Source organism: Streptomyces sp. SCA2-17, assembly GCF_044336695.1.
In genome coordinates this window covers 5009886-5067556 of record NZ_CP117521.1, presented here as the reverse complement: position 1 = coordinate 5067556, position 57671 = coordinate 5009886, and the positions used below count along the sequence as shown (strand labels likewise).

49 protein-coding genes (2 of these 49 cut by a window edge) are annotated in these 57671 nt (G+C 73.0%); 14 read left to right on the top strand and 35 right to left on the bottom strand.

From position 1 onward, the window contains the following. A protein-coding gene (locus PS271_RS22935) for an AAA family ATPase (protein ID WP_398384218.1) crosses the window boundary here: on the bottom strand, positions 1-939 show its 5' portion. It extends 276 nt beyond the left edge of the window; the window shows 939 of its 1215 coding nt (coding positions 1-939); the start codon lies at positions 937-939; the stop codon falls past the left edge of the window. A 24-nt stretch (positions 940-963) separates the two neighbouring features. Further along, positions 964-1377 (bottom strand): cell division protein SepF, encoded by a 414-nt coding sequence (locus tag PS271_RS22930; protein ID WP_398384216.1) that lies wholly within the window; start codon positions 1375-1377, stop codon positions 964-966. A 670-nt stretch (positions 1378-2047) separates the two neighbouring features. Here PS271_RS22930 and PS271_RS22925 point away from each other — a divergent pair. The 5 genes from PS271_RS22925 (at position 2048) to PS271_RS22905 (ending at position 6381) form a co-directional block, all read left to right on the top strand. Next, positions 2048-2266: a hypothetical protein gene (locus PS271_RS22925; RefSeq protein ID WP_398384214.1), complete on the top strand. Its 219-nt coding sequence runs from the start codon at positions 2048-2050 to the stop codon at positions 2264-2266. 552 nt (positions 2267-2818) lie between these two features. Continuing rightward, positions 2819-3532, top strand: a complete 714-nt coding sequence (locus tag PS271_RS22920) for an ABC transporter ATP-binding protein (RefSeq protein ID WP_398387001.1) — start codon at positions 2819-2821, stop codon at positions 3530-3532. Between the two features lie 5 nt (positions 3533-3537). Beyond that, a complete protein-coding gene (locus PS271_RS22915) occupies positions 3538-5469 on the top strand; it encodes an FtsX-like permease family protein (RefSeq protein WP_398384213.1) in 1932 nt (643 codons plus the stop codon). A gap of 87 nt (positions 5470-5556) precedes the next feature. Further along, positions 5557-5790 carry a hypothetical protein gene (locus tag PS271_RS22910; protein ID WP_398384211.1) on the top strand — a complete coding sequence of 78 codons (234 nt, stop codon included), beginning with the start codon at positions 5557-5559 and terminating at the stop codon, positions 5788-5790. Between the two features lie 336 nt (positions 5791-6126). Next, complete coding sequence (locus tag PS271_RS22905; protein WP_398384210.1) at positions 6127-6381, top strand: response regulator transcription factor; 255 nt, start codon at positions 6127-6129, stop codon at positions 6379-6381. 55 nt (positions 6382-6436) lie between these two features. Here the strand turns inward: PS271_RS22905 and PS271_RS22900 are convergent, their stop codons facing one another. From PS271_RS22900 to PS271_RS22855, 10 genes are all read right to left on the bottom strand, one after another. Continuing rightward, a complete protein-coding gene (locus tag PS271_RS22900) occupies positions 6437-7765 on the bottom strand; it encodes a class I SAM-dependent RNA methyltransferase (RefSeq protein ID WP_398384208.1) in 1329 nt (442 codons plus the stop codon). Between the two features lie 115 nt (positions 7766-7880). Next, positions 7881-9932, bottom strand: coding sequence for an APC family permease (locus PS271_RS22895; protein ID WP_398384206.1), 2052 nt, complete (start codon positions 9930-9932; stop codon positions 7881-7883). Positions 9933-10070: 138 nt separating this feature from the next. After that, the gene (locus PS271_RS22890; RefSeq protein ID WP_398384204.1) at positions 10071-11195 is read right to left on the bottom strand and encodes a cytochrome P450 family protein; all 1125 of its coding nucleotides are present in this window, start codon (positions 11193-11195) and stop codon (positions 10071-10073) included. Beyond that, entirely contained in the window at positions 11192-12679 is a 1488-nt protein-coding gene (locus PS271_RS22885; RefSeq protein ID WP_398386999.1) for a cytochrome P450, read from the bottom strand. Before PS271_RS22885 ends, PS271_RS22890 begins: the two co-directional genes overlap by 4 nt. A gap of 188 nt (positions 12680-12867) precedes the next feature. Then, the gene (locus PS271_RS22880) at positions 12868-13551 is read right to left on the bottom strand and encodes a GTP-binding protein (protein ID WP_398384203.1); all 684 of its coding nucleotides are present in this window, start codon (positions 13549-13551) and stop codon (positions 12868-12870) included. Further along, positions 13529-13891: a DUF742 domain-containing protein gene (locus tag PS271_RS22875; protein ID WP_058042179.1), complete on the bottom strand. Its 363-nt coding sequence runs from the start codon at positions 13889-13891 to the stop codon at positions 13529-13531. The genes PS271_RS22880 and PS271_RS22875 overlap by 23 nt, the downstream gene beginning before the upstream one ends. Continuing rightward, positions 13888-14286: a roadblock/LC7 domain-containing protein gene (locus PS271_RS22870; RefSeq protein ID WP_228774399.1), complete on the bottom strand. Its 399-nt coding sequence runs from the start codon at positions 14284-14286 to the stop codon at positions 13888-13890. Before PS271_RS22870 ends, PS271_RS22875 begins: the two co-directional genes overlap by 4 nt. 29 nt (positions 14287-14315) lie before the next feature. Continuing rightward, positions 14316-16004 carry an ATP-binding protein gene (locus PS271_RS22865; protein ID WP_398384202.1) on the bottom strand — a complete coding sequence of 563 codons (1689 nt, stop codon included), beginning with the start codon at positions 16002-16004 and terminating at the stop codon, positions 14316-14318. Positions 16005-16223: 219 nt separating this feature from the next. Then, a complete protein-coding gene (locus tag PS271_RS22860; protein WP_398384200.1) occupies positions 16224-17618 on the bottom strand; it encodes a nitrosuccinate lyase in 1395 nt (464 codons plus the stop codon). A gap of 440 nt (positions 17619-18058) precedes the next feature. Further along, positions 18059-20083 carry an FAD/NAD(P)-binding protein gene (locus tag PS271_RS22855; protein WP_398384199.1) on the bottom strand — a complete coding sequence of 675 codons (2025 nt, stop codon included), beginning with the start codon at positions 20081-20083 and terminating at the stop codon, positions 18059-18061. A 238-nt stretch (positions 20084-20321) separates the two neighbouring features. Between PS271_RS22855 and PS271_RS22850 the strand changes: the two genes are divergently transcribed. Continuing rightward, the gene (locus PS271_RS22850) at positions 20322-21296 is read left to right on the top strand and encodes an NADPH:quinone reductase (RefSeq protein WP_398384198.1); all 975 of its coding nucleotides are present in this window, start codon (positions 20322-20324) and stop codon (positions 21294-21296) included. Between the two features lie 88 nt (positions 21297-21384). On the opposite strand, the gene PS271_RS22845 is transcribed toward PS271_RS22850, so the two are convergent. From PS271_RS22845 to PS271_RS22830, 4 genes are read right to left on the bottom strand one after another with little or no spacing between them, the layout of a single operon-like run. Continuing rightward, entirely contained in the window at positions 21385-22356 is a 972-nt protein-coding gene (locus PS271_RS22845) for a sporulation-delaying protein SdpB family protein (RefSeq protein ID WP_398384197.1), read from the bottom strand. Positions 22357-22364: 8 nt separating this feature from the next. Continuing rightward, positions 22365-23042, bottom strand: a complete 678-nt coding sequence (locus PS271_RS22840; protein ID WP_398384194.1) for an SdpA family antimicrobial peptide system protein — start codon at positions 23040-23042, stop codon at positions 22365-22367. Continuing rightward, positions 23039-23716, bottom strand: a complete 678-nt coding sequence (locus PS271_RS22835; protein ID WP_398384192.1) for a sporulation delaying protein family toxin — start codon at positions 23714-23716, stop codon at positions 23039-23041. Before PS271_RS22835 ends, PS271_RS22840 begins: the two co-directional genes overlap by 4 nt. Positions 23717-23760: 44 nt before the next feature. After that, entirely contained in the window at positions 23761-24147 is a 387-nt protein-coding gene (locus PS271_RS22830) for an SdpI family protein (RefSeq protein ID WP_398384190.1), read from the bottom strand. Positions 24148-24552: 405 nt separating this feature from the next. Between PS271_RS22830 and PS271_RS22825 the strand changes: the two genes are divergently transcribed. Further along, a complete protein-coding gene (locus PS271_RS22825) occupies positions 24553-25200 on the top strand; it encodes an SRPBCC family protein (RefSeq protein WP_398384189.1) in 648 nt (215 codons plus the stop codon). Beyond that, on the top strand, positions 25197-26555 hold the full coding sequence (locus tag PS271_RS22820) for an MFS transporter (RefSeq protein ID WP_398384187.1): 1359 nt from the start codon (positions 25197-25199) through the stop codon (positions 26553-26555). Before PS271_RS22825 ends, PS271_RS22820 begins: the two co-directional genes overlap by 4 nt. 45 nt (positions 26556-26600) lie before the next feature. On the opposite strand, the gene PS271_RS22815 is transcribed toward PS271_RS22820, so the two are convergent. From PS271_RS22815 to PS271_RS22800, 4 genes are all read right to left on the bottom strand, one after another. Then, positions 26601-27647, bottom strand: coding sequence for a methyltransferase (locus PS271_RS22815; RefSeq protein ID WP_398384186.1), 1047 nt, complete (start codon positions 27645-27647; stop codon positions 26601-26603). 95 nt (positions 27648-27742) lie between these two features. After that, positions 27743-29275 (bottom strand): FAD-dependent monooxygenase, encoded by a 1533-nt coding sequence (locus PS271_RS22810; protein ID WP_398384184.1) that lies wholly within the window; start codon positions 29273-29275, stop codon positions 27743-27745. Further along, on the bottom strand, positions 29250-30818 hold the full coding sequence (locus PS271_RS22805) for a class I adenylate-forming enzyme family protein (RefSeq protein ID WP_398384182.1): 1569 nt from the start codon (positions 30816-30818) through the stop codon (positions 29250-29252). Before PS271_RS22805 ends, PS271_RS22810 begins: the two co-directional genes overlap by 26 nt. Then, positions 30815-31735: an arylamine N-acetyltransferase family protein gene (locus PS271_RS22800; RefSeq protein ID WP_398384181.1), complete on the bottom strand. Its 921-nt coding sequence runs from the start codon at positions 31733-31735 to the stop codon at positions 30815-30817. The genes PS271_RS22805 and PS271_RS22800 overlap by 4 nt, the downstream gene beginning before the upstream one ends. Before the next feature lie 546 nt (positions 31736-32281). Here PS271_RS22800 and PS271_RS22795 point away from each other — a divergent pair. Then, positions 32282-32935, top strand: a complete 654-nt coding sequence (locus tag PS271_RS22795) for an NADPH-dependent FMN reductase (protein WP_398384179.1) — start codon at positions 32282-32284, stop codon at positions 32933-32935. On the opposite strand, the gene tal is transcribed toward PS271_RS22795, so the two are convergent. The 5 genes from tal to PS271_RS22770 all read right to left on the bottom strand — a co-directional run bounded on the left by tal (position 32872) and on the right by PS271_RS22770 (position 38487). Next, a complete protein-coding gene (tal, locus tag PS271_RS22790; RefSeq protein WP_398384178.1) occupies positions 32872-34080 on the bottom strand; it encodes a transaldolase in 1209 nt (402 codons plus the stop codon). The two genes, PS271_RS22795 and tal, sit on opposite strands and share 64 nt — an antisense overlap. A gap of 122 nt (positions 34081-34202) precedes the next feature. Beyond that, a complete protein-coding gene (locus tag PS271_RS22785; RefSeq protein ID WP_398384177.1) occupies positions 34203-34679 on the bottom strand; it encodes a transketolase-like TK C-terminal-containing protein in 477 nt (158 codons plus the stop codon). Further along, positions 34676-36592 carry an anthranilate synthase family protein gene (locus tag PS271_RS22780; RefSeq protein ID WP_398384175.1) on the bottom strand — a complete coding sequence of 639 codons (1917 nt, stop codon included), beginning with the start codon at positions 36590-36592 and terminating at the stop codon, positions 34676-34678. Before PS271_RS22780 ends, PS271_RS22785 begins: the two co-directional genes overlap by 4 nt. Continuing rightward, positions 36589-37284, bottom strand: a complete 696-nt coding sequence (locus PS271_RS22775; protein WP_398384173.1) for an isochorismatase family protein — start codon at positions 37282-37284, stop codon at positions 36589-36591. Before PS271_RS22775 ends, PS271_RS22780 begins: the two co-directional genes overlap by 4 nt. Positions 37285-37290: 6 nt before the next feature. Further along, positions 37291-38487 (bottom strand): 3-deoxy-7-phosphoheptulonate synthase, encoded by a 1197-nt coding sequence (locus PS271_RS22770; protein ID WP_398384172.1) that lies wholly within the window; start codon positions 38485-38487, stop codon positions 37291-37293. A gap of 391 nt (positions 38488-38878) precedes the next feature. On the opposite strand from PS271_RS22770, the gene PS271_RS22765 reads away from it, so the two are divergent. Beyond that, complete coding sequence (locus PS271_RS22765; RefSeq protein WP_398384170.1) at positions 38879-39976, top strand: transaldolase family protein; 1098 nt, start codon at positions 38879-38881, stop codon at positions 39974-39976. Positions 39977-40184: 208 nt separating this feature from the next. Here the strand turns inward: PS271_RS22765 and pabB are convergent, their stop codons facing one another. Then, positions 40185-42272 carry an aminodeoxychorismate synthase component I gene (gene pabB, locus PS271_RS22760; protein ID WP_398384169.1) on the bottom strand — a complete coding sequence of 696 codons (2088 nt, stop codon included), beginning with the start codon at positions 42270-42272 and terminating at the stop codon, positions 40185-40187. Positions 42273-42290: 18 nt separating this feature from the next. Next, a complete protein-coding gene (locus tag PS271_RS22755; protein ID WP_398384167.1) occupies positions 42291-43010 on the bottom strand; it encodes a 50S ribosomal protein L11 methyltransferase in 720 nt (239 codons plus the stop codon). A gap of 299 nt (positions 43011-43309) precedes the next feature. Here PS271_RS22755 and PS271_RS22750 point away from each other — a divergent pair, with 299 nt between their 5' ends. Then, complete coding sequence (locus tag PS271_RS22750; RefSeq protein ID WP_398384165.1) at positions 43310-45283, top strand: helix-turn-helix domain-containing protein; 1974 nt, start codon at positions 43310-43312, stop codon at positions 45281-45283. A gap of 20 nt (positions 45284-45303) precedes the next feature. Here PS271_RS22750 and PS271_RS22745 read toward each other — a convergent pair whose 3' ends face one another. Further along, positions 45304-46584 carry an IS701 family transposase gene (locus PS271_RS22745; RefSeq protein WP_398384163.1) on the bottom strand — a complete coding sequence of 427 codons (1281 nt, stop codon included), beginning with the start codon at positions 46582-46584 and terminating at the stop codon, positions 45304-45306. A gap of 413 nt (positions 46585-46997) precedes the next feature. On the opposite strand from PS271_RS22745, the gene PS271_RS22740 reads away from it, so the two are divergent. Together PS271_RS22740 and PS271_RS22735 are read left to right on the top strand one after the other, a co-directional pair. Further along, positions 46998-47663 (top strand): potassium channel family protein, encoded by a 666-nt coding sequence (locus PS271_RS22740; protein ID WP_120755928.1) that lies wholly within the window; start codon positions 46998-47000, stop codon positions 47661-47663. Next, a complete protein-coding gene (locus tag PS271_RS22735; RefSeq protein ID WP_398384162.1) occupies positions 47663-48331 on the top strand; it encodes a potassium channel family protein in 669 nt (222 codons plus the stop codon). The genes PS271_RS22740 and PS271_RS22735 overlap by 1 nt, the downstream gene beginning before the upstream one ends. A gap of 119 nt (positions 48332-48450) precedes the next feature. Here PS271_RS22735 and PS271_RS22730 read toward each other — a convergent pair whose 3' ends face one another. The 4 genes from PS271_RS22730 to PS271_RS22715 all read right to left on the bottom strand — a co-directional run bounded on the left by PS271_RS22730 (position 48451) and on the right by PS271_RS22715 (position 53026). Further along, positions 48451-49197 carry a DUF3159 domain-containing protein gene (locus PS271_RS22730; protein WP_398384160.1) on the bottom strand — a complete coding sequence of 249 codons (747 nt, stop codon included), beginning with the start codon at positions 49195-49197 and terminating at the stop codon, positions 48451-48453. Between the two features lie 3 nt (positions 49198-49200). Next, positions 49201-49599 carry an OB-fold nucleic acid binding domain-containing protein gene (locus tag PS271_RS22725; RefSeq protein WP_078660120.1) on the bottom strand — a complete coding sequence of 133 codons (399 nt, stop codon included), beginning with the start codon at positions 49597-49599 and terminating at the stop codon, positions 49201-49203. A gap of 99 nt (positions 49600-49698) precedes the next feature. After that, complete coding sequence (locus tag PS271_RS22720; protein ID WP_030366096.1) at positions 49699-50388, bottom strand: response regulator; 690 nt, start codon at positions 50386-50388, stop codon at positions 49699-49701. An 85-nt stretch (positions 50389-50473) separates the two neighbouring features. After that, complete coding sequence (locus PS271_RS22715) at positions 50474-53026, bottom strand: DUF4118 domain-containing protein (protein WP_398384158.1); 2553 nt, start codon at positions 53024-53026, stop codon at positions 50474-50476. Positions 53027-53256: 230 nt separating this feature from the next. On the opposite strand from PS271_RS22715, the gene PS271_RS22710 reads away from it, so the two are divergent. Further along, positions 53257-53805 (top strand): GNAT family N-acetyltransferase, encoded by a 549-nt coding sequence (locus tag PS271_RS22710; RefSeq protein WP_398384156.1) that lies wholly within the window; start codon positions 53257-53259, stop codon positions 53803-53805. 609 nt (positions 53806-54414) lie between these two features. On the opposite strand, the gene PS271_RS22705 is transcribed toward PS271_RS22710, so the two are convergent. The 3 genes from PS271_RS22705 to PS271_RS22695 form a co-directional block, all read right to left on the bottom strand. Further along, a complete protein-coding gene (locus tag PS271_RS22705; RefSeq protein WP_398386996.1) occupies positions 54415-56277 on the bottom strand; it encodes an NAD-binding protein in 1863 nt (620 codons plus the stop codon). A 118-nt stretch (positions 56278-56395) separates the two neighbouring features. Beyond that, positions 56396-56665 carry a hypothetical protein gene (locus PS271_RS22700; RefSeq protein ID WP_398384155.1) on the bottom strand — a complete coding sequence of 90 codons (270 nt, stop codon included), beginning with the start codon at positions 56663-56665 and terminating at the stop codon, positions 56396-56398. A gap of 53 nt (positions 56666-56718) precedes the next feature. Beyond that, a protein-coding gene (locus PS271_RS22695) for a glycosyltransferase family 2 protein (protein ID WP_398384153.1) crosses the window boundary here: on the bottom strand, positions 56719-57671 show its 3' portion. The gene runs 154 nt beyond the window's last position; 953 of the gene's 1107 nt are visible here — the last part of the coding sequence; its start codon lies off the right edge, out of view; the stop codon is at positions 56719-56721.

Sequence of the window (57671 nt, the reverse complement as noted above, 5' to 3'; positions counted from 1 at the left end):
CAGCTCGCCGTCCCCGAGCCGCGCCATCGGCATCCCGTCACCGGGCTTCCGCTCCAGCACGGCCTGCACGAGGCCGCCGCCCGCTTCCCGTACGGCCAGCTCGGCCACCGGCACGCGGCACCCGGCGCCCACCGCCGCCACGAGCGCCGCATGGCGGGTCGCGCACTCGTGGCGCGTGCGGTCCAGGACCGCGGCGACGTTGTCGCAGGCGCCGCGCAGCAGCCCGTCATGGGCGGCGGCGGGCCTGCGCATGACCTCCGGGCGCGGGTCACAGGCGAAGACGGCACGCAGGGCCACGACGACCTGCTCGGCGGCGTCGAGGACAAGGCGCTGCCCCGCCGTCTTGCCCGCAACGCGCAAGGGCAGCAGAGCGGTGCCGAGCCGGTCGTCCGGCAGGGGCGCGCGGGTGACGGGGACGGCACCGGCCGTGTGCCAGGCGGCCTCCACAGCACGGCGCCCCGGGTCCCGGAGGGCCGTCGAGAGGAGAGTGCGGCCGCAGCCCGTCATCCGTTCGCCGACGATGCGGAGCTCGGGCTCGGCCTGCACGGCGACGTCGATCTGCACGGGCCCTACGGGCCCGTCGACGGTGCACCCGATACGGAAGCCGCGCCGTCCCTGAGCATCAGGCCGCGCCTGCTGAGGAACACACGCCGCGGGGCCGCCGTCGACGATGGACAGGGCCTCACCCAGCTCCTCCCCGCCGGCCAGCCGCGCCAGCACCCCGTACGCCTGGAGGGCACTGGACTTACCGGAGCCGCTCGGCCCCCGGAAGAGGGTGAGCGGACCGAGCGCGAAGGTGGCGTTGCGGTGCGACTTGAAGGCGGAGAGCCGTAATTCGGTCACGACGGGCCGCTGCGTAGAAGAGTGCGTAGACGGGGTGGAGGAGACGGCAGAAGTCACGCCGGAGGAAACGTCCGGTCGGGCACAGCGAGTGTCCATGCCCGGACCGTATGTGTCACATAATCAGCCAAACCGTTTCGGCTGATCACTTTTCCTACGATCGGGGTACCCCGATGCCACCTCCGTCCCTTCGGGAGTCAGCAGGAAGACGTTCGTGTCGACCCGGTGCATGCCGCTGCCCAGGCCGAAGACGACGCCACTGGAGAAGTCGAGGATGCGCTTGGCGACGTCCGTGTCGGCACTGGTGAGATCCAGCAGCACCGGCACCCGCGCCATCAGGTGCTCGGCGACCTCGCGTGCGTCCGCGAAGACCTGGACCCGCAGCACGACCATGCGCCGCTGATCGGGATCGGCCCCCTGCTCATCCTCGGGCAGGGCCCGGTGATTGGGCCAGGACGGCCATGCGTGGTGACCACGGAGCGGGACGACCTCGGCCAGACCCTCCCACTGCTCATCGGTGGCCTCGGACCTGTTCACCGGCTCACCCCTCCGGGGAACGTGCTCGCTATATGCATCCCACAATCCTAGGGACAATCGTCACCCGCCGGGACCAATGACACGCTCGGACGACGGGCGGCCGGAGAAGGCGGCGTGTTGAACGGTACGACAGGCCGAGCCCGTATCTGCCCGTCTGAAGACCGGAACGGATGGTGAGACGCCGGGTCCGTCAGCACACGGACGGGACCATGCCTTCCTCGAGCGACCTGCCCGTCTCCGCCAAGGCGACCTGGTGGATGAACCACTCCAGCACACCGCGGATCTCCGCACCCGTGGCGGCATTGCGTGCCGCAGCCGGCTCCAGGAGGGGGCGCCACGCCGCTCACGGCATCTGTCGGGGGTGCCCGGGCCCTACCGGCCGCCATGCCCGTCCCGTCGCTTACCGCATCGAAGGAGCCGTCGCTGGCGAATCCTTACGAAGCGCGGGAGCTGTGGCGGAAGGAGGTGACGGGCAAGGGCGCAACCGTCGCCGTACTCGTGTCGTACGGCGATCGCCGTATCGAGGAATTCATGGCTGATGACAACCGCCAGTACGAGCTGCCGGCCGCGGATCTCCGGCGCATCGAACCCGTCGGGAAGTCTCGGACTGCACCGATCCTGGTGTGGACACCGAGAGTTGTCGTGCCTGGGAATCGGAGACCAGATTGACGTGGCGATGGCGCATACGCTCGCCCCCGGCGCCCGCATCATCGTCGTGGCAACCCCGGTCGACGAGACCCAGGGTGAGGCGGGGATGCCGGAGATGTTGAGCGTCCTGGACCACGTCACCCGGTACCGGTTGGCCGATGTGGTGTCGATGAGCTTCGGTTCACCGGAGGACAACTTTCGTGATGCCCGCTCGATACCCGCCGGCCTGGCCCGCCTCTGACCCCAGGGTGACGGCCGTGGGTGGGGTGCAGTTGCACGTGGATGCGAACGGTCACCGTACGTCCCCCGACACGCTCTGGCCGGAGTCAGGAGCCGGCCAATCGTCGCTCTTCCCCCGGCCGGCGTGGCAGCCACCGGCCGCGGGCCGCGCCGCCCCGGGTCGCTCCGTGCCGACACCGCCAGCGGCTGGGGCACCGTCGCTCTGGACGGCTTCACCCGTGCGCTGGCCCGCGAGGTGGCCTGATCGCGTCGGAACGGGCGGGCCACACCTCGGCGCTTGTGCCCCGCGTATGCCAACTATGTTAAGACGAGCCCGCATTGAAGCTCGGTGCCACGGCCGCGCCACCGCCACTGAGCACGATCTGACGGCAGGAGCAGAAGAAGCGTGGACGAGCACGGCAGCGCAGGCATCAGCCGCTTAGGCCCTGTGGGCGACGAGACATCGCCGAGGCGTGTCACGAGCGCCGGTTGGGGCCCGGGCCCGTATGGCCCCCCTGGACGGGAGCCCGCGCCGGCCGGGACCCGGCCCGGCGCCGGACCATGGGCCGTACGACTGACGGGCGTGACCAAGAGGCATGGCAGTGGCCGTCAGGCCGTCACCGCCCTTGACGATGTCTCCTGCGAGCTTCCTCGCGGAAGTTTCACCGCCGTCATGGGCCCTTCAGGCTCCGGCAAGAGCACCTTCCTGCACTGTGCTTCGGGGCTGCAGCGTCCTGACGGCGGCACCATCGAGATCGGGGACCGGAATCTGGCCGGTCTGAGTGAGACGGCGCTGACCGAACTGCGCCGCGAGCGCATCGGGTTCGTGTTTCAGGGTTTCAACCTGTTGCCCGCACTGACCGCTGAGCAGAACATCACGCTGCCCGTCCGGCTCGCCGGCCGCCGGGTGCGCCTGGACCGGCAGTGGCTCGATCAGCTCATCGAGTACACCGGCCTGTCGGAGCGCCGCAGGCACCGCCCCGCCGAGCTCTCCGGCGGCCAGCAGCAGCGGGTCGCGATCGCCCGGGCCCTGATCACCCGCCCGGAAGTGGTGTTCGCCGACGAGCCCACCGGCGCGCTGGACACGAAGAGCGGGCGCGCCGTACTTCAGCTGCTGCGCCGCCTGGTCCACGAGGTGGGCCAGACCGTTCTCATGGTCACGCACGACCCCGTGGCGGCCGCGCACGCCGACGCCGTGCTGCTTCTCGTCGACGGCCGCATCACCGAGGTGCTGACGGCTCCCACGGCCGAGGCGGTCGCCGAGCGCATGGCGCGACTGGAGGGCTGATCGCGGTGCTCTTACGACTTGCGTGGTGGACGGTGCGCTTCCGCAAAGCGTCCTTCGCGGGATCCTACGTCGCCATGGCGTGCGCACAGGCGCTGGTCACCACGTGTGCTGTGCTGCTTGAGGCCGGCAGCCGTGCCGGCGCGGGAGAGGGCGGCCCGGAGGCGGTGTCCTTCGCCGTGCCGTTCGGCTTCATCTGCTTGTTCGTAGCGGCGTTCGCCGTGTCGGGCACGTTCTCGTTGTCGGTACGACAGAGGCTGCGGGAGATCGCCCTGCTGCGGGCGATCGCCGCCACCCCCGGACAGATCCGCCGTCTGGTGGCCTACGAGGCTTTGGTGGTCACCGTGACCGCGGCGCCGCCCGGCTGTGGTCTGGGCGTGCTGATCGCAGCGGCCTTACGGGCGCGGCTCACGTCCCAGGGGATGCTCCCCGAGTCCTTCGCACTCGACTTCGGACCGCTGAGCCTGATGACGGCCGTCCTGGTGTGCTGGGTGATGGCCGAGACCGCGGTGTGGGCGGCCGGCAGCAGGGCTGCACGCGTATCGGCTGTCGAGGCCCTGGGAGAGGCGGCGGTGCCGCGGCGGCGGCTCGGCGGAGTCCGCGCGTTCGCCGGGCTGGCCGTGCTCGGAGGCGGTCTGTGGGGGCTGGTGGCGGTCTCCGGCTCCACCGCGCCCGACGCGACGAATACGGCGGTAGCCATGGTCATGGTTCTCCTGGTGGCCGTGGCCCTTCTCGGGCCGTGGATCGGCCGTGCGGCCGGAGCCGTGTTCGGGCTGTTGTGCCGTGCCCTGGTCCCCTCGGTGGGCCTTCTGGTGCGGGCCAACCTCGGCGCAGGACACCGCAGGCTGGCCGCGGCAGTGACTCCACTCGCTCTCACCGTCGCGTTCGCCGCCGTGGCGCTGTTCGTGCCCGAGATGAAGTGGCAGGAATCCGAACGACAGGACCGTGGCCGCCTGGTGGCCGACCACATGGTGCGCGTGCCCGGCGAGGAGGTGCCCTCCGGAGAGGCGGAGGGCGGGCCGGTAGCCGCCGTGAGGCGGGTGCCCGGCGTCGGGACGGCCGTCGGAGTCACCGAGACCGTGGTCAATGTGATCACCGCATCCGGAGCACGGCACCCGGGCTCCGTGACCCAGGCCGTTTCCGGCGGGCGGCTGGGCCGGGTGCTGGACCTCGGCCCGCGTGACGGCACGCTGGAGGAACTGGGGCCGCGGGACGTCGCGTTGAGCACCGCTCTGGCACGTCGGACCGGAGTACGCGTGGGCGGCGAGCTGCGGCTGGAGATGGGGGACGCCCGCGTCGAACGGGTGCGGGTCAGCGGCCTGTACACCCGCGGCCGGGGCTTCGGCGACGTACTGATGCCTGAAGCACTCGCGGCCCCGCATCTGGACCGGAAGTGGCCCAGCGACGTCACGGTGTACGTGCGCACCGGGCCCGGCGATCGGGACGTGCTCGACCGGGGGCTGGCGGCACTCCGCTCGGAGCACCCGACCTGGCGGGTGCAGGACCGCGCGGAGCACCGGGCGGAAGCACGCGACGCCCAGAACTCCTCGATGACCGCGACGTACCTGCTCCTCGGCGTCGTCACCCTCTTCACATCGATCTCCATGGTCAACACGCTGGTGATGACCACCATGGAGCGTGCGGGTGAGTTCGCGCTCCTGCGGCTGATCGGGGCGACCAGGCGCCAAGTGGTGCGGATGATGCGGCTGGAGCACCTCGTCACCGTACTGACCGCGCTCGTGGTCGGCGCCGCCGTGGCCGCCGCCGTACTGGTGGCCGCGGCGAAGGCACTCACAGGATCCCCCGACCCGTACCTACCGGCCTCGATCACCTGCCTCCTCCTGGCCGGCACGGGTGTGCTCGCCCTCGGAACAGGACTGGTGATCACCCGTATCGCGCTGCGGCAACGGCCGGAAACCGCGCTGCGCGGCGCCGACTGACGATGAAGTCGGTGGCATGAAGCGGCCCGGGCGGAAAAAGACCGCCCGGGCCGCAGTTCTGTGTTCCCCCGACAGGGTCCGTCGGCCATGGAGAACCCACGGGAGCCCATCGGGCTCTACCCGGTGACCGGCACGGTCGAGGTGGTCTTCCAGTACCTGAAGGCACGTCCGCCCTTCGACGACGAGCCACTGCGCCGCGAGCTGATGACCCGGCTCAACGCCATCGAGGGAATCGACCCGGCCGAGGCCAGGCTGGACGTGCGGCCCTCCTTCCCGTTGGAATTCGTGAGCGCAGAGCGCGTGCCCGAGGCATACCGATGATTTTCGTCAACGGGAGGACGAGAATTCTGTGAGCCGCGCATACCTCGCCGAAACAAAGATCGCGACGCGATTTCCCTGCAACGACGCCTCAGCCGAGGACGTCGAGCCGTACGGATTACTCGGGACGCACGAGCCGCATGCGTCGTTGTTTCGTCCGGGCGAGCTGTCCGGGCCGACGGGTATGGGCCATGACGACCAACCTCACCACCCCGCCGACAACGGGCAGGACATCCTCGAACTGTTCTTCTTGGCCAAGGGGGTACTTCACGCAGCGCGATATCGGCCATGCTGGCATGAGAACACCTCGCCAGGACGCTCGTCGAGTCCATCAGAAAGGTGACGAGCGGCCGAAGAGTCGTCGCACCGGACGTCGCCCTGCTCGTCAGTGCCGGCTCGCCCAGCCCCTTCACGCCGAGGGAGGCGGAGATCCTGGCGCCGGCAGCCGAGGGCGAAGGCCCGGCCGAGACCGCCGGCCGCCTCCACCTGTCCACCGGCACCGTACGCAACCACCTCCTGGCCGCCGTCCAGAAGACCGGCGCCCGCAACCGCCTCGACGCCATCCGCATAGCCCGGCGCAAGGGCTGGCTGTAGCCGGTGGTGGGGCGGCGGCGTCCCTCTGCAGGGACGCCGTCACGGCTTCACCAGGTCAGGCGTCCTTGGCCACCCGCTTCAAGATCGCCACGCACTCCACATGATGCGTCATCGGGAAAAGGTCGAACGCCCGCAGCGTAGCCGGGGCGTAGCCCTCCTCCGCGAAGTACTTGAGGTCTCGGGCCAGGGCTGCCGGGTCGCAGGCCACGTAGGCGATGCGGCGGGCGCCCAGGGAGGCCAGGTGCTGGACCGTCTGCTTGCCGGCGCCGGCGCGGGGCGGGTCGAGGACGATGATGTCGGCCTGCTTGATGCCCGTGCGCGGGAGGACCTGCTCGACCTTGCCCTGTTCGATGCGGACGCGGTCGAGGTCCTGGAGGTTGTGGCGGGCGTCTTCGACGGCGCGCTTGCCGGACTCGATGCCGAGCACCGCGCCCTTCTCGCCGACGCGCTCGCCGAGGGCGCCCGCGAAGAGGCCGACGCCGCAGTAGAGGTCGAGGGCCATGTCGCCCTTGCGGGGCATGAGGCCCTGCATGACGGCCTTGATCAGGGTGTCGGCGGCCTGCGGGTGGACCTGCCAGAACCCGCCCTCGCCGACGCGGTACGTGCGCTCGTCCGCGCGCTCGCGGACGAAGGGGCGGCCGTGGACGCGGTGGACGCGCTGGTCCTTCTCGCCCACGCGCATCACCGAGACCGGCTTGTCCAGCTCCACGATCGGCAGGCGGCCGCCCGGCTTCGGGGTGAGGATCACCTGGCGGTCCGCCGAGCCGCTCGCCGCGATGGCCTCGACCGTCGCGATCTGCGGCCACTCGCGCTTCTCGATGCCGAGCTCGCTGACGCCCGGGGCGGCGATCATGCAGTGGTCGATCACCTGGACGTCGTGCGAGCGGTGCTTGCGCAGGCCCGCATGGCCCTCGGCGTCGACCGCGTACTGCACGCGCGTGCGCCACGCAGGGACCTGGCCCGCCGGGAGCTTGTCGCCCTCGGCCGGCATGACCGTGCCGTCCCAGCCGGCCTCCTCGGGGGTGAGGCCCGCGAGGCGCTTGAGCTGTTCGGCGATGACCTCGCCCTTCAGGCGGCGCTGCGCGCCGGGCTTCGCGTGCTGCCAGTCACAGCCGCCGCACTTGCCCGGGCCCGAGAAGGGGCAGGGGGCCTCCACGCGGTCCTTCGACGCCTCCAGCACCTCCACCGCGTCCGCGCGCAGGAAGCGGGACGTCTCCTCGCCCTCCGTCACCCGCACGACCACCCGCTCGCCCGGCAGCGCATGCCGTACGAACAGCACCCGACCGGTCTCCGTGCGCGCCACGCAGTGGCCTCCGTGAGCCACTGGGCCGACCTCGACCTCGTACTCCTCGCCGACCAGCGATTCCTGCGGTTCGTTCTGCATGCGGTCGACTCCAGAGTCGGGGGAGAAATGAAGAGTGGGGTGGGGCAGCCGTTCAGTCTACGGCCCGCCCCACCCCACCTGCGAATTTGCAGCTGTTTCCGGCTGCTTCCTCCGCTTACTTCTTCGTGCTCGCCTTTTCCTTCTTCGGCTGCGACACCGGGCCGCGCCGCACCGACCCCGGCGCGTTCCACTCCGCGCGCTTGCGCGCCCGCAGCTTCGCCGCCTCCGAGGAGTCGAGCTGCCACGGCACCGAGGTGACCATGACGCCCGGCGTGAAGAGCAGGCGGCCCTTCAGTCGCAGCGCGCTCTGGTTGTGCAGCAGGTGCTCGTACCAGTGGCCCACCACGTACTCGGGGATGTAGATGCTGACGACGTCGCGCGGGCTCTCCTTGCGGAGGCTCTTGACGTAGTCGATGACCGGGCGGGTGATCTCGCGGTACGGCGAGTCGAGGATCTTCAGCGGGACGTCGAGGCCGCGGCGCTGCCACTCGTCGCGCAGCTGCTTGGTCTCGGCCGTGTCGACGCTGATGCTGAGCGCTTCGAGCGTGTCGGAGCGCATGAGCTTGGCGTACGCGAGGGCCCGCAGCGTCGGCTTGTGGATCTTGGAAACCAGGACGATCGAGTGGACGCGGGACGGGCGGACCGTTTCGTCGCCCGGGCCCTCGTCGGCGGCGATCTCCTCGGCCACCCGGTCGTAGTGCTTCCGGATCGCCGTCATCGTCGCGTAGAAGATCACCATGCCGAGCAGGGCGACCCAGGCGCCGTGGGTGAACTTCGTCAGCAGGACGACGACCAGGACCAGGCCGGTGAGGAAGGCGCCGAAGGTGTTGATCGCGCGGGAGCGGACCATGTGGCGGCGCTTGGCCGGGTCGGTCTCCGTCCGCAGGTGGCGGTTCCAGTGCCGGACCATGCCGGTCTGGCTCAGGGTGAAGGAGACGAAGACGCCGACGATGTAGAGCTGGATGAGCTTGGTGGAGTCCGCGCCGTAGATGTACGTGAGGACCGCCGCCGCACCCGCCAGCAGCACGATGCCGTTCGAGAACGCCAGGCGGTCGCCGCGCGTGTGCAGCTGGCGCGGCAGGTAGCGGTCCTGGGCCAGGATCGAGCCGAGCAGCGGGAAGCCGTTGTACGCGGTGTTGGCGGCCAGGAAGAGGACCAGCGCGGTGGCGGCGGCGAGCACGATGAAGAAGAACGAGCCGCTGCCGAAGACCGCCTCGGCGACCTGCGAGATCACCGGGTTCTGGGTGTAGCCGTCGCCGACCGGCGTGCCGTTCTTGAGCAGGTCGGCGGCCGGGTTCTCGGCCATCCGGACGTTGGTCGCCATGGCCAGCCCGATGATGCCGCAGAACATCGTCACGGCCAGGCCGCCCATGAGGGCGAGGGTCGTGGCGGCGTTCTTCGACTTCGGCTTGCGGAAGGCCGGCACGCCGTTGCTGATGGCCTCGACGCCGGTGAGGGCGGCACAGCCGGAGGAGAAGGCGCGCAGCAGCAGGAAGACGAGGGCGAAGCCCGCGAGGCCCTGGTGCTCGGCGTGGATGGTGTAGTCGGCGGTGGGAGCCTTCATGGTGTCGCCCATGAGGAGGCCGCGGACGGCACCCCAGACGATCATGACGAAGACGCCGCCCACGAAGACGTACGTGGGGATCGCGAAGAGCTTTCCGGACTCCTTGACGCCGCGCAGGTTCATCAGGGTGAGCAGCACGATCACGCCGATGGCGCAGGCCGTCTTGTGCTCGATGACGAAGGGGATGGCGGAGCCGAGGTTCTCGATGCCGGAGGCGATGGAGACCGCGACGGTCAGGACGTAGTCGACGAGCAGGGCGCTCGCGACGGTGAGGCCGGCCTTGGGGCCGAGGTTGACGTTGGCGACCTCGTAGTCGCCGCCGCCACTGGGATAGGCGTGGACGTTCTGGCGGTACGAGGCGACCACCGTGAACATCAGCACGACGACGGCGACGGCGATCCAGGGGCTGAAGTGGTAGGCCGACACGCCTGCCGCGGAGAGCACGAGGAGCACTTCGCCCGGCGCGTACGCCACGGAGGAGAGCGGGTCGGAGGCGAAGACGGGCAGGGCGATGCGCTTGGGGAGAAGGGTTTCTCCCAGCTTGCTGCTGTGCAGCGCCCGGCCGATGAGGATCCGTTTCGGCAGGTCGGTCAGTTTGGACACAACAGAGGATCGTAAGCGCTCACCCGTACGGTCGCCCACCCGCCACCCGCCCCAGCGGAAATGTGGCGTACGCCGCACCACCCGATCCCGTGACGCGGCGCGTTAAGGACGTATTAAGAGGCCTTGTGGGCCCCGTGCTCAGCCGTCCAGCAGGGCCGGCAGCGCCCGGTGACCGTTGGAGATGAACGACTCCACCGGCTCCAGCGCGCCCCCGCCCGTGCCCTCCCCCGCCGCGAGCCGCATCCGCGGGAAGCGCTCGAAGAGGGCGGGCAGGGCGACGGCCGCCTCCAGCCGGGCGAGGGGCGCGCCGAGGCAGAAGTGGACGCCGTGCCCGAAGGCGAGGTGGTCCTTGACGGCCCGGGTGACGTCGAAGCGCTCGGCGTCCTCGCCGTGCAGCTGCGGGTCGCGGCCGGCCGCGGCGTACGCGGCGAGGATCGCGTCGCCCTTGCGCAGGGTGACGCCGTCGCCGGTCTCGATGTCCTCGGTGGCGTAGCGCAGCGGGAGGCTCGCGACCGGGGACCGGTGGCGCAGGGTCTCCTCGATCACGTCGTCCCAGCTCGCCGCGCCCGAGCGGACCAGGGCGAGCTGCTCGGGGTGGGTGAGCAGGGCGTGGACGGCGTTGTCGAGGAGGTTGACGGTGGTCTCGTGCCCGGCGCTGATCACCAGCAGCAGGGTGTCGAGGAGCTCCTGCTCGCTGAGGCGGGAGCCGTCCTCCTCGCGGGCGGAGATCAGCACGCTGGTCATGTCGTCGCCGGGTGCGGTGCGCTTGGCGGCGACGAGGGCGCCGAGCAGCTCGTACGTCCGGGCGTACGTGGCGGTGACCTCGTCGGGGTCGGCGGAGGTGTGGAAGATGCTGTCGACGCAGTCCCGCAGGCCCTCGCGGAGGTCCGGGTCGCTCACGCCGAACAGCTCGCAGATGACCTGGATGGGGATGGGGTACGCGTAGCGCTCGCGCAGGTCGACGACCTCGCCGGGCGACGCCTTCGCGGTCGCGTCCAGGCCGTCGAGGAGGTCCGCGGTCAGCGCCTCGATGCGGGGGCGCAGGGCGGCGGTGCGGCGGGCGGTGAAGGCCTTGGCGACGAGGGAGCGCAGCCGCTTGTGGTCGGTGCCGTAGGCGGTGAACATGTTCCGCACCGCCACCCAGGTGAACAGGGGCCACTCGGGTGAGATGTCACCGTTGATCCAGGCCGGCCAGTGCTGGTGGGGGTCCTTGGAGACGCGCGGGTCGGTCAGGAGCTCCTTCAGCAGCGGCTGGGTGGTCACTGCCCACGCCACCACTCCGCCAGGAAGCTCCACGGGCGTCGCTGCGCCGCGGGCCCGGATGCGGGCGGCCTCGCCGTGGATGTCGCTGCCGGTGGGGTCGATCCGGAGGGGCTCGGGCTCGGGAAGGCCGGTGCCGGGCCGGCGTTCCGTGCTGGGCTTGCGTTCCATCGGCTGTCTCCAGAGGGGTCTGCCTGCTGCGGGGACGGAGCGGGCTGCTGGGCGGAGCGGGGCTGTTCGTACGGCTCGTACGGCGGTACGGGGCCGGACCCGGGGCGGCGCACGGCCGAGAGGTCGTGCACCGGTGCGGGCCGCGGGCCTGCGGGCGGGGCCGGGGGGAAGCGCACGGGCAGCGCCGTCAGGGCGCGGTGGAACGGGCCGGGGCGCCAGACGAGGCGCTCGGCGGGGATGGCGAGTTCGAGGTCCGGCAGCCGGTCGAGGAGCTTCTCGACGGCGACGGCGGCGATCAGGCGCGCCGAGTCCTTGGCCGGGCAGTGGTGGGGGCCGGCGCTCCAGGCGAGGTGGGCGCGGTTGCCGGTGCGCCGGGTGGTGAGCAGCGCCGGGTCGGTGTTCGCGGCGGCGAAGCTGACGACGACGGGCTCGCCGGCGGCCAGCGGCACGCCGCCGAAGTCGACGTCCTGCACGGGGTAGTGGACGCCGTAGTTGGCCATCGGCGGGTCGAGCCAGAGCACCTCGTCCAGGGCGTCCTCGACCGGCATGCTGCCGCCCGCGAGGTCGCCCGCGAAGCGGTCGTCGGAGAGCAGCAGCCGCAGGGCGTTGGCGATGAGGTTCTGCTGGGGCTCGGTGCCGGCGCCGATGAGGACGACGTGCTGGTGGATCAGCTCCTCGTCGCTCAGGCGGGCGTGGTGCGCCATCAGCCAGGAGGTCATGTCCGCGCCCGGCTGCTCGCGCTTGAGGGCGATGAGCTCGACCAGGCTGCTGGTGATGAGGGCGTCGGCGCGCTCGGAGTCGACGCCGTCGAAGATGCCGGAGAAGCCCTCCACGAGGCGGTCGCCGAGCTCGGGCGGGCAGCCGAAGAGCTGCTGGAAGACCAGCAGCGGCAGCGTCTTGGCGTACGCGCCGAGCAGATCGGCCTCGCCGAGGCCGGCGAAGCGGTCGATGAGGGTGTCGGCGCTGCGCTCGACGTAGCCGCGCAGGGCGTTGGGGTCGATGCGCGCGAGGGAGTCGGTGACGGCCTGGCGCAGCCGCGTGTGGGCCTCGCCGTCGGAGAAGAGGCAGTTGGGGCGGTAGGCCATCATCGGCACGACCGGGTTGTCCGGGGCGACGCGGCCGTCGGCGAGGGCGCGCCAGCGGCGGGCGTCCTTGCCGAAGATCTCGGGGGTGCGGAGCACTTCGAGCGCGGCCCGGTAGTCGGTGACGAGGGTCGCGCGGGCGCCGGGGGCCAGCTCCACGGGGGCGGCCGGGCCCAGGGTGCGCAGCCGGGCGTAGACGGCGTGCGGGTCGGCGGCGAAGTCGGGCCCGTACATGGGGGTGGGGGGCCCGGGCGCCCACGCCCCGGCGGACTCCGGGGCGTATCCCTGGTGAGCTCCGGGGGCCTCCGGGACGTATCCCTGATGGGTCCCGGGGGCCCGGGCGTCGGAGGACTCCGGGGCGTACCCCTGGTGCGCCGGGCAGCCGGGCGGGGGCACGGCGCCCCCGTCGGGGCGGGGGTGGTTCACGCGTGCTCCCCTGCGGTGCGCCGCTGGAGGTACTCGACGAGGGCGATGAGCGCGCGGGTGGAGGAGACCCGGTCGCGGGCGTCGCAGGTGACCAGGGGCGTCTCGGGAAGCAGGTCGAGCGCCTCGCGGATCTCCTCCTCCGGGTACGCGGGCGCGCCGTCGAAGTGGTTGACGGCCACGCCGTAAGGCAGGCCGAGCTCCTCCAGCAGGCCCATGACGTCGAAGGACTGCTCCAGGCGGCGGGTGTCGGCGAGGACGAGCGCGCCGAGCGCGCCGTGCGTCATGTCCTGCCAGAGGCGGGTGAAGCGCTGCTGGCCGGGGGCGCCGAAGAGGTAGAGCACCAGGCTGTCGCTCAGGGTGAGGCGGCCGAAGTCCATGGCGACCGTGGTGGTGGTCTTGCCCTCGATGCCGGCGAGGTCGTCGACGCCCGCCCCGGCCTGGGTCATGGTCTCTTCGGTGCGCAGCGGCCGGATCTCCGACAGCGAGCCGACGAACGTGGTCTTGCCGACGGCGAAGTGGCCGACGACGAGGAGCTTCGCGGCGGTGCTCACGGTGCGCCGCAGGTAGAACTCGCCGCCGGCGCCGGGAGCGGCCCCGGCGGACGTGACGGGCTCGACGGGCGTGACGGGCTTGACGGGCTCGACAGGACTGCCGGGCTCAGAGGCGAGCGCGAAGTCCATCCAGCACCTCCTGCAGGATCTGGGCCTCGGGGAGTTGTGCCGAGGGGATGGGGGCCCGGGTGATGAGATGACCGCTGTCGACCAGGTCGCCGAGCAGCACCTTGGTGACGCTCACGGGCAGCATCAGGTGCCCGGCGATCTCGGCGACCGACAGGGGGCCGCCGAGGCAGAGTTCCATGAGCCGGCGCTTCTCGGGGCTGAGCCCGGTGAGCGGCCGGTCGTACTGGGCCAGGACCAGGGTGACCAGGTCGAAGGTGTTGCGGGTCGGGTGGGCGCGGCCGTCGGTGACGACGTACGGGCGTACTAACCCTCTCTCGTGCCTCGGCGTGGGCGGGGTCATGCCGGGGCGCCCGAGCCCTGCCAGGTGCCCGCGCGGGGCGGGCTCGTCAGCTCCTTGCCGAGCCGGTCGACGAGCTTCTGCATGCGGTACGTGACCGCTTCCATGTCGACGTGCTCGGTCGCGGACACGGCGAGGTACGCGCCGGGGCCTGCCGCGATCAGGAAGACGTAGCCGTGGGCGAACTCCACGAGCGTCTGCCGCCAGGGGTTCTCCTGCTGCCCCTGGTTGCAGAACTCGGAGGTGGAGCGGCTGATGGACTGCAGGCCGGAGAGGGCCGCGGCCTGGCGCTCGGCCTCGTCGCGCTCGATGCCCTGGGAGCGGGCGCGCAGCATGCCGTCGGAGGACAGCAGGATCGCGTGCCGGGCTTCGGGCATCTTGACGACCTCGTCCAGCATCCAGCCGAGTTCGTTGTTGAGGTGGTCGTTCACGCGAGGGGGTTCCCTTCGTCGTCTACAGGGGCCTGGGCAAAGGGGTGGGCGGTGCGGCCGGGGGCGTCGTCCGCGGCGGTGCCGGACGCCGGTGTTCCGTCCAGCGGGCCGATGGGCGTGCCGGCGGCGGGGGTGCGGCCCGCGCGGGTGCCGCGGGCGAAGGCGCCCATGCGGCGGGCGGTCTCCTCGGCCGTGCGCTCGCCGGCGCCGCCGCCCGGGGCGGACGTCTCGGCGGGCAGGGGCGCGGGGCGGCCCCGGTGGCTGCCGGCGGCGGGCTGCCGGCGGCGGCGCTTGGGCAGGCCGCCGGCGGTGGAGCCGACGGAGCCGGGGGCGGAACCGCCGGTTCCGGGGGTGTCGGAGGGCGGCGCGGCGGGGCTGCCGGGCGCCGTGGGGCGGCCGGCCTGCGTCGCCGGCGCAGGGAAGTCGGGGATATCGGATACGGGCATATCGGATACGGGCGGGAAGTCCGATGCGGACGGGAAGTTCCGCGCATCGGGAAAGTCCGGGAAGTCCGGCACGGACGCCTGCCCCGGGGGCCGCGTCGCCGCCGTACGGTCCGCCTCGTACCCCTGTCCCTGCCTCTGCGTCTGCCCGCGCCCCTGACCGCGCTCGCGGCCGCCGTCGCGGTCACGCTCGCGCCCGCGCTCGCCCGAGGGCCGCAGCGGCGTCGTATCGGGCCCGTCGATGTCGATCTGGGTGAGCAGCGTGCTGGGGAGGAACAGCACGGCCCGGACGCCGCCGTACGGCGAGCGCGTGTCGACCGAGACGCTGAACCCGTAGCGCGCGGCGAGCACGCCGATGACGGGGAAGCCGAACTGGGGCGGGTCGCCGAGACGGGACACGTCGACCGTGGCGCGGCCGGTCAGCAGGGCCCCGGCCCGCTGGATCTCCTGGCCGTCCATGCCCACGCCCGCGTCGTCGATGACGATGCAGGCGCCGTTGTGCACCGGCTGCAGGCCGACCTCGACGGTGGTGTTGGGCTGGGAGTGGCGCGCGGCGTTGTCGAGGAGCTCGGCGACGGCGAGCACGACCGGCTCCACGGCGCGGCTGACGACGGCGAGGTCGGCCTGGCTGTGGACCTGGACGCGCCGGTAGTCGCGGATGCGGGAGGTCGCGCCGCGCACGACGTCGGTCAGGGGCGAGGCGGCGCGCTGCCGGCCGGGCCAGGAACCGCACAGGACGGCGATGGCCTGGGCGCGGCGGCCGAACTGGGAGTTGGCGTGGTCGATCTGGAGCAGGTCGCGCAGCACGTCGGGGTTGTCGTGCCGGTCCTGCATGTCGGAGATGGCCAGCTGCTGCTCGTGGGCGAGGCCCTGGAGGGCGCGCATGGAGGCCTTGAGGGCGGCCTTCGCGGACTGGTCGGCGCGGGCCTGTGCCTTGTCGACGGCCTGGGTGAAGGTGTCCATCACGGACTGCAGGCCGTGCGCGAAGACGGTGCCGGCGAGCTGCTCGTCGAGCAGGCCGGGCAGGGGGACGGGCTGGTTCATGGAGGCCGTCACGGCGGGGAGCCGGACGGCGGTCAGGTGGCCGAGCTCGGTGTCGCGCGCCCGCTGGCCCTCCTCCAGTGTCGTCGCGCGGAGCCGCAGGGCCGCGGTGATGCCGCGCTGGCGCACGAGCAGCACCGCGACGGCGATCAGCGCGACGGCCAGGCACCAGGTCACTACGTCCGGTATGTGATGTGACATCAATTCCTCGTGGACGCAGGGGGCATGCGGACGGCTGGACGAGGCCGTTGTCCCTGACGTCCCGTCCAGAAGCGGAATACGCGGATCATCCTAACCACGGCCGTGGCCGGGTGGCCGATCTTCGCCTACGGATGACCGAACACGCATCCGCCTTCCGTAGGCCTCGGACGAGGGTACGGAAGGCGGACGGCGGGCGCAGGCGGTGCGGGTGAAGTGTTGTCAGGGCCACAGTGCGCGGTCGACCAGCGGGCCGGCCGCGCCGGTGTAGTCGGCGGGGTCGCAGAGGGCGGCCAGCTCGGCCGCGCTGAAGTGACCGTCCAGTAATGGATGCTTCGCGAGGATCGTGTGCAGTTCCCGGCCATGCGCGGCCGCCTCGGCCGATGCGGCGGTGAGCAGCCGCTTGGCCGCCGCCCGGCCGATGCGGGGCGCCAGGACGGCCGCGAGCCGCTCCGAGACGATCCGGGCGCCCGTCAGGCCGACGTTCTCGCGCATCCGGTCCGGCCGTACCTCCAGGCCCTCCGCGAGCTCGGCGGCGCTACGGGCCGCGCCGCCGGCCAGGCGCAGGCACTCGCGCAGGAACTGCCACTCCGCGTGCCAGGCGCCGGCGGACCGCTCGTCCTCCGCCGCCAGACACTGCGTCAGGCCTGCGGCCAGGACGGGTACCTGGAGCGCCGCGCTGCGGATCAGGGTGGCGAGGACGGGGTTGCGCTTGTGCGGCATGGCCGAGGAGGCGCCGCGGCCGGCTGCGCCGCCGCCCGGCTCGGCGACCTCGCCGACCTCCGTGCGCGCCAGCGACTGCACGTCCGCCGCGATCTTGCCGAGGGCGCCGGCGGTGAACGCCAGGGCGGCGGCCAGGTCGGCGACCGGGGTGCGCAGGGCGTGCCAGGGCAGGGCGGGGCGGGCCAGGCCGGTCTCGGCGGCGAACGCGTCCAGGAGCCGGTCCGCGTAGGTGCCGTCGGCGGTGCCGTGCGCGCCGTCGAGGCGCGCGTGCTCCAGGTAACCGGCGAGCGTGCCGGCCGCGCCGCCGAGCGAGACGGGCAGGGCGGCGTGTACGCGCGCGAGGCGCTGCTCCGCGTCGAGGGTGAGCTGCCGCCAGCCGGCCGCCTTCAGACCGAAGGTCGTCGGTACGGCGTGCAGGGTGAGCGTGCGGCCCGCCATGAGGGTGTCGCGGTGGCGGGCGGCGAGCAAGGCCAGTGCTTCGGCGGTACGGGTCAGGTCCGCGCGGAGGGGGCGGAGGGTCCGGTCCGCGACCAGCATGGCGCCCGTGTCGAGGATGTCCTGGCTGGTGGAGCCGCGGTGCACGTACTCGGCGGCGTAGGGGGCGTCCGCGGCGACGGCTGCGGTGAGCGCCTGCACGAGGCCGACGACGGGGTTCGCGGTCTCCCGCGCGGCCAGCGCGATCGCCCGCCCGTCGAACCGCTCCGCGCGGGCGGCCCGGGTGATCGCCTCCGCGGCCTCTTCCGGCACGGCCCCGACACGAGCCTGAGCCCGCACGAGCGCGGCCTCGGCGTCGAGCATGGCTTGCAGCCAGGCGGTGTCGGCGGTGGCGTCTTCGACGGCCGTCCCGACGCGGACGGGAGAGAGCAGCCCGATGTCGGCGCCGGTGGCGCGCATGGCGCGGCCGGACGCCCCGGGGGCGGGCTCTCGTTGACCCGGGGCAGCGACCCCGGCGTCCCCATCGCCGGCCGCGCCCCCTCCGCCGCAGCGGCCATCAGCCACCACGACGGTCTCCGGCGGCGCCGAAACCGCCTCAGGACGTACGGCACCGCCGGACTCCACGGTGGGGGTTGCGCGCCGCTGCGGCGGATTCGTGGGGGCGAACGCCCCCTGATCCGGCGCGGCCGGGCCCCCAAGGCTGGCGGCGGCCGCAAACTCTCCGCCGCGACGGCCATCAGCCACCACGGCGGTCTCCGGCGGTGCCGAAACCGCCTCAGGACGTACGGCACCGCCGGGATCCGCCACGGGGGTTGCGCGCCGCTGCGGGGCGGGCGTCCCCTGATTCGGCGCGGGCGGGCTGTCAGGGCGTACGGCATCGCCCGGTTCCGTCGGCGGGGTCATACGATCACGCCTTCCTCGTCCGAGTCGGGGGTCGTCGGGCGTAAGGACGGGGGGACGTGGGCTACTGGGGGGAGGGTCAGGACCGCTCGGGCTATCGCGTCCGCGTCGGACAGTGTCACCGAGTCCACGCCCGGGCGGATGCCGGCCGCCGTGACCCAGTGGACGGACTCCGTGGGGACCCCGTAGGCGAAGCGGCGCGGGTGGGGGCGGCCGCGGCCGTCGATGACGTGGTACGGGCGCTCGGTGACGGCGAGCCCGCCCGTCTCGTAGCCGGTGCCCGTGGCCGTCGGGATGCGGTACGTGGTGACCTGATCGGTGTTCAGGAGGTGCCGCAGCAGCGGATCGGCCGTGCGCCGCAGGTCCGGCTCGGGCAGCCGGGCCTCGATGAGCACGCGGGAGCGGACGGGCGGCCCCGGCACGGCGCGGCAGTCGGCGACGAAGGACGGCCCGCCGGGACCGGCGACGTCCAGGCGGACGATGGTGCCGGGCCCGGTGACCTCCAGCACCCCCGCCTCGATGAGCGCGGCCATCTCCTCGATGCGGGAGGCGGGCGGGCCGATGGAGAGGAACGCGTTGAGGGGGGTGTACCAGCCTTCGAGGTCGTCGCGGTGGGAGTCGCCCTCCAGGCCACCGTGGTCGACGGCGAGCCGTATCTCGTTGCGCAGGTCGCGCAGGACGTCGAGCGCGGCCTTCAGCGGGCCGCTGACGTTCCCGGCGCGGGCGGCCCGCACGTCCGCGCGCAGGTAGTCCAGCAGCCAGCCGCGGAACTCGGCGCGGCCGGTGAAGACACGGTCGACGTACGGCCTGGCGAGCCGCTCCCAGTCCCACCGGTCGCCGGGGGCGATACGGAACGCTTCGAGGAGCTCGGCGCGGTCGTCGTCCTTCTCCAGGGCCAGGAACCGCCCGGTGAACTCCTCCCGCTCCCCCGCCCGGCCCAGCCGCTCCAGCAGCGTGCCGTAATAGACGCTCTCCACTTCACTGGAGATCAGGGGCCACAGGTCGGTGCCGAAACGGACGGGCCCGCCGCGCGCGGCGCGCTCGCGCAGGCCGGCGATGTAGCCGGCGGTGAGCAGCCGCGGCAGGTAGCGGCCGTGCGCGCCCTTCTCGTTCTCGCCGCGCGCGTGGTAGGGCACGCCGCGCCGGGAGAAGGCGTAGAGCCGCGGCTCCGCGCCGGAGGGCCGGTAGACGATGCGGCCCCCGTCGCCGTCCCCGCCCCCTTCGCGGACGAACACGCCACCGCGGCCCGCGGTGAACAGCGCCATGTAGTCGAAGAAGTTCAGCCCGAGCCCGCGCAGCAGCACCGGCGCGCCGGGCGCGATGTGCGCGAGGTCGAGGTCGGCGGGGTTGACGGGCGTGACGTAGTCGAGGTGGTGGATGCGGGCCAGCGACGCCGTACGGGCTTCCCGGGCGGACAGCTGCGCGGGCACGTGGCCGAGCGCCATGACGATCGCGTCGAGCTGGTTGAGGCGCGTGCCGTCCTCCAGGCGGATGCCCTGCGGCCCGCCGGTGATGCCCTCGGTGTCGGCCATGGCCACGGCGCGCGAGCGGTGCACCTCGATGGTCATGTGGGCGGGGGCGCGGGCGGCGATCCGCCGGAAGCTGTCGTGGAGGTAGCGGCCGTAGAAGGCCCGGGTGGGGTAGTCGTCCGGGCCGAGCGCCCGCGCCTCGGCGAGGGTGGCGTCGTCGTGATCCGTACCGCTGCCGCTGCCGCCGCCCTCCGGGAGGCCCGCGACGCCCCGCGCCCACTCGTACAGGCTGGGCCCCGGCTCGACCGGGCCCTCGATGCGGGCGCTGTCGTCCGTGTACACGGTGATCTGCGAGGCCACGGTGTTCATGAGCAGGTGGGGCGACTGGTCGGTGCGCCACACCGTGCCCGCGCCCGGGGCGGACGGGTCGACGACGTGCACGGTCACCGCGGAGTGCGAGGGCTCGGCGCGCTCATTGGCGCACAGCCGCTCCAGCACGGACAGCCCCCGCGGGCCGACGCCGACGATGCCGACCTCAATACGACTGCTGCTCATGCGTCTGCTCCTCCGTCCTGAGGGGACTGCTCCGTCCATCTCGCCGTTGCGGAACGGCCGGGTCAATGCGCGCCGGCCGGGTCCGTCAGGTCCCCCGGAGCAGATGTGACATACCGTCAGTGGCGGTTTCCCGGCCCCGCGGCCCCGCCGTGCCACAGTGGACGGCATGGGTGAGACGGGCACGGGTGAGACGGGCGCAGGCCACACGGGCACAGGTGGCACAGGTGGCACGGGTGACATGCGCGCCGCCTACATCGAACGCTTCGGCCCGCCGGAGGAGATCGTGGTCGGCGGGCTCCCCGCGCCGCGCCCCGGGCCCACCGACGTCCTGGTCGACGTCGTCGCCACGGCCGTGAACCCCGTCGACACGCTCATCCGCTCCGGCGGTTTCCGGACCTCGGTGCCGTTCCCCTTCGTGATCGGCCGGGACCTGGTCGGTACGGTCGCCGAGGCCGGGCCCGGTGCGGCCGGGTTCGCGCCCGGCGACCCGGTGTGGTGCAACAGCCTGGGACACGGCGGGCGCCAGGGCCCCACCGCCGAGCGGGCCGTCGTCCCCGCCGACCGGCTCTACCCGCTGCCCGCCGGGGTGCGCGCGGAGGACGCCGTCGCTGTTGCCCACCCCGCCGCCACCGCGTACCTGGCGCTGTTCACCCACGGCCGGCTGCGGCCCGGCGAGACCGTCCTCGTCGCGGGGGCCGCCGGGAACGTGGGCAGCGCCCTGGTGACGTTGGCCGTGTGGGCCGGCGCCCGGGTCGTGGCCACCGCCGCGGAACGCGACGCGGAGTACGTGCGCGACCTCGGCGCCGCCGAGGTCCTCGACTACGCGTCCCCCGGCCTCGCGGGACAGCTCGCGGACGCCGCGCCCGGCGGCTTCGACGTCCACATCGCGACCCACGGCCGGCACGACCTGGAAGTCGCCGTGCCGCTGCTCGCCCGGCGCGGCCGGATCGTGGTGCTCGCGGGAACCACCGCGCGGCCCGTCCTGCCGGTGGGGCAGCTGTACCAGAAGGACGGGGCCCTCGTCGGCTTCGTGATCTCCCGCGCGACGTCGGCCGAACTCGCGCAGGCGGCCGACGCCGTGGGGCTGCTGCTCGCCTCGGGGCGGCTGCGGCCGCGGGAGGTCGAGGAAATGCCGCTCGCCGAAGCCGCCGAGGCGCACCGGCGCATGGAGCGGGGGGAGCTGCGGGGGCGGCGGCTGGTGCTGAGGATCTGACGCCCGGGGCGGTGGCCCACGGACCTGGGCCGTTTCGGCGGGTGGCCGACCCCTGCCTGCCGCCGCGTACAGCGCGGAGGGCTCCGCCTCAGGAGCCGAGCGACACGGTTCCGGTTCCGGCTGCCGGCTCGGGGGACGGCGGCTCGGACGAGCGGCTGTCCCGCGCGGGAACTCCTGCGCGTGAGGCGAGGCGCCTCAAGCGCGGGGCGTATACGTCCAGGCCTCGGGACGCCGCGCAGATCACGGCTCCCACCATGATGAAGCCGAACGAGACGATGCCGAGCTGCAGAATGATCAGCACGTGGAGGGAGGCGCTGATCGCCGCGGCAGCCGCCTGCCGGGACTCGCGTCGCAGCAGCAGAAGCGCTATCAGGCATTCCCCGGCAATCGCTCCCCAGGTGGACAGGAGGGCGATGGGAGTCACGCTCGTCGCCCAGCGGAAGAGGTCGGCGAACAGGCCGGCCGCGCCGAAGTTCTCCATGCGCGCGACGTAGTAGGTCGCGCTGCCTTCCGCCCACGGGCCGACGGAGAGCTTCTCCAGGGCGCTGTCGAGGTAAATGTAGGCGACCTGGAGCCGCACACCCCACCAGCCGGCCCAGGCGATCCCCTGCCAGGCCGAGTCCTTTCGCTCTTCGCCGCCGGGCCGTTGCCAGTGCCAGGTCCGCCGGTCGTTCGCGCAGGCGAGCACGAGGAAGAAGGTGACGACCTGCGCGACGGAGTCACCGCCGTCAGGGAGTGATACCGACTGACCGAGGGAAAGCGATGCCCAGAAATGCAGCACGGTCGTGTACCGGGGCAGAATCCCGCTCGCGACAATCAGCAGCAGGGCCAGCACGACGAAATTGAGGAACTGCCGGTCCGTGGAGCCCGCCAGGCAGTACAGGGAGGCGTTCTGGGCCAGGTTCGAGCATTCGACCTTGGTCTCGGCCCCGCCCACCGGGACGAAGAGATGCGACGCCGGCGTGAAGACCAGGATCGACGCCTGGGCCAGCGCGATCAGCGATCTGCCCGCACCCAGGGCCCGGGACTCGGCGGGAAAGCGCCGGACGCGCCTTTCCATCGACAGAGCTAGGTGTTTCGCGGACACTGTGCCTCCACAAGAGCGGCCTTCTTGTCGAGGCGCCATCCTTCATATCTGTCGCGGAACTTCCACGGGACGGGCTTCGTCTCCACGAGCACCAACCGTCCGCAGAGGGTCGGGACCGGGGACGAGTTCGTCACGGATCGGGGAGCCGAGGACCCGGCGACCACCACCGGGCAATCCCCCTCCACTTCCTCGCAATTCTTCCACTCCCGCACCTGGTTCGCCATGTAGGCAACCTCCGGGCCTTGCGAGCGCTGGCTCCGCGTCAGGCCGTAGAGATTGTCCGCGCGCGAATTCGGCAGTTGCGCCGCATAGGCGACACCGTCGTCGGAGACGACATACGGGACGAACTCCGGATCGCTCGGCGGCTTGGTGAAGAAGGCCCAGCTCTGAGGCAGGAACCTCGCCGACAGCGATCGAAGCTCACCTCCGTCGCGCGTGGAGAGTACGTTGCTCGGAAGCGAGAAGAAGACTGATCCAGCGAGCAAGGCTCCGACCACGAGGATGCCGCCCGCGGCAGAGGCCGGAGCGGATACCGAACGGATCGGCTCACGGCCCTTCTCCTCGGAGGCCGGCCCGCCGGCGTCGCGCCGGGTGGCGCCGGGCTCGGGGGCGCCGGGCTCGGGGGCGTTGTGCTCGGTGGTCGCCGGGTCGTGACTCACGTCAGCGCGGAGGTCAGAGCGTTGACGAACGCGTCGTGCTCGATGCCCGAGCCGGCCGGCTTGCCGTCCTCCAGGTACCACGTGACGACCACGAGGGTGGCGAGGGCGTTGGTGGCGCCCGCGACGTTCGTGTACACGGCGGCGTTGGCGGCGCCCACGGCGTTCACGTAGAGAGCCACGTACGCGCCCATGTAGAACCAGCCGCGGGCCAGCGGCTGGACCTTGTTGTCCGGCGCGGGCTCGGCGTTCTCCTTGATGAACTTGTTGAAGGTCACCGAGAAGTCGCGGAGGGCGGCGTCGACACGCACCGGGTCCCCGGACTGGAACAGCACCGCCATGTCCTCGTGGAACTCGGGGTGAGCCTTCAGGTAACCGGCGATGACCTTGCTGAGCGCCTCTTCATCGGTCCGGGGCTTGTCGGGGTTGAACCCGAGCATCCGCTTCAGCTCCGGATGAGCATCCGCGATCGGTCCCTGGGCGGCGAGCAGCAGTTGCAGCAGCTCCTCGTCGCTGTACTTGGCCGTCTTCTTCAGGGTCTCCTTGAGCTGCGCCTTGCCCGGCGCGGAAGCACCGGGACCGCCGCTGGCGAAGGCGCTCTGGGTGGTGACACCGCCCACCACGAGGATGGAGCTCGCCACCACTGCGGCGACCGTCTTTCTGGACCTGAACTTCACACTGTCCTCCCCTGACGTGTAATTGCGGTTCAGCGTGAGCTGAACTACCGATGTGTATGACCGACTGCCCGCGCAGCCGAATTCGCCTTGATCGCCGCTGCTGTGAGGAGCGCGATAACCGCGCCCATTCCGGCCGAGGGAACGATGATGACCGCCGGGTTCTCGCTGTCGTTCAGCGCCGACGCCAGGCCGATCGCCAAGGTGATGGCGCCCACGGCGTAGGCCGTGAGGTAAGTGACCGTCAGCATCGGGGACGCCGAGGCGTGCCCGGCCTCCCACGCGCTGTCCGAGGACATCGTCGCCTTGGTCCGGATCCCCATCGCGGAGTTGCGTTGAATGCTTCCACTGGCAACTTGGTTCTTCAGGTAATGAACCATTGCGCCCAGCGTGATCAGTCCCACGCCGAACACCAATCCCGCGACCGGATTCATTGCTCGTCCTCCAAGGACGTAGACACCATGGTTACCCGTTCGGGGACGCCCCGCGCCCCCGCTCATCAACAGGGATCAGGCCACTCTTCATTGCGTCAGACCAGCTCCCCCTTCTGCCCCTGCGTGCACCCGCGCCAAGCGCAGGCCATTTCGACCGTAACGTGATCACCTCCGATGGGTCAAGAACACTTAAAGTCGCCCGGTGCGTGCGGGTGCCATACGGATCGCCGGATATCTTCAGCGGATTACGGAGACCGCGGTCGGGATATGAGTGAAGTCGCCCGTCCATAACGATTGTTGACCCGTTGTGAGAGACGGCCTAGGTCCATGGACCCGGGCCCTGGATCTGACGCATCGGTCCCAGGTCCGTTGCCGGGCGCCTCCCGCCCGCGCACCCTGGACCGTATGACTCCGTCAGCCACCGGCACGCCCGCCATCACCTCCGCGATCGACTCCGAAATCCCTCCCGCGGCCGCTCCCGTGGTCCCTCCCGCGATCCTCTCCGTGCAGGCCCGGATCCTGATCGCGGCCGCGCCGGGCGCCGTTTACGAGACGGTCAGCGACCTCACCCGCAGCGGCGAGTGGAGCCGCGAATGCACGGGCGGGCGCTGGGTGTCCGGCACGCCGCGTACGGTCGGCGCCGTCTTCCGCGGCGAGAACTACCGCGGGGCGGACGTCGTGCCCTGGGCGCCGGTCGTCCGCGGGCCCTGGACCACCGAGTCGGAGGTCGTGGCCGCCGAGCCGTGGCGCCTGTTCCAGTGGGTGGTGCGCGACAGTGCCGGCCGGCGGCAGGACAGCACGTGGACGTACGAGCTCCAGGCCACCGCCGGCGGCTGCCTGCTCGTCCACCGCTACCGGCTCGGCCGGCTCACGGAAGGGCTCACGAAGATCTTCGAGCAGCTGGGGGAGGACGGCCGGCGGCGGTTCACGGCCGCGTGGAACGAGAAGCTCGCCGACGACGTGGCCGCGTCGCTGTCCCGCATCAAGTCCGTGGTGGAATCTGCGGTGCAGCCGGCAGCCGGCTCCGTGGCCGAGCGGGGCGGGCGGGGATGACGAACCCGTCGGCGCCGTTACGGCCGAAGGCCGAGCAGTGGGACGCGGAGGACCCGGGCTTCTGGGAGCGGGGCGGCCGGCACGTCGCCCGCCGCAACCTGCTGCTGGCGGCGCTCGGCGGGCACGTGGGCACGTCCGTCCGCAGCATGTGGGCCGTACTGGTGCTGTTCCTGCCGGCGGGCGACGGGCCGGCGCCCGGCCCGGGCGGGACCGCTCTGCTGCTGGTCACGCCGCTCGCCGCGGGGGCCGTGCTGCGGCCGGTCGCGGAGCGGGCGCTGGGCCGGCTGGGCGGCCGGGACCGTACGGTCGTCACCACGGCCGCGCTGACCCTGCCCGTACTGGCCGCGGTATACGTGTTGCGGCAGCCCGGTGCGCCGCTGTGGCTGCTGACGGCCGTCGCGGCGACTGCCGGTGCGGGGGACGTCGCCGCGGCGTCGGCGGCCCGTGCGGCCGCGTTCTTCCCGCGGCGCGCGCAGGGGCGTGCCTTCGCCGTCGCGGCGGCCGCGGGTGACCTCGGTGTCGCCGCGGCCCAGACGGCCGGGGTGGTGGCCGCCGCCACGGCCGGGGGCTCCTCCTTTCTGTGGATCGCTGCGGTGCACGTGCCGTTGGTGGCGCCGGCCGCGGTGATCGCGGCGCTGCGGATGGACAATTTGCCGGTTGGGCAGGGGGCCGCCGCCCGGGGCCGGGGCGGGGCTGCCCGGGACCCGCACGTGTGGGGGCTGTCGCTGCTCTCCCTGGCCACGGCCGGGTCGTTCACGGCGTACGGGCTCGCCTTCGGGCTGATACTGCGGGCCGGATTCGACACCTCCGTGCTGACGGCTCTCGTCTGCGCGCTGATCGCCACGCTGCTGGGCACGGCCGCTCGTCCCTTCGGCGGACTGCTCGCCGCGCGGTGGGGCGGGGCGCGGGTCACGCTCGCGAGCCTGGTGGGCATGGCGGCGGGGACGGCCGCCCTGGCTGTTGCGGCGGCGCGGGGTGCGGCGGGGGTGTTCGCTGCCGTGTTCACGGCGGTGGTCGTCCTGGCGGGTCTCGGCGCGGGCGCCGTCGCCGCGCTCGTCCCGGTGGTGTTCGCCGCGCGCGCGGGCGGGGCGATCCTCGCCGGGCGGGACGCGACGACGGCCTTCGCCGCGGCACGGGACCGCTCCGCGGTGGTCGCGGGGCTCGGCGGGACGGCGGGCGCGGTGGTCGCCGCCGCGATCGGCCCGGCAGTGAGCGGGGGCTCGCTTCTGCCCGCGCTCTGGGGGCTCCTCGGCCTTTACGGGGTGTGCGCGGCGGTCATCTGCTCGGTGTACGTACGGAAGGAACGCGCGCCGGGCCGCGGCGTACGGACCCTCATCCCGTACGAACTGGGGTAGCCGACAAGGTCGATTGACGGCGCCTGTCTGCGCGTGCCCGCCTGGTCAGCGCCGGACGGCGATCAGCACACGGTTGGCTCCTGGGCCGTCGAGCTGAACGTCCCTGGGCTGCTGGAAGCCCGTCTCGGTCAGCCACCGGCCGTATTCGGCAGCGGTGTAGTTCTCCCCTCCGACGGTTTCGACGAGCATGTTGAGGCCCATCAGGGCGGCGGCCGCGGGTCCCGACCGGTCGTCGTCGACCATGAGTTCGCTGATCACGACGGCGCCGCCCGGCGCCAGCGCCGCGTAGCACTTGGCCAGCAGCGCCCGCCCCGTGGGCTCGTCCCAGTCGTGCAGCACCATGGAGAGCAGGATCAGGTCGTGCCCCTGCGGCAGGGCGGGGTCGTTGAGGAAGTCGCCGGGGTGGACGGCGATGCGTTCGCTCATCCCGGCCTCGGCGGCGCGGCCCGCGGCGATGGGGCACACGTGCGGCAGGTCGAAGACGGTGGCGTGCAGGCCCGGGTAGGCCCGGCAGAGCTCGATCGCGTACGCACCGGAGCCGCCGCCCACGTCCAGCAGCCGCCGGTACGCACCGAGACCGGCCGCCCGGGCCAGGCCGCGCGCGGTGGAGGAGGACAGGCTGTGCATGGCCTGCCAGAACGTTTCGAGGAGCGCCGGGTCCTCGCCCGAGAAGAGGCTCTCCTGCGTCCGCGGATCCCAGGTGGTGGGGGCATTCGTCCGCAGGGCCTCGGTCAGGCGTCCCCACCCCGGGTAGAGCCGGCGGTCCAGCATGCGGACCCAGCCGCCGAAGTAGTACGGCCGCGAAGGTACCAAGTAGGCCTCCGCCATGGCGCTGTTGGCGAAGGACCCGCCGTCTCCCGCATCCACGAGACCGAGCGCCGCGCAGCCCGTGAGCAGCATCCGGGCGGGCCGGTCGGCGATCTCCAGCTTCGCGGCGACCTGCGCCACGGTCGCGGACCCGAACGCGTCGAGCACGGCGAACAGGCCGATCTCATGCGCCGCGGCCAGGGTCTTGAAAGCCCAGAAACCGGTGCTCAACTGCATCAGCGGCAGCGGCGAGGGAAGCTCCGGCGGAAGGCCACCGCTACTCATAGGCAAGCTCACTCTCTCCGAACGTCACCGACACCACCTACCAACGGACGCGCCCAGCCCGGGGTCACCGCACCAAGACCATGGACAGTACTCAATCAGCGCGAACTGGCCGCCCGCACCGTCGCGTGTGCCAGTTCCGTGCGCAGGCGGGTCAGGTCGTGGGCGTGGCCGTGGGCGGCCACGTGGCCGTCCGGGCGGATGAGGTAGTAGCCGGGGCGGCGGCAACCGGGAGCATCCATGGGCAGGGCCACGCGTACCGGGCGGATCCCGCGCCGCGCCGTGGCCATCGCGGTCGCCTCGTCCGCCCATGCCTCCCCCGCTCCGGGGCGTACCGCCAAGAGCAGCCGCCAGTCCGTACCGCCCGCCGCCTCCCGCGGGAACAGCTCCCCCGCCCGTACCCCACCACCCCCGCACAGCACTGGCCACGCCGGTCCCTGCGTGCGGCGCTGCGGGCGGTAGGCGAGGCGGTGGCCGGCCATGACGGGGGCGTAGAAGCGGGTGACCGCGCCCGTGCGTTCCAGGAGACGGAACGCCGTGTCGCGGGCCGCTACGCGCAGTCGCCCGTCCACCATCCACGCCCGGGTCTGTACGTCGGTGTCGCGGACGATGCGCCGCGTGGCTTCCTTGCGCTCGGGCTCGTAGCTCGCGAGGAGGGAGGCCGGGGAGTCGCCGTGGAGGACGGCGGCGAGTTTCCAGGCGAGGTTGTGCGCGTCCTGGAGGCCGTTGTTCATGCCCTGGCCGCCGGCCGGGCTGTGCACGTGGGCGGCGTCGCCCAGCAGGAAGACGCGCCCGCGGCGCAACACCGCCGCACGGCGGGCGTGGACGCGGAAGACCGCGTGGTGGACGGGCTCGGTGATCCGTACGCCCCGCGGCCCCCGGGCGTCGAGCAGGCCCTGCATGCCGGCGACGCCGGGTGCCGGTGCGCCCTCGGGGAGGGCTGTCAGGATGCGGAAGACGCCTCCGGGCATGGGCACGATCACCAGCGTGCCGGTAGGCGCCTGGTAGTAGAGGATCTCCCCCGGAGGGAGGCCGTCTCCCTCGATGCGCGTGTCCAGGGCCGCGAACGCCATCGGGTACGTGCTTCCGGCGAAGCCCGTGCCCAGCCGCTTCCGCACCGTGCTGCCCGCACCGTCCGCGCCCAGGAGGTAGGACGTGCGGGCGCGTTCCCGCCGCCCGTCGGTGTGGCGGAGCGCCACCGTCACCCCGTCGCCCACCGCCGTGAAGTCCACCAGCCGCGCGCCCCGTTCGACCGCGCCGCCGAGCTCGTGCAGCCGGCGCGTCAGGAGCCGCTCCGTCTCGTACTGGGGGAGGTTCCGCGCCGCGCACCACGCCGGGAAGGCGAACGTCGCGAGCGGGCGGCCGCCGGTGAAGTAGCGGTAGCCGTCGATGCGTACGGACGCGGCGCGGACGTCGTCGCCGATGCCGAGGCCGTCGAGGATGGCGAGGGCGCGGGGCCACAGGGACAGGGCGCGCGGGTCCGGCGCGGGGTCGGGGGCCTGGTCGACGAGGCGTACGCGGATGCCGCGGCGGAGGAGTTCGCAGGCGGCGAGGAGCCCCGTGGGCCCGGCGCCGGCGATGAGGACCGCGGGCCCGGGACCGGACTCAGGGCCGGGAAGGCGGCCGGTCACTGCCGAGGCTCCGGGCGAGTTCGAGGCGGCGCACCTTCATCGTGGCGGTGCGGGGCAGCGCGGACAGCGGCAGGTGGACGGGCGCGGCGAGCCGGGGCCAGTCGGCGGTGGCGGCCGTCCAGCGGGCGGGGTCGAGCGGCGTGTCGCCGCGGGTGCAGACCACGGGGACGGGCTCCTTGCACGGGCCCGGTACGAGGACGACCTCGGCGAGTTCCGGCAGCCTGGCCATCAGCCGGTCCTCGACGTCGAGGGTGGAGCCGATGTGCGGGATGACGTCGACCTCGCGGTCGAGGAGGTGCAGGCAGCCGGTGCGGGTGCGGTAGCCGACGTCGCCGGTGCGCCACCACCCGTCGTGCAGCTGCTGCGCGAAGCGCTCGGGTTCGGCGTGGTAGCCGGTGGCCCGGCCCGCGGCCCGTACCTCGATGGCGCCGGGCCGCTCCCGCGTCGCGCGCAGCCCTCCGGGCGCGGCCAGGCGCACGCGGACGCCGGGCAGCGGGCGGCCCAGGCAGCGGCCGTCGGCGCGGTGGGCGGTGCGCCGGGTGTACCAGCGGCCGGTCAGCGGGCCGCACTCGCTCTGCCCGTAGAACTGGAAGAACAGCGGCGCGCGGCGGCGGGAGGCGTGCAGCAGCCTGCGCATGGTGGGCGGGTGGAGGGCGTCGAAGGTGGAGCTGAAGTACCGGACGGAGGCGAGGGGGCGGCGCGGGTCGTCCGCCAGCTCCTCCCACGCCATGAACGAGTTGGGGTGGGTCTCGACGAAGCCGGGGCGCGTCCGGGCGAAGAGGCCGGCCACGTGCGCCGGTTCGGGGTCGCCGACGATGACGAGCGGCATGCCCTTGGGCAGGGCGACGGCGAGCGCCAGGTACATGCGGGAGTGGACGGGGCTGAGGTGGACCGCGTACGTCTCGGGCGTACGGATCAGGGCGGCGAGCGTGCGCTGCGGCGCGTAGCGGCCGTACAGGCTCGCTGCCGTGTGCACCACGAGTTTGGGGAGGCCGGTGGTGCCGGAGGTGTGGGTCATCAGGGCGGGGCGGTCCGGGTGCGGGAGCACGGGGGCGCGGCGGGGCGCGCCGGCCAGTGCGGTGAGGGGGGTGCAGCCGGGGCGGGCGGGGCCGGTGGTGAGGACGGTGGAGGCGAACTCCGGGAGGGCGAGGGGTGCGAGGCAGGTGCGCAGTTTGTCGTCGTCGGTGAGGAGATGGGGGTGGTCCAGGCGGCGCAGGAGCGCGCCGGCCGTGGCCCCGTCGAGCGCCGGGGAGAGCAGGACGGGGACGGCGCCGATGCGGGCGGCCGCGCAGGTCAGCAGGTAGGTGTCGAAGTTGGCGGCCTTGTGGACGGCGAGGTGCTCGGTGGGGCGCACGCCCGCCGCCCACAGGCGGGCCGCGAGGTCGTCGACGTGGCCGGCGAGCCCGGCGTAGGTCAGGCGGCGGCCGCTGCCGGGGAGGGCGTCGAGGTCGTGGTCGAGGGTGACGGTGACGTCGCCGTGGCGGGCCGCGGCTTGTTCGGGGATGAGGCCGAGGTGGAGGGCGGCGCTTCGGCGGGCGTTCACGGGAGCTCCGCGATGCGCTGCTGGAGGAGGACCGCGTCCTGCGCGCCGAGCGTGATGCCGAACGTGCCGCGCAGGACGTGGACGACCTCGTCGGGGGCGAGTTCGGTGCGCAGGAGGCGGCCGTCGGCGTACCGGACGGCGAGGGTGCGGTCGGTGAGCGTGTGGCGGGCGTGGTCGTCGCCGCGCTGGACGACCACGCGGCCGGTGAAGGGCGACCGGGGGTGGTGGGAGGTCCAGTAGTGGGCGGACTCGAAGTCGTCGGGGGCGTGGTGCTCCGGGCGGAAGGAGTAGACGTCGAACCAGCCGTCCGGGTGCAGGGAGCGCAGGGCCCACTGCTCGGGGGCGGGCCCGGCGGGCGGTTCGAGGTCGAGGCGCCAGGTCCAGTCTCCGGTGGTCACGGTGGCGCCCGGGGTGAGGGGCACGGGTTCGAGGGGGCCCTCGTCGCCGAAGCCGGCGTCGCAGAGCCAGGGGCGGCCGTCCGCCTCGACCACCAGGGTCGTGTGCGAGCGGCGGCGCACGCGGGTGCTGCCGCGGCGGACGCGGGCGAGGTGGCGGACCACGGGGAAGCCGAGGCGTTCGAGGACGGCGGCGAAGAGGAGGTTCTGCTCGAAGCAGTAGCCGCCGCGGCCGGCGTGGACGATCTTCCGCTGGAGGGCGGCGGTGTCGAGCGGCATGTCCCGGCCGAGCAGCACGTCGAGGTTCTCGAAGCTGACGGCGGCGGTGTGGGCGCGCTGGAGGGTGCGGAGGGTTGCGGCGGTGGGTGGGAGGGGGTGCCGGCCGGTGAGGCGGATACGGGTGAGGTAGGCGTCCAGGTCGAGGGGGGTGGTGTCCCAGGGGGACGGGGTGCCGCCTCCGGGTGCGGGTGCGGGTGGTGCGGACGGCCCGGCTGGGGCGTGGACGACGGCGGTGTTCGGCATGGGCCGTACGCTCCTTCCTTTCGCAGGTGCGGGGGCCGCTGCGCGGGCTTGCCGCTGCGCGGTGGCCTCGCTCGTACGGCACCGCCGGTCAGCGGCGTCGTGGGGTCTCGCCGTTGCGGCGGGAAGGATCTGCCGTCGCGACGACGAAGTACCGGTCGCTGCGCGCCCCGGCGGGATGCCGGGCCGGCGCGGTCGGCGTGCGCGCACCGATCCGCCGGTCCGGTTCGCCGTACGGCACCGCCGGTCAGCGGTGTTCGTGGTGGATCGCCGTTGCGGCGGAAGGAACCTGCGAGCGTCCCGGCCGCCCGGCGCTGTTCCAGACTGCGCCGTTCCGCGTCCGCGTGGCCACGCCCCGCCCCGCAGTCCGTCAGCCCGCCGGGCGCTTCGTCAGGTCCAGCCGGGTACCTGACACAACGGCCCGCCGCCCGGGGCACGTACGCGAGGGGCGGATCTACCCTCGGACCGTCCGGGAGGGCCGGGGCGGCGCCGTTCGCCGCAGCCCCCGCCCCGTACCGGGACCTCCGACGGAGAAGCGGGGACCGACACATGACCAAGGTGGTACTGATCTCAGGCAGCCTGCGCGCCGCGTCGGTGAACTCCGCGGCGCTCAGGGCCGTCCGCCGCATCATCGCGCAGACCCGTCCGGCCGCCTCGGCGGTCTTCCTGCCCATCGGCCGGCTGCCGTTCTACAACGGTGACGTCGACTCCGCGGGGACGACCCCGGCCGTGGCCGTCGCCCGCGCCCTCGTCGCGGACGCCGACGCCCTGGTGATCAGTACGCCCTGCTACAACGGCGCCGTGCCCGGCGTGCTGAAGAACGCCCTTGACTGGCTCTCCCGCCCGGAAGGGGCGAGCCCGCTCGCCGGGCGGGTCGCCGCCGTCCTGAGCGCCTCGCCGGGCGGCCGCGGCGGCATCGACGCCCAGCCGGCCCTGCTGGACCTTCTGGACAGCTGCGAGGCGATCACCGTCGAGCACCCGCCCGTGGCCATCCGCGCAGCGCACCAGCGGCTCGACGGGGCCGGCGAGATGACCGAGCCCGAGACGGTCGCGGCGCTGCGGGAGCTGGTGGACGCCACGTTCGAGGCGGTGGCCATCATCGCGGAGCAGCGGCGGTCGGTGCTCCGCTCGGCTCAGGCTCAGGCGCCGGCGCCGGCCGCCGGGCCCTGGTCGAGGGCCAGGGTCACCCTGTCCAGGAGCTGATGCCAGGCGTCGTTGAGCTCCTTGAGCGCCTCGGTCTCCAGGCGGAGGGCCAGTTCGCCGTGGTCGATGCCGAACCACTGGAGGTGCCCGAGCAGGTGCCGGGCGGCGGCGTACGTGGCGGGGGCACCGGCCGGTGCCTCCTTCTCGGCTTCCAGCGCCTCCAGCGTCTCCTCCGTCACCGCCGTGACCGTGCCCCGGGTCAGTAGCGGCGCCGCGTACCGCGTGGGCAGCAACCCGGAGGCCCCGGCGTCCGGAACGGCGGTCGCGGTCCACAGCAGCCGCTGGGGGCGGGCGCCGCGGGCCGCCAGGGCGTGCCACCGCGGTTCGCCGAGCATCCGCTCGTACTGCTCGTGTACGTGCCGGGCCGCCGCGACGGCGACGGCGCCCCGCACGGCCCGGGCCTCCAGGGTGCCCTCGCGGTCGAGGAGGGCGTCGGCGGCGGTGTCGATGCGGCTGACGGGGAACGAGGCGACCGACGCGAGGGAGGCGAGGTGCCGGCCCGTGGCGCGGGCCCGCTCCAGGCCTTCCGCGTAGGCGTCCGCGACCTGGCGGTGGCGCGCCGCGGACAGGACGAGCGTCGCGTTGACGTTGATGCCCTCGGCGAGGCACGCGCTGAGGGCCGTGAGGCCGGCGGCCGTGGCCGGGATGCCGAGCATGGCGTTGCGGCGGTCGACGGCGCGCCACAGCGCGCGGGCCTCGGCGAGGGTCGCCCCGGCGTCGTGGGCGAGCCGCGGGTCGAGGGTGACGGACACGAGTCCGTCGACGCCTGCGGTCGCCTCGTGCACGGGCCGCAGGATGTCGCAGGCCCAGCGGATGTCGTGGACCGCGAGGGCCTTCAGGGCGCGCTCGGCGGGGACGCCGCGCTCGGCGAGGTCGCCGAGCTGACCGGCGTAGTAGGGGCCGCCGCCGGTCAACGACCCGGCGAGGAAGGCCGGGTCGGAGGTGACTCCGGCGATGCGGCCCTGCCGGGCCAGGGCGGCGATGCCGCCTCCGGCGAGCCGCTGCCGGCTGAGCCCGTCGAGCCAGACGGAGATCCCGGCCGCGCCCCAACGGCGGGAAACGGCACCGGCTTGCGCCGGCCCGCGCCCCGGTACGTCGGCCGCGCCCGGGGCGGGCGCCCGCCCGGTGGGTCCTGTGGGCCCCATGGGCCCGGCCGGCACCGCGGGGCCGGCGGGGCCGGTGAGCCCGGCCCCGGCGCCCCGGCCACGCCGGTTGCCGGCACTCGGGTTGCGCGCCGGCCCCGTAGAACCGGCCTCCGGGCCGCGGTTCACCCTCGCCACCGTCCCCCCGCGCGGCCCGACCCCGACCCCGGCCCGCGGGCCAGCGTGGCGCGGGCCGTGGCCGCTACCCGTTCCGGGGTGAGGCCGGCGTGGTTGAGCAGGTCCCGGTCGTGCTCGGCGGTCCCGCCCAGGAGTTCGTACCGGCCCACCTCCGCGCCCGCGCCCACCGAGACGGTGGCGGGCGCGCCGGGAGGCAGGACCGTGTCGCGGTAGGCGCGGCTCTGCTGCCGGAACCATGCCGCGCACGGCATCGACACCACGCGGGTGGCGATGCCCTCGCGTTGCAGGATGCGGCGGGCGTCCAGGGCCGCCGGGACCTCGCCGCCGGAGGCGACGAGGACGACGTCGGGGGCCGCGGCGCCCGGGTCGGCGTCCAGGGCCTCGGCGAGGATGTAGCCGCCGCGCGCGGGGCCGTCACCCGCCGGAGCCAGGGGCGAAGCAGGAGCTTCGGAGACAGAGTTCATGCGACAGGTACCTCCGGGGCCAGCGCGGCGAGCAACGTCCCTACGATGCGCGGCCCCCCTTGTGTGAGGACCGACTCCGCGTGGAACTGCATGGAGGCGAAGTGCGGCCCCCGCAGGGCGTGCACCTCACCCGTGTGCGCATCGCGGCTCACGTCCACCCTGCCGACCCCGTCGACGTCCACGCTGTCGCGCCCGCTGCGGGCGGCGAAGGTGTTGTAGAAGCCGACGCGTTCCCGCGCGCCGAACAGGTCGATCTCGCGCTGGACACCCTGGTTGGGGACGTCCCGCCGGACGAGTTCGAGGCCGAGGGCCAGGGACAGCACCTGGTGGCTGAGGCACACGGCCAGGAACGGCCGCCGCTCGTCCAGGAGCGCGCGGACGGCCCCCCGCAGGTGGGCGATCTTGGGATGGCGGCCGTCGCGCGGGTCGCCGGGGCCGGGCCCCATCACCACGAGGTCGTGCCCGTCGAACGCGTACGGCTCGTCGAAGCGGCGGACGGTCACCGTCAGCCCCATGGCGCGCAGCTGGTGGCCGATCATCGACGTGAAGGTGTCCTCGGCGTCCACGACGAGGACGCGCCGCCCGGCCAGCCCGGGCGCCGGCTGCGCCCGCTCCGCCTCCTGGGCGAGCCAGAAGCCGGCGATGGTGTCGTTGCGCTGCTCCAGGGCGGCCCGGACGCGCGGGTGCCCGCCGAACCGGGCCGCCCCGCCGGACTCCAGCGCCGAGATCAGCCCGGCCGCCTTGGCGCGCGTCTCGGCGACCTCGGAGAGGGGGTCGGAGTGGCGCACGAGCGTCGCGCCCACCCCGATGCGCACCTGCCCCGTACGGTCGATGTCGGCCGTGCGGATGAGGATGGACGAGTCCAGGGTGCGCTCGCCGCGGGCGTCGCGGCCGATGAGGGCCAGGACACCGCTGTAGTAGCCGCGGCCCTGGGGCTCGTACCGGTCGATGACCCGGCACGCGCTCTCCAGCGGGCTGCCGGTGACCGTCGGCGCGAACATCGTCTCCCGCAGGATCTCGCGCGGGTCGCGGTCCGTCGTGCCCTCGATGAAGTACTCGGTGTGGGCGAGGCGCGCCATCTCCTTCAGGTACGGGCCGACCACGCGGCCGCCGCCCGCGCAGATGCGGGCCATCATCTTCAGCTCCTCGTCGACGACCATGTACAGCTCGTCGGCCTCCTTGCGGTCGGCGAGGAAGTCCATGACCTCGGGCAGGCTCGGGCCCGCGGCCGGGTAGCGGTACGTGCCGCTGATGGGGTTCATCACGGCCGTCCCGCCGCGGACGCTGATGTGCCGCTCCGGCGTGGCCCCGACGAACGTGCGCTCTCCCGTGTGCACGGCGAAGGTCCAGTACGCGCCGGACTCGCGCTCCAGGAGCCGGCGGAAGAACGTGAGGGCGTGGCCGGGCGTGTAGCCGTCGATCCCGGCGAGGAACGAGCGCTTGATGACGAAGTTCGCGCCCTCGCCCTCCCCGATCTCGTCGGCGACGACGCGGCGGACGGTCTCCGCGTACGTGGCGTCGTCCATGTCGAAGTGCCCGCCGGAGAGGGCGATCGGCGTCTCGGGGATACGGGCCAGCACCTCGGCGAGCGGCAGGACCGCCTGGTGGGTGACGGTCATCGCGAGGAGCGGCGCGCCGTCGTCCGCGCCGCGGAAGCCGCGTTCGGCGATCTGGCGGTACGGGATGATCGCCAGGACGTCGGCGGGGGCGGGGCCGCCGCCGCCTGCGGCGGGGGCGCCGTCCCGTGCACCGCCCAAGGGGATCGCTCCCAGGGTTTCCGGCGTGGTGATCTCGCCGAGCAGCAGCTCCACCGCGCCCGGGCCCGTGGTCTCCGGGCGGTGGAGCAGCGCGAACGCCGGTGGGTTGGGGGCAAGTATCCGGGCCAGCAGACCGCCGGCGAACACGTCGTTCATACCGCCGCCCCCTCGACCGTCAGCGTCTGTGCCCCGCGGCCCGGCCGCGTGCCCTGCAAGCGGCCCAGCAGGTCCTTCGTCGTCGTCACGACCGCGCACCGCGCCGCCGCGTACTCCAGCGCCAGCCGGTGGTACGCGGGCGAGAAGTCGGCCACGGCGTCCGCGACCAGGAACGGGCGGATGTCGTTCGTGAACGCGTCCACGGCGCTCATGAGCACGCCCACGTGCGCGTACACCCCGCAGACGATCAGCTGGTCGCGGCCGTTGGCGCGCATCCGCCCCAGCAGGTCCGAGCGGAAGAAGGCGCTGTAGCGCCACTTGGTGAAGACCCAGTCCCCGGGGGCCGGCGCGAGCGGCTCGACGACCCGCCGGTCGGCGGGGTCGACCCGCATGCCCGGGCCCCAGAAGTCCTTGAGCAGGCCGCGCTGTTCGTCGCTCATGCCGCCCGGCTGGGCCGTGTAGGCCACGGGGATGCCGAGCGCCGCCGCGGTCTCCCGCAGCAGCGCCGCGTTGGCGACGAGCTCGTCGCGCAGGCCCTGCGGCAGGGGGCCGAGGAAGTAGCGCTGCATGTCGTGGACCAGCAGTACGGCGCGGGCCGGGTCCGCGGCCCAGCCGGCCGTGTTCTCCGGGAGATCGCCCGCCGTGGGCATCGGGTACGGCTCTATGCGGGGAATTCCTGCGGTGCGTGTCATGACGGGTCAGCCCTCCCATGCCGAGACGACCGAGATCGCCTGCTGCGGATTGAGGCGCGGGTCGCAGAAGCTCGTGTACTTGTCGCCCACGTGATCCAGCCCCGCCTCGTTGCGTACGCACTCGGTCACGTTCTCCGGCGTGGTCTCCAGGTGCAGGCCGCCCGCGATGCCGCCGGCCGTCCTGACCGAGCACTGGAAGCCGTGGACCTCGCGGATCACGGTGTCCAGCAGCCGCGTCTTCAGCCCGTCCGGGGCCGTGACCGTGTTGCCGTGCATCGGGTCGCTGAGCCAGATCACGGGGTGCCCGGCCTCACGGACCGCCGCCACGAGCGCGGGCAGCTTCTGCGACACCACGTCCGCGCCCATGCGCGCTATCAGCGTGAGCCGGCCGTGCTCCCGGTCCGGGTCGAGGAGCTCGCACAGGGCGAGGAGCTCGTCCATGGTCGTCTTCGGGCCGACCTTGCACGCCACCGGGTTCGCCACGGCCGCGAGCAACGCCACGTGCGCGCCGTCCACCTGCCGCGTACGCTCCCCGATCCACGGCCAGTGCGTCGACGTGAGCAGCGGGCGGCCGTCCTCACCGGCGCCGTCGCCCTTGCCGGCGCGCACCATCGGCAGTTCGTAGTCCAGCAGGAGCGCCTCGTGGCTCGTCCACACGGGCGGGCAGACGCCCGACCGGCGGGACGGGTCCAGCCAGCCGAGGTGCCTCATCGCCTCCCCCGCGGCGAGATAGCCCGACAGCATGCGCTGCGGGTCGGGGCGGCGGCGCTCCGGGTGCGGCTCCGGGTTGTTGACCATGTGGCCGCGGTACACCGGCAGTTCGAGGCCGCCCGCGACGCACTCCGTCGCGCTGGAACGCGGCTTCGCGAACTGGCCCGCCATGCGGCCTGCCCGGATCACCGGCTTGTGCGCCACCATCTTCATCACGCCGGCCAGCACGTCCAGCAGGCCGGCTTTACGGGCCACGTAGCCCGAAGTGCACTCCGCGGGGTCCTCCGCGCAGTCGCCCGCCTGGACCACCTGGGCCGCGCCCCGCGCCACCTCGGCGAGGTGGTGGCGCAGCGTCCTGACGTCGTCGGCGCGGACCAGCGCCGGGCGGCGGGCGAGTTCCTCGCGGACCCGGCGCACCTGGGGGACGTCGCCCCAGTCCGGCTGCTGGAGGGCGGGCTTGTGCTGGACGTCGTCGAGCAGAGCGTCGGTCATGGTTTCTCCAAAAACGCTTAAGTGACTGCTCTTGGGAACAAAGCAAGCAACGTGGTGCCGGGTTTTCCAGGGAGCGGCTCCCTTTCGGCCTGGGGTGGGGACGGGGGGGCGGGGTGGGGGTGGGGGTTTGGGTTGGGGGTGGGGGTTGACGTGAGGTGCCTTCTTCTCCTTGCGCGGACTCGATCGTCCGGAGTTCCGCCCCTTTCGCCAACGGCCCCTCCGCCACTCCGTCAGATGGCCACCGACTCCATCAAGTGGCTGTCAAGTACCCGTTCTTGCCAAGTTGACGGAGTACGCGCGGGCTGTTCTGCCCCGCCCCCGTTTCGATTTACTGTCGTCCCCTCTGCCCTAAGCGTTTCCGCGGACCATCCGGAGAGGGGGCGACCCTGTCATGGGAGAGCGCACGGTGACGTCGGGAGGCGAGGTCCTGCGGGAACTCCTCGCCGAAGGCGTCTCCCCCTGGCTCGACGGCCTCCGCCGCTCACTCCTCACCTCCGGCACGCTGACCCGGCTCATCGCCGCCGGTCGCGCGCGAGGGGCCACGACCGACCCCGGAGTGCTCGCCGCCGAGGTCTCCGGCGGCACGTCCTACGCCCAGCAGCTGTCCCAGCTCGCCTGCCGCTCCGTCCCCCTGACGACCGCCGTGCAAGCCCTGTGCGCGTACGACCTGCGGACCGCCTGCGACGAGCTCCGGCCGGTTTTCGCCGCAACGCACGGGCTCGACGGGCACGTCTCCATGGACCCCGTCGTGTACCCCGGCGGGTGCGCCGGGGCCCTCGCCGACGCCGCGGTCGCCCTCCACCGGGCCGCCTGCCGGCCCAACGCCCTGGTCAAGCTCCCCGCCACGGACGACGGCCTCGTCGCGGCCGGCGAGTGCCTCGCCCGGGGCATCGGGGTGCACGTCACCGGGATCTGCTCCGTACAGCGCTACGAGCAGGTCGTGGACGTGTGGTTCGCCGGGCTGGAACGGGCCCGGGACGCCGGCCTGGACCTGTCCGTCATCCCCTCTGTTGCCGCCCTGCCCGTGGCCCGGATCGACGCCGAGGTCGACGGGCGGTTGCGTGACGCCGGGGCCGCGCCCGAGTTGCGCGGGACGGCGGCCCTCGCCGTGGCCCGGCTCGTCTACCGGCAGTACGAGGAGGGGCTCGGGAGTGCGCGCTGGCGGGTTCTGGCCGCGGCCGGGGCGCGTCCGCAGCGGCTGATGTGGGCCGTCGGCTCCGGGGTTCCGTATGTCGGCTCCCTGGTTGCCTGGGGCACCGTCAGCGCGATGTCCGAGGGCGCGCTGGGGGCCGTCGTGGAGCGGGGGCGGCTGCGGGGCGACACGCTGACCGGGCAGGACGGTGCGGCGCGGGCGGCCGTGGCGCGGCTGGAGCGGTGCGGGGTGTCGTTCGGTGAGGTCGGCAAGACGCTGGAGGCGGATAGCGCGAAGCACCGGGTGTCCTCCTGGCGGGCGTTGCGGGGGGTGGTGGGTGAGCGGCTGCGGGGCTGAGGGGGCGGGCGCGTGCGGGGTTCGCTGTGGTGCGGGGCCGGTGCCTCCGGGGCAGGGGTCCGGGACCGTATATTTACGGGCCCGTTCCCCGCGTTTCTTTTGCACCCTCATGCGCATCGGGCCCGCAAATACACGTCAGCGTCCCGGACCCCTGCCCCTGCGGCCCCGGCCCCTCCCGTCTCGTCGTCGACTGACCGCCGGTGGAGCGTTAGATCCTCACCGCTTGCCTCGTCGGCCTTCTGTCCGGGAACGGGTTGCCCGTCAGGGCGGTCAATGCTGCTGCTTTTACCGCCGTTTCCTCGTACTCCTCCTCCGGGTTCGAGAGGGCTATGATCGCGCCCCCTACCCCGTAGCGGACGTGGTCCCGGGTTACTACCGCCGTGCGGATCACCACGCTCAAGTCCGCCGCCCCCGTGAGGGAGAAGTAGCCGATCGCCCCCGAGTACACGCCCCTCGGGCCCTCTTCCAGGGCGTCGATGATCTGCATCGTGCGGATCTTGGGCGCTCCCGTCATCGAGCCCGGCGGGAAGGCCGCCCGCACGCAGTCCACCGCGGAGTGGTCCTCCCGCAGCTTCGCCCGTACGGTGCTGACCAGCTGGTGCGCCTTCGCGTAGCTCTCCACGCGGAAGACGTCCTCCGCCTCGACCGAGCCGATCTGCGCGCAGCGGCCCAGGTCGTTGCGGACCAGGTCCACGATCATCAGGTTCTCCGCGCGGTCCTTCTCGTCCGTCGCGAGGTCCGCCGCCAGCCGTGCGTCTTCTTGCGGGGTCGCTCCGCGCGGGCGCGTTCCCTTGATCGGGCTGGATTCCGCACGGCCTGTCGCGTCGATCCTCAGGAATCGCTCCGGCGACGTGCTGAGCACGGAGAGTTCGCCGAAGCTCAGCAGGGCGCCGAAGGGGGCCGGGCTGGTGCGGCGCAGGAAGCGGTAGCCGTCCCAGGGGTCCAGCGTGCCGGTTGTTTCCGCCATGTTGGTCAGGCAGATCTCGTACGACTCCCCCGCCGCGATCTGCTCCTGGCACGTGTCGATCAGCCTGAGGTACGCGTCGCGGTCGTGGCGCAGCTCCAGGGCGCCGAGGGTATCGGGGCGGCGGGCCGGAAAGGGGCGCATCCCGGTGAGCGCCGCGAGCCTGCGGGCCGTCGTGTCGAGCCAGGTGCGGGCCCCGGACTCGTTGCCGTCCTCGGCGAGGGCGAGGAGGTGGGTGGTGCCGGTCTCGTGGTCGAGGACGAGCGCCCGGTCGGCGAAGACCATCGTGGCGTCGGGGTCGTCCGAGCGGTGGCCCCGTTCGCCGCCGCACTCGGCCTTGAGTCCGTAGCCGAGGTAGCCCACCCAGCCGAGCGCGAAGTCGAAAGGCAGGGGCGGTACTTCGGTGCGGGTTGCCTTCAGGTCCCGGTCGAGCCAGTCCAGAAAGCGTCCTGTGACCACCTCGGTGGTGTGCCGCGAGCGGACCGTCACCGTGCTGCTGTGGACGTCGGCGGTGGCCGTGCGGGCCAGCGGGCCGGAGGCGTCCCCCATGATGGAGAACCTGCCCGTCCGCTCGTCCCGGCTGCTGCTGTCCAGCCAGTACGCGTGCGGGCCCCTGCGGAACAGGCGGTCGAACGCCACCTCGTCGTTCCAGTTCGTCGGCAGCTCGGCGGTGATGACGCGTAGGCTGCGGGCCCTCTGTGGTGTCTCTTCCGGCTTCGGGCGCGTCGTGGGCCGTGGCGCCTTGTTCCGGCCCCCGTGCCGTTCCGTCAGCCTTCTGAAGTTGTCCAGAATGCGGTGCCCGTGCTCGCTTCCGACCGACTCCGGGTGGAACTGCACGCCCCACAGCGGGCGCTCACGGTGCCGCAGCCCCATGACGATGCCGTCGGGCGTCCGTGCCGTCACCTCCAGCTCGGCGGGCAGCCTGCGGGCGGCCAGGGAGTGGTAGCGCACGGCCGGAAAGGGGGACGGCAGCCCCTCGAACAGGTCCGTGCCCTCGTGGACCACGGGCGAGACCCGGCCGTGGTACGGCTCCGGGGCCCGGCCGACTTCGCCCCCGTACAGCAGGGCGATGCCCTGGTGCCCCAGGCAGACGCCGAGCGCGGGGACGCGGCCGTGCCGCAGGATTTCCGTGCAGATGCCGAAGTCCGCTTCCCGTTCCGGAGTGCCGGGGCCGGGTGAGATGACGACGTTGTCGAACGCGGCGAGGTACTGCGGTTTCCAGGCCGGGTCGTCGTGGGTGACGACTTCCGGCTCCCGGCCGTTGACTTCGGCCAGGTAATGGAACAGGTTATAGGTGAAGGAGTCGTAGTTGTCGACTAATAACGTACGCACGTTTCCCCCGTTTCGGCGTTATCGGACGACTTCCGGGCGGCGGGAGAATTCCGCCGCCGGCGTCACTTCCATCAGCATGTGCTCGACCTCGTGCGGCCCTTCCCGTACGGCGGTGCGGCGGACCACGTCCAGCCGGCGGCCGCACACGTCCGCGATCCGGTGCAGGGCGGGCACGTCCCCCCTGGTGCTGAAGTGCAGCAGGACCCTGCCGCCCGGGGCGAGCCGGTCCGGCGCTTCTTGGAGGAAGCGGCGGTGCGCGGCGTAGCCGGGGTCGACGTAGGCCCTCTCGTGCAGGGTTCTGGGCCGGTAGTCCGGTGGTGCGAGGACGAAATTCGAGTGCCAGAAAACCGTGTCGAACCCCTCCTGGCCGGTGAGGCTTTCGAAGAGGTCGCTGTGCAGGCCGGACACCTTGTCCGGCACTCCGTGCCGGGCCGCGTTCATCTCGGTGTTCAGCACTGCCGCGGGATTGATGTCGGTCGCGGTCACCCGGGTGCAGCCCGCCAGCGCGGCCGCCACGGCCACGACGCCGGTGCCGCAGCCGATCTCCAGGAGCGATCCCTTGCGGAGCACGGCGGATTCGGCGGCCTTTTCCGTCAGGTCCAGGAAATCCAGCGTGATTTCCGTCGCGGGCGAGTAAATCGGAGCAAACACCTCCGGTAACAGATCCCACTCGCGGCCGCACATCGTGAAAACGTCCGGCCGGTCCTCCCGCACGAGCGCCCGGCGGCTGCGCTCCACAGAGAGCCTGTAGTCCCGTACCCCCGTCATACCGATCCCCCTGAATCAGCGACAACTCCCGGGCGCGGGCCCGGTGTTCATCAACCTTCACCTATAGGGACGCTAAAGAGGAAGGTGATCCAGTAACACACCCGCGAGTTTCGGCGGTGGTCCGGACACCACCGTGCCGGGCCCGCCGCACGGCGGCCCCCTCCTTGATCGGCAACGGTTGACGCGCCCGTGCCGGTGTGCATAGCTTCCCGGCATACCGTGCCGCGGCTCTATCCGTGCGGCAGAGCGCACCGGACCCGGGGGGCATCGTGTCGCAAGGCATGTCCGAGGACGGCATATTCGCCGTGCTGGAGCTATTGGCCGCCGGGGCGCCGGCCCAGGAATACGAAGCCCTCGCGCAGCGGCTCCGCGCTTCCGGCGCGAGCGCCGCGGAGCTCGCGCAGCTCGACCGGTCCGTGCAGCTCGGACTGACCATACGGACCTGGACGGAGCGTCAGCAGCAGCGGGAGGCCGGCATGTCGGCCCTCATCGACACCGCGCGCGACCTGGCCACCCCGCACGACGTCGACACGCTCCTGAAGGTCATCCTGCGGCGCGCCCGGCTGCTGCTCGCCGTCGACATGTCGTACATCGGCATGTACGACGAGGGGGAACAGTACGTCACCATACGCGCCTCCGACGGCCACACCACCGCCTTCAACGTGGGCCTGAGACTGCCCGGCGGCAGTGGGCTGGGCTCCGCCGTCATGTCCAACCCCTCCCCGTTCTGGACCCCCGACTACCTCGCCGACGAGCGCATCCAGCACAGCGGCGACATCGACTACGTGGTGAAGGCCGAGGGACTGCAAGCCGTCCTCGCCGTCCCGCTGAACCGCGGCGCGCGCCCCTTCGGCACGCTGTACGTGGCCGAACGCAAGGTCCGGCACTTCACCACGGACGAGATAGCGCTCCTCAGCTCGCTGGGCGACCTGGCCGGCGTGGCCATAGAGAAGGCCGAGCTGCTGGACCGTACGACTGCCCTGGTGGCCGAGCTGGAGCAGCACTCCACGCGGGTCGAGGCCGGGCTGCGCAGCGCGCAGGAGCTCAGCGACACCCAGCACCGGCTCATCCAGCTCGTGCTGGGCGACTGCGACCTGGAGGCCCTCGCCCGAGCGTCGGCCTCCGAGCTGAACGCCGCCGTCCAGGTGTGCGCCGCCAACGGCACGACCCTCTGCGCCTCCGGTCCCGTACGGGACGAGGGCACGGACCCCGAGTCGCTGCTCGTTCCGGCCGCCATGGACGCCCATGCCGCGCGCGAGCCCGTCGCCCTCGGCGACGGGCTGTGGGCCGTGCCGATCTCCGCGGGCACCGGCAGCAACCTCGGCACCCTGCTGCTGCGCCCCGACCGGCCCGGCGCGGTGCAGGACGAGCGGCTGCTGCGGCTCGTCGCGCAGGTCATGGCCGTGCAACTGCTGGTGGAGAGCAGCCGCACGGCGATCGCCGAGGGGCAGGTCCGCGACGACTTCCTCGCCGACCTGCTGGCCAGCCCGCAGCGCCCGCCCCACCAGCTCGAACAGCACGCGCGGCGGCTCGGCATCGACCTGAGCAAGCCGCACGTCGTGGTCGTGGCCCGGCCCGAGGGCGACGCTCGCGGCAAGACGGCGATCTGGGCGTCGTCGTACGCGCACCGGCTCAGCGGGCTCAAGAGCATGCACAACGGCTGCGCGGTGCTGCTGCTGCCGGGCAGCGACGCGGGCGGCGCGGGCCGCGCCGTCTCCGCCGAGCTGTCGCCGCTCCTCGGCCACCCGGTGACGGTGAGCTCCGCCGGACCGGTCGCGGGCCCGGCCTCCGTGCACCACGCCTTCCAGGAGGCGCTGCGCTGCCTGGACGCGATGACGTCGCTCGGGGTGATCGGCCGGTCGGCGTCGGTGCGCGAGCTGGGCTTCCTCGGGGTGCTGCTCTCCGACAACCACGACGTCGAGGGGTTCGTCGACTCGGCCATAGGGCCCGTGATCGACTACGACCAGCAGCGGTTCACGGACCTGACGCGCACGCTGGAGACGTACTTCGAGGCGGGCGGCAGCCCGACGAACGCGGCCAAGAAGCTTCATGTGCACCCCAATACGGTGGCGCGGCGCCTGGAGCGGATCAGTGAGCTGCTGGGGCCGCAGTGGCAGCAGCCCGAGCGCGCCCTGGAAGTGCAGCTGGCCCTGCGGGTCTTCCGGGTGCGGCACAGCCTGCGGCTGGGCGAGCGGGGCGCGCCCGCCGAGGGCGGCGGCCCCCCGGAAGCGCAGGAGACGTAACCGGGCCGGGCCCAGGAGGCTCAGGAGACGTAGCCGAGCTGCATGCGCTCCTCCTCCGGCCGGCCGGTGAGCGCGGCCACGGCGTGGGCGGCGGAGGCCAGCGTGACGTGCCGGTGCCAGCCGCTGAACGCGCGGCCCGCGAAGTCCCGGATGCCGACCTCGTCGGCGATCTCGGTGAAGTCCCGGTCGACCCGGTCCAGGAGCTTGCCCAGCCGGACGAGGGCGGCGGGCGGGACGTTGACCAGGTCCGTCAGCCACAGCTCGGCCGGCCAGCTCCGGCCGTTCTCCCCCACGCCCAGCAGGAGTAACTCCCGGCGTCGCGCGGGCCCCGGCACGGCCGCCGTGCGCAGCGCCGGCAGCCCCACGCGGACGGCCGCGATCAGTGAGGTCCGCACGACCCGCGACGGGCCGTGGTCGCGCCACATCACCGGGCGCCGCATGTCGCGCGCCGCCCCGAGGATCTGGTGGGCCGGCAGCGCCTCCGCGCCGCGCCCCGGCGCGGCCTGGCCGGACACGGTCAGCCGCAGCGAGTGGCTGATGCGGGCCATGGCCGGCACGCCGCAGGCACGCAGCCGCAGCAGGGCCGCGGGGGCGTCCATGTCGCGGGCGTCCAGCACCAGGGGGCGCAGCGGCAGCCCCCAGCCGCGCATCATCCCCGCGTACGCCTCGACCGTGCACTCCCCCAGGGTCTCCGGGCGGACCGAGTCGGGGATGGCGGCCTGGCTGCGCCGGAGCCCGTCCTGCAGCCAGGCGTCGGACAGGTGCAGCCGCCAGTTGACGGGGGTGCTGCGCTCGGCGGAGGCGGCCCAGACGCCGACGGCCTCCTGCGCGTTGAGCACCTGGCCGACGGCGGGGCAGAAGCGCCGGTCGACGCCCACCGAGTTGTCGCCGGCCTTGGGGATGACCATGGGGCGCACGACCCACGCGTGCGGCGGCGAGACCCGGGTGAGGTAGTGGGCGAGCGCGCGGCGCACGGGGATCCAGTCCCAGGTGGAGCTGGAGATGAAGTGGTGCAGGCTCTGCTCGGCGGCCTGGCCGCCGATGAGCGCCGCGATGTTGCGGATGGACTTGCGGCCCTGAGTGCCCAGCAGGCCGCGCACGTAGGCCTCGCCCCGGCGCCGCTGGTCGCTGCGCGGCAGGGAGGCGAAGAGGGCGGCGCACAGCTCGGCCAGCACGTCGTCCTGGGATTCGGGGCCCTGGGATCCGGGGCCCTGAGTCCCGGGGCGGGCCGGGGCGGAAACGGAGGGCCGGGCGGGCCGGGCAGGCCGTGCGGTCCGCCGGTGGAGAGCAACACCACTCATCGTCAATCCCCCATCTCGGCAGCTGGGTGGCTTTCTCCACGGTCCTGCCGCGCACCCCCCGGCGCCCAGGTGTCAAGGCCACCCGCATGCACCCCGCGATGGTGGTCTCACCACCACCCCGGGGTCCGTGAGGGGCCGCACGACGCTCCGGAGGGCCCCCGGTGTGTGCCCGGACCACCATTCCGGCGGCGGCGCGGGGGGCCACTCGGAGGACGGGGTCGGAGCGGCGCGGGGCGTTGCGGATACGGTGGTCCTGTGCACCGGTGCGGTCGGGCCCCTCGCGGCAGCCCGCACCGGGGACCGCGGGCAAGCATTCGGTATTCGGTCACGCGGTGCGCAAAAACCGGGAAGGAACACGTGAGCAGGTTGTTGGTGCAGGTCAGCGCGGTAGTCCGGAGCGTGGGGTAAGCGTCGTGCACATTGTGATCATGGGCTGCGGGCGCGTGGGCTCGGCCCTCGCCCAGACCCTTGAGAAGCAGGGTCACACGGTCGCCGTGATCGACCAGGACCCGACGGCCTTCCGCCGCCTGGGCTCCGGGTTCGGCGGCCGCCGCGTGACCGGCGTCGGCTTCGACCAGGACACCCTGCGCGAGGCGGGCATCGAGGAGGCGGGCGCGTTCGCGGCCGTCAGCAGCGGTGACAACTCCAACATCATCGCGGCCCGGGTGGCCCGCGAGATGTTCGGCGTCGAGAACGTGGCCGCGCGGATCTACGACCCGCGGCGCGCCGAGGTCTACCAGCGCCTCGGCATCCCCACCGTGGCGACCGTCCGCTGGACGGCCGACCAGATGCTGCGGCGGCTGCTGCCCTCCGGCGCGGAGCCGCTGTGGCGCGACCCGAGCGGCGGCGTGCAGCTCGCCGAGGTCCCGGCGTCCGAGGCCTGGGTCGGCCACAAGATCAGCAAGCTCCAGGAGGAGACCGGCGTGCGGGTGGCGTTCCTCACCCGGCTGGGTGAGGCGATGCTGCCGACGTCCTCGACGGTGTTGCAGGAAGGCGATCTGGTGCACGTGATGATGCGCACCGACGAGGTCGAGAAGGTCGAAGCGGCGTTCTCGCACGGCCCCGAGGAGGCGCACTGATGAGGGTCGCCATTGCCGGTGCCGGTGCCGTCGGCCGCTCCATCGCGGGCGAGCTGCTGGAGAACGGCCACGAAGTGCTGCTCGTCGACAAGGCCCCGACCGCCATCTCGGTCGAGCGGGTGCCGCTCGCGGAGTGGCTGCTGGCCGACGCCTGCGAGATCACCTCGCTGGACGAGGCGGCGCTCCAGCGCTGCAACGTGGTCATCGCCGCCACGGGTGACGACAAGGTCAACCTCGTCGTCTCCCTGCTGGCCAAGACCGAGTACGGGGTGCCCCGGGTCGTGGCCCGGGTCAACAACCCCAAGAACGAGTGGCTGTTCAACGAGTCCTGGGGCGTCGACGTGGCCGTGTCCACGCCGCGCCTGATGTCCGCGCTGGTCGAGGAGGCCGTGAGCGTCGGCGACCTGGTGCGGCTCATGCGCTTCAGCCAGGGCGACGCGAACCTCGTCGAGCTGACGCTGCCGCCCGAGTCGGCGCTCGCCGGCACCCGCGTCGGCGACGTGGAGTGGCCGGACGACACCTCGCTGGTCACGATCATCCGCGGCACCCGCGTGCTCACCCCCAGCCGGGAGGACGTGCTGGAGGCCGGCGACGAGCTGCTGTTCGTCGCCGCACCGGCGCGGGAGGAGCAGCTGGAGGTCCTGCTGTCGGCGACGCGCGAGGCCTAGCCCCGCGCCGTACCGTACGACGCCGTATGACGACGCCGGGCGGGCTCGGGATTCCGAGCCCGCCCGGCGTTCGTGTGGTACGGGCAGCCGGCTGTACGGAGGGCCGGCCGACTACCTGACTAGCTGACGGCCTTGCTCTTCTCCGCGCCTTCGGCGCGCTCCGCGGCCTCGGCCGCCTCCGCCGCCTCCATCTCCGCGATCACGTCGATCGGCGGCGGCGCCTTGGCCAGGAAGATCCAGGTCAGGTAGACCGACAGCAGCATCGGCGGAATGCCGAGGGCCACCTTCACCCAGCCGAGCTCGGTCGCGTCGCCCCACCAGTACAGCGGGAAGAGGATCGCCGACTTGGCCAGCAGGATCAGGCCCCAGGCCCAGCTCGCCTTGGTGTAGGCCACCTTGCGGCCGGGGTTGCGGGTGCGCCAGGAGAGGTTCTCCTTGAACACCGGGCCCAGGATCAGCCCGAGCAGCGGATAGCCCGCCAGCGCGGTGACGATGTACGCCACGGCCAGGCCCAGGGTGTAGAGCATGCCCGGCAGGTGGAAGTTCTTGGCGTCGCCGGTCATCATCGCGAAGACCGCGCCGATGGCGACCCCGAAGACACCGCTGAAGGCGTGCTTGACGGTGTCCTTGCGCAGCAGCCGGGCCACGCCCATCAGCAGCGACAGGCCCAGCGCGGCGATGGCCGCGGTGTGGATGTCCCGCTTGGCGGTGAAGATCGCCACGAAGACCAGGCCCGGCACGGTCGTTTCGACCATGCCCCGCACCCCGCCGAAGGCATCGAACAGGGCCGCTTTGGTGGCCGCCGACGCGTCGGCGTCACCGCCCGTTCCCTGCTGGTCGACGATCGGCTTGTCGAGAGACGTCACCCGCTACTCCTGTCCGAGCGGTCGGAGTTCGTACTTGGGATTGAACAGCACCCGGCGGCCGCGGCTCATCGAGATCCGACCGGAGGCGATCAGCTTACGGCCGGGCTCTATGCCGACGATGGAACGACGGCCGAGCCACACGACGTCGAGCGCGGCCGAGCCGTCGAACAGCTCGGCCTCCAGGGCGGGGACTCCGGCGCGCGGACGCAGAGTGACGGTCCGCAGCGTACCGGTGACCTTGACTATCTGGCGGTCGTCGCAGTCGCATATCCGCGTGCAGCCCGCGGCCTCCGTGTCCTGCTGCAGCTCCGCGTCGTGCAGCTCCTCCTGGGAGGTTGACAGCCGGTCGAGCATCCGGCGGAAACGGCCGGTCGGCTTCTCGGAACGGGGTACGGCACTCATGAACCCAGCGTACCGGGAGCGGCCTGGGGCGCTGTTTGTCCTCAATCGCCGGACGGGCTCAAAGATTTTTGAGCCCGTCCGGCGATTGAGGACAAGGCATCACATCTCGAACCGGTACCCCATCCCCGGCTCGGTGATGAAGTGCTTCGGGTGCGAAGGGTCACGTTCGAGCTTGCGCCGCAGCTGGGCCATGTACACCCGCAGATAGTTCGTCTCCGTGCCGTACGAGGGGCCCCAGACCTCCTGGAGCAGCTGCTTCTGGCTGACGAGACGCCCCGTATTGCGGACGAGGACCTCCAGCAGGTGCCACTCCGTCGGCGTCAGCCGCACGTCCCGCCCCTCGCGGTTGACCTTCTTCGCCGCGAGGTCGACCGTGAAGACCTCCGTCTCGACGATCGCGTCGTCCCCCGCGGCCGCCGGCCCCGTCGGCTCGGCGCGCCGCACCGCGGCCCGCAGCCGGGCCAGCAGCTCGTCCATGCCGAACGGCTTGGTGACGTAGTCGTCGGCGCCGGCGTCCAGCGCCTCGACCTTCTCGTCGGAGGTGTGGCGGGCCGAGAGGACCAGGATCGGGACCCGGGTCCAGCCCCGCAGCCCCTTGATCACCTCGACGCCGTCCATGTCGGGCAGGCCGAGGTCGAGGATGACCACGTCGGGGTGGCGGGCGGCGGCGAGCTGGAGCGCGGTCGCGCCGTCGGGCGCGGCGTCGACCTCGTACTTCCGCGCCTTGAGGTTGATCACGAGGGCGCGGACGATCTGCGGCTCGTCATCCACCACGAGCACCCGGTTCATCGGTTTCCACCTCTGCTGGTCGTGCGGGCCCGTCCACGGGGCCCGGGGTCGGGGACTGCTGGTCTGCCGGTATGGCGGGGAGGTCTCACGTGGTGGCCTGCGCCGGGAGGTCCGCGCGGACGGGGGCGACCCCCGCGGCGGCCCGCAGGGTGAGCACCATGGTCATGCCGCCGCCGGGCGTGTCCTCGGCGGCGAGGGTGCCGCCCATGGCCTCGGCGAAGCCGCGGGCGACGGCCAGGCCGAGGCCCACGCCGGCGCCCCGCGGCGCGTCCCCGTAGCGCTGGAAGGGCTCGAAGATGCGGTCCTTGGCGCTGTCGGGGACGCCGGGGCCGCGGTCGGCCACCCGGACCTCCACCCGGTCGCCCAGGGCGCTGGCGGCCACGTGGACGGGCGTGCCGCCGGGGCTGTACTTGACGGCGTTCTCGACGACGTTGGCGACGCTGCGCTCCAGCAGGCCCGGGTCGACGGCGACCATCGGCAGCGACTCGGGGATGTCGAGGGTGACGCTGCCCTCGGGGACGCCGCCCAGGGCCATGGGCACGACCTCGTCCAGGTCGATCTCGCGGATCAGCGGGGTGACCGTGCCGGTCTGGAGCCGCGACATGTCGAGGAGGTTGCCGACGAGGTGGTCGAGGCGGTCGGCGCCGTCCTCGATGCTCGCCAGCAGCTCGGCCTCGTCCTCCTCGGACCAGGCGACGTCGTCGGAGCGCAGGGACGTCACCGCGGCCTTGATCGCGGCCAGCGGGGTGCGCAGGTCGTGGCTGACGGCGGCGAGCAGGGCGACGCGGATGCGGTTGCCCTCGTCCAGGCGGCGGGCCCGCTCGGCCTCGCCGACCAGCCGCTGCCGGTCCAGGACGACGGCGGCCTGCGCGGCGAAGGCGGCGAGCACGCGGCGGTCCTCGGCGGGCAGGACGCGGCCGGAGAGGGCGAGGGCCATGTTGTCGCCGACGGGCATGTCGACGTCGGCGTCCTCGGGGCGCAGCAGGGGCTTGCCCGAGCTGGTCACGACGCTCGCCGCGCAGGTCCACGGGTCGACCTCGCTGGTGCGCTCCAGCAGGGCCACGGACTCCATGGCGAAGGTCTCCCGGACCCGCTCCAGCAAGGCGTCCAGGCTGGTGTCGCCGCGCAGGACGCTGCCGGCCAGGAAGGAGAGGATCTCGGACTCGGCGCGCAGCCGGGCCGCCTGGTGGGTGCGGCGCGCGGCCACGTCCACCACGGACGCCACGGAGACGGCGACGAAGACGAAGATCGTGATGGCGACGATGTTCTTGGGGTCGGTGATCGTCCAGCGGTGGAGGGGCTCGACGAAGAAGTAGTTCAGCAGCAGCGAGCCGAAGGCCGCGGACGCGAGGGAGGGCAGCAGGCCGCCGAGGAGGGCCGCGGCCACCGTCATGCACAGGAACAGCAGCATGTCGTTGGCGAGGCCGAGGTCCGGGTCGATGTGCGTCAGCAGCAGGCTGAGCAGGGCGGGCCCGCCCAGGCCGACGAGCCAGCCCGCGACGATGCGGCCGCGGCCGAGGCGGGCGCCGCGCGCGACCGGCAGGCCGCGGCCCTTGGCGACCTCCTCGTGCGTGACGATGTGCACGTCGAGGTCGGGCCCGGACTCGCGGGCCACGGTCTGGCCCACGCCGGGACCGAAGATGTACTGCCAGGTCTTGCGCCGGCTGGAGCCGAGCACGATCTGGGTGGCGTTGACGCCACGGGCGAACTCCAGCAGCGAAGCGGGCACGTCGTCCCCGATCACGTGGTGGAAGGTGCCGCCGAGGTCCTCGACCAGGGTGCGCTGGACGGCCAGCTCCTTCGGCGACGCCGAGGTGAGCCCGTCGCTGCGGGCGATGTAGACGGCGAGGATCTCACTGCCGGAGCCCTTGGCGGCCATGCGCGCCGCGCGGCGGATCAGGGTGCGGCCCTCGGGGCCGCCGGTGAGGCCCACGACGATGCGCTCGCGGGCGTGCCAGATGGTGGAGACGCTGTGCTCGGTGCGGTACTGGCGCAGGTATTCGTCGACGCGGTCGGCCGTCCACAGCAGCGCGAGCTCGCGCAGCGCGGTCAGGTTGCCGGGCCGGAAGTAGTTGGAGAGGGCCGCGTCGACCTTGTCGGGCTTGTAGATGTTGCCGTGCGCCATGCGGCGGCGCAGCGCCTGCGGCGACATGTCGACCAGCTCTATCTGGTCGGCGCGGCGCACCACCTCGTCGGGCACGGTCTCCTGCTGCCGCACGCCCGTGATCGACTCGACGACGTCGCCGAGCGACTCCAGGTGCTGGATGTTGACCGTGGAGACCACGTCGACGCCCGCCTGGAGGAGCTCCTCGACGTCCTGCCAGCGCTTGGTGTTGCGCGAGCCGGGCACGTTGGTGTGGGCGAGCTCGTCGACGAGGACGACGGCGGGGCGGCGGGCGAGGACGGCGTCGATGTCCATCTCGGTGAAGACCGTCCCGCGGTAGGCGATCTCCCTGCGCGGCACTTCCTCCAGGCCGTGCAGCATCACCTCGGTGCGCGGCCGGCCGTGGTGCTCGACGAAGCCGACCACGGCGTCCGTGCCGCGCTCCACGCGGCGGTGGGCCTCGGAGAGCATCGCGTACGTCTTGCCGACGCCCGGTGCCGCGCCGAGGTAGATCCGAAGCTTGCCGCGTCCCATGGCCCCATTGTCTTTCACGCTACGCGGTGGCGTCCGGCCGGTTCGTGACGGCCGGCAGTGCCGAGGTGCCCGCACTGCCGCGTACGGCCGACCTTACGGCCAAAGTTCTGGACATATGGGGCACGGCGGGGTGCCGGGCGCGGTATTGACGCAGCTCTGACGCCGTACGCCGTGTCCTTCGCGGGCCTTCGCGGGCCTTCGCGGGCCGTGTACGGCGGCATGATGACGGTATGACCGACACCGCCATCCGCACGGCCCACACCTCCGATCTGACCGGTACGGAACTCGCCGCGGTCCGCGCCCTCATGGACGATGCGTTCGAAGGGGACTTCTCCGACGACGACTGGGACCACACCGTGGGCGGCATGCACGCCCTCGCGTGGGAGGACGGCGAGCTCATAGGCCACGGCTCGCTCGTCCAGCGGCGGCTCCTGCACGGCGGGCGCGCGCTGCGCACCGGCTACGTGGAAGCCGTCGCCGTCCGCGCGGACCGGCGCCGGCGGGGCGTGGCCTCGGCCGTGATGAACGCCCTGGAGCGGATCCTGCGGGACGGGGCGTACGAGGTGGGCGCGCTGGGCGCGGCGGACGAGGCGGTCCCGCTGTACGAGGGCCGCGGCTGGCGGCTGTGGCGGGGCCCGTCGTCGGTACTCGCACCGACGGGCTTGCGCCGCACGGAAGAGGAGGACGGCTGCATCTACGTCCTCCCGCTGCCGGACGGCGCGAAGCTGGACCTGGAGGGCCCCCTGACATGCGACTGGCGCCCGGGGGACGTGTGGTAGCCCCCACGTCCCCCGCTGACCCGGCGTCCCTGCCTCCGCCGCAACGGCACTCAGCCACGTGACCACAGTCCGGCGGCGCCGAACCACCCCAGGCCGCTAGGCACCGCCGAGCACGACGGCGGGGGTTGATCACCGCCGCGGCGGAAAGTTCCTTGCCGGGCCGGCAATCTTCTCCCGCCGCAACGGCGATCAACCACATGACCGCAACCCGGCGGCGCCGAACCAACCCCAGGCCTCCAGGCACCGCCGGACACGACGGCGGGGGTTAATCACCGCTGCGGCGGACAGTTCATTGCCGGGCCGGCAACCTTCTCCCGCCGCAACGGCGATCAACCACATGACCGCAACCCGGCGGTGCCGGACCAACCCCAGGCCGCCAGGCACCGCCGAACACGACGGTGGAGGTTAGTCCCCACCGCGGCGGAAAGTTCATTGCCGGGCCGGCAACCTTCTCCCGCCGCAGCGGCGCTCAGCCACGCACACGCAACCCGGCGGTGCCGAGCCGGCCAGGCCGCCCCGCACCGCCGGGCACGCCCGTAGGGCTGGTCGCCGCCGCGGCGGAAGGGGCGTCGTCGGGTGCGAGGCCCCGGGGCGTGGTCGCCCCGGGAGTCAGCGGGGGCGCGGGACCGGGCGGCGGCCCAGGAGGTCGGCCAGGCCCTGGCGGGTCGCGGCGACGAGGACGCGGTCCTGGCGCCGCAGCACGTAGTCGCCGGGCAGATCCCGTAGCAGGACCGTCTGCCGCCCGGACGCGTCCGGCCGCACCATGGTCAGCCCGAGCACCCGCCACGCCCCCGGCGCGAACGCGTCCGCGGCGGCGCGCCCCTCCAGTCCGGCATGCCCGACGACCTCGATCGCGGCGATGAGGACGACGCTCCGCTCCACCGGCACCGCCCCCAGGATCTGACGCCCTATCATCGCGCTGGCGAACGCCGGGGCGACCAGGAACGAGACGCTGCGGCTCCGCGTCCACGCCCGCGGGTACGTGTCGCGCAGGGTGCGGTAGACGGCCTTGGCGAAGCGGTCGTCGTAGAGCCGCATGACCACGCGGACGTCGGGCTTGACGGCCCGCGCATACAGCGCGGCCTCCAGGTTGGTGATGTCGCTGCTGGTCAGCGCCATGAGCGTGCCGCTCTGGCCGATCTTGGCGGCCTCCAGCACCCCTTCCTCGGTGACGTCGCCGATGATCGTGGGGACGCGCAGGGCGCGGGCGACCGCGACACCGCGCGCCTGCGGGTCGCGCTCGACGCACACCACGGGGATGCCGAGCTCGCGCAGCCGGGCCAGCACGCGGGTGCCGATCTTGCCGAGCCCGAGCAGCACCACGTGGCCGGAGAGGCCGCGCCGCGGGCGCCGCAGCGTGGAGGCGGAGCGGAAGGTCCCGAGGCCTTCCAGGGCGGCGGCCACGAGCAGGGGGAGCAGCAGCAGGCCGGTGAAGCCGGAGAGGAGTTGGAGGATCTGCCGGCCGTGGCCCTCGTGGATCGCGGGGTCGTTGATCGCGAAGAGGTCGAGCAGCGACAGATAGACGGCGTGCGTCGGGTTGTTGCTGCTGACGCTCCAGGACGCGACGGCCAGCCCGCACACGGCGGCGACCAGCAGCCCGAGGGCCCAGCGCAGGCGCCGGGAGAAGAACGAGCCGAGCGGCAGGCCGCGGACGGTGGGCCGGCTCGGCGGCACGGACGGCACGTCCATCGGCACGGCCTCCAGGACGACCCGGGAGCGCCCCTCCGCGCCCGGCGGCGGCACGGCGCCGGGCAGCAGCAGGGGCCCGTCGGCCTCGGGCCCGTAGGCGTCGGCGGGCCGCTGGGCGGGGGCGAGCAGGGCGACGGTGCACAGCTCCTGCGGCCGCCCGGGGGCCTCCGCCACGGGCGGCCGCTCGGCGGCTCTCAGGAGCCTGCCGCCGACGTCGAAGACCCGGCTGTGCCCGGAGACGGCGGCCGTGACGAGGACGGGGGCGGCGGTGTCCGCGTCCGACAGGACGGTGGTGGTGGCGTCGGTGACGGGCTCGGCGTCCGCCGTGGCGGCGGCCAGCAGGGCGGCCTGGTCGAGGACTTCCTCCAGGTGCTGGCCGAGTCTTCGGTTGTAGAGGCGGATGACGAGCCGGACGCGCGGGTTGAGACGGCGGGCGAGCAGGGCGGCCTGGACGTTGGTCTCGTCGTCGTCGTAGACGAGGGCGAGCGCGGTGGCATGGGCCACCCCCGCCTCGGCGAACGTCTCCTCGCCGGGCTCGGCCGCCTCCACGACCCGTACGAGCGCACTGCCGGCGGGCGCGGTGCCGTTGCGGTCGGGGGCGCCGCCGCGGCCGACGGCTCCGGTGACGCGCCCGAAGAGGGCGGCGGCACGGCCGACCATGGGCGCGGGGCGCCGCCTGGCCTCGCGCGCCGGCGGCAGGACGACGGTGACGCGCTCGCCGTACACGCCGGAGAGCTCGGCGGCGAGCCGGTGCACGAGCCCGTCGTCACCGCACACCACCATGTGCGGTGCGTCCGGCGTGACTTGAGGCTGCTGGTTCAGTGTGGCCACACCGTCAGCCTGCCCTGCACCGGTCGAACATTCACCGGATTTCGCCTGTCCGGTTGCGGAAGGACGACCCTCAGCGGACCGGAACCCGGTCCACCTCCGGACGCCGGTGATGACGGTGGGCCCGGTAGTGCAGCCGGAGGACCGACGGGGCGCCGTTCAGGGCACGTTCCCTGTCGCGGCTCGGCAGGAGCCTGCACACCGACGCCCCGGCCATGAGCAGCGTGGTGGCCGCCACGACCGTGGCGAGCGCCCGGAAGCCGGCATCGGACGTCCTGGTCGTCAGCGTCGACGCTCCGGCGGCGCCCAGGGCGGCCCCGAGCGGTGGTACTCCTGCGTACACACTTCTCTCCCTCTGCTGAGCCGGCCGGCCCCGTCGCTGAGCCGGCGGTGTGGTCAGGTGGCCTGCCAGCTTTCTTCCCGGCGCCGGGCCATGTCCCACAGGGACCGGATGTACACGGCGTGCTGGAACATGTCGTAGGCCAGTTCGACGGCGAGCGTGCTCGCCAGCAGCTGGGACTTCCAGCCGGCCCCCCGCGCGGTGACCACCTTCTCCGTGACGAAGACGAGGCCCACGGCGATCCAGAAGGGCGAGAACTCTGGGCGCCCCCGGGCGAGCATCCAGAGGGTGAAGACGAGGTAGAGGGCGAGGAAGACGACGGACAGGCCCATGAAGCCCTGGCGGACGATGTACGGGGCCGTCACGCGGGTCCAGCCGTAGTCGCGCAGGTTTTCGAGGGCGCCGCGCTGCCAGCGCAGCCGCTGGTGCCAGAGTTTGGGCAGGGTCGTCATGACTTCGGTGACCACCGCGCAGCCCTGAGGTGAGACCGTGCGGTAGCCGATGGTCCGTACGGCCTTGGTGATTTCGTCGTCCTCGGTGAGCGAGGCCAGGGAGTAGTAGGACGAGCCGCCGCCGATCCGGCCGGCGATCCGGGCCTCCTTGACTTCCCGCAGGGTCGAGACGCGGAAGAGGGTGGCCGTGCCGGTGAGGACGTCGGCCCGGAAGCCGCGGCGCGCTATCTCCCGGGCGTAGCGGTGGAATTCGATCCGCTGGAGCGCCCCGAGGAGCCCGCCGCCGCCTTCGCCGTAGAAGATGCCGCCGACGGCCCCGACGGTGCCGTCCAGCCCGTCGACCGCGCTGGCGACGAAGGAGGGCCGGAGCACGGTATCGGCGTCCTGGACGAGGACCAGGTCCCTGTCGTCCAGCCCGTCGAGCACCTGGTCGAGGGCCTGGTTGAGCGCGCCGGCCTTCTTGTGGAGGTTGTCCGCCGACTCCATGACGGTCGCGCCGTTCGCCGCGGCGATCTCGGCGGTCCCGTCGGTGCAGTTGTCGGCCACGACGACGATGC

Bases quoted from the DNA above. Each gene is read 5' to 3' on its own strand.
- PS271_RS22725 (WP_078660120.1), bottom strand. From the start codon at position 49,599: ATGAGTGCCGTACCCCGTTCCGAGAAGCCGACCGGCCGTTTCCGCCGG.
- PS271_RS22845 (WP_398384197.1), bottom strand. From the start codon at position 22,356: ATGGAAAGGCGCGTCCGGCGCTTTCCCGCCGAGTCCCGGGCCCTGGGT.
- PS271_RS22820 (WP_398384187.1), top strand. From the start codon at position 25,197: ATGACGAACCCGTCGGCGCCGTTACGGCCGAAGGCCGAGCAGTGGGAC.
- PS271_RS22885 (WP_398386999.1), bottom strand. From the start codon at position 12,679: ATGTACGGGCCCGACTTCGCCGCCGACCCGCACGCCGTCTACGCCCGG.
- PS271_RS22715 (WP_398384158.1), bottom strand. From the start codon at position 53,026: ATGGGACGCGGCAAGCTTCGGATCTACCTCGGCGCGGCACCGGGCGTC.
- PS271_RS22785 (WP_398384177.1), bottom strand. From the start codon at position 34,679: ATGAACTCTGTCTCCGAAGCTCCTGCTTCGCCCCTGGCTCCGGCGGGT.
- PS271_RS22880 (WP_398384203.1), bottom strand. From the start codon at position 13,551: ATGGACTTCGCGCTCGCCTCTGAGCCCGGCAGTCCTGTCGAGCCCGTC.
- PS271_RS22705 (WP_398386996.1), bottom strand. From the start codon at position 56,277: ATGGTGGTGTGCGGTGACGACGGGCTCGTGCACCGGCTCGCCGCCGAG.
- PS271_RS22800 (WP_398384181.1), bottom strand. From the start codon at position 31,735: ATGCCGAACACCGCCGTCGTCCACGCCCCAGCCGGGCCGTCCGCACCA.
- PS271_RS22900 (WP_398384208.1), bottom strand. From the start codon at position 7,765: ATGCAGAACGAACCGCAGGAATCGCTGGTCGGCGAGGAGTACGAGGTC.
- PS271_RS22770 (WP_398384172.1), bottom strand. From the start codon at position 38,487: ATGACCGACGCTCTGCTCGACGACGTCCAGCACAAGCCCGCCCTCCAG.
- PS271_RS22745 (WP_398384163.1), bottom strand. From the start codon at position 46,584: ATGAGTGGTGTTGCTCTCCACCGGCGGACCGCACGGCCTGCCCGGCCC.
- PS271_RS22795 (WP_398384179.1), top strand. From the start codon at position 32,282: ATGACCAAGGTGGTACTGATCTCAGGCAGCCTGCGCGCCGCGTCGGTG.
- PS271_RS22830 (WP_398384190.1), bottom strand. From the start codon at position 24,147: ATGAATCCGGTCGCGGGATTGGTGTTCGGCGTGGGACTGATCACGCTG.
- PS271_RS22865 (WP_398384202.1), bottom strand. From the start codon at position 16,004: ATGTCACATCACATACCGGACGTAGTGACCTGGTGCCTGGCCGTCGCG.
- PS271_RS22910 (WP_398384211.1), top strand. From the start codon at position 5,557: ATGGAGAACCCACGGGAGCCCATCGGGCTCTACCCGGTGACCGGCACG.
- PS271_RS22825 (WP_398384189.1), top strand. From the start codon at position 24,553: ATGACTCCGTCAGCCACCGGCACGCCCGCCATCACCTCCGCGATCGAC.
- PS271_RS22870 (WP_228774399.1), bottom strand. From the start codon at position 14,286: ATGCTGGACGAGGTCGTCAAGATGCCCGAAGCCCGGCACGCGATCCTG.
- PS271_RS22855 (WP_398384199.1), bottom strand. From the start codon at position 20,083: ATGAGCAGCAGTCGTATTGAGGTCGGCATCGTCGGCGTCGGCCCGCGG.
- PS271_RS22850 (WP_398384198.1), top strand. From the start codon at position 20,322: ATGCGCGCCGCCTACATCGAACGCTTCGGCCCGCCGGAGGAGATCGTG.
- PS271_RS22780 (WP_398384175.1), bottom strand. From the start codon at position 36,592: ATGAACGACGTGTTCGCCGGCGGTCTGCTGGCCCGGATACTTGCCCCC.
- PS271_RS22765 (WP_398384170.1), top strand. From the start codon at position 38,879: ATGGGAGAGCGCACGGTGACGTCGGGAGGCGAGGTCCTGCGGGAACTC.
- PS271_RS22710 (WP_398384156.1), top strand. From the start codon at position 53,257: ATGACCGACACCGCCATCCGCACGGCCCACACCTCCGATCTGACCGGT.
- PS271_RS22875 (WP_058042179.1), bottom strand. From the start codon at position 13,891: ATGACCCCGCCCACGCCGAGGCACGAGAGAGGGTTAGTACGCCCGTAC.
- PS271_RS22735 (WP_398384162.1), top strand. From the start codon at position 47,663: ATGAGGGTCGCCATTGCCGGTGCCGGTGCCGTCGGCCGCTCCATCGCG.
- PS271_RS22720 (WP_030366096.1), bottom strand. From the start codon at position 50,388: ATGAACCGGGTGCTCGTGGTGGATGACGAGCCGCAGATCGTCCGCGCC.
- tal (WP_398384178.1), bottom strand. From the start codon at position 34,080: ATGGGGCCCACAGGACCCACCGGGCGGGCGCCCGCCCCGGGCGCGGCC.
- PS271_RS22775 (WP_398384173.1), bottom strand. From the start codon at position 37,284: ATGACACGCACCGCAGGAATTCCCCGCATAGAGCCGTACCCGATGCCC.
- PS271_RS22860 (WP_398384200.1), bottom strand. From the start codon at position 17,618: ATGCGCGCCACCGGCGCCGACATCGGGCTGCTCTCTCCCGTCCGCGTC.
- PS271_RS22815 (WP_398384186.1), bottom strand. From the start codon at position 27,647: ATGAGTAGCGGTGGCCTTCCGCCGGAGCTTCCCTCGCCGCTGCCGCTG.